The sequence below is a fragment of the Cellulomonas avistercoris genome (genome assembly GCF_014836445.1).
Taxonomy (GTDB): Bacteria; Actinomycetota; Actinomycetes; order Actinomycetales; family Cellulomonadaceae; genus Cellulomonas; species Cellulomonas avistercoris.
Genome location: NZ_JACSQV010000001.1, coordinates 418,149 through 474,993 on the forward strand (window position 1 = coordinate 418,149; position 56,845 = coordinate 474,993).

Sequence of the window (56,845 nt, forward strand, 5' to 3'; positions counted from 1 at the left end):
CGCCTCGCGAGGCGGCCGCGCGCCGGTCAGCAGGTCGTCAGCAACCGGTCCAGCACGCGCGTGCCGAAGCGCAGCGCGTCGACCGGCACCCGCTCGTCGACGCCGTGGAACATGCCCGCGAAGTCGAGGTCGGCCGGCAGCCGCAGCGGCGCGAAGCCGTATCCGGTGATGCCCAGGAGCGACAGCGACTTGTTGTCGGTGCCGCCCGAGAGCATGTACGGCAGGACGTGGGCGCCCGGGTCCTCCGCGACGACGGCCGCCACCATCGCGTCGACGAGCGCACCCTCGAAGGGCGCCTCGAGACCGGTGTCCCGCACGAGGTCCTCGACCCGCACGTGCGGGCCCACGAGACGGGCGACCGTGGCGTCGAACTCCTCGGAGAGCCCGGGCAGGAAGCGCCCGTCGACCGCCGCGGTGGCGCCACCCGGGATGACGTTCTCCTTGTAGCCCGCGGCCAGCCGCGTCGGGTTCGTCGAGTGCCGCAGCGTCGCACCGACGAACGTCGACGCCGGCCCCAGCGCGTCGACCAGGGCGTCGACGGTCGCCGGGTCCTCGGGGTCGAACGGCAGACCCGTGAGGTCGGCGACGCCCGTGAGCAGCGCCCGCACGGTCGGCGTCAGCTGCAGCGGCCACGCGTGCTCACCGATGCGCGCGACGGCTGCCGCCAGGTGCGTCACCGCGTTGTCGGTGTTGACCTGGCTACCGTGCCCCGCCCGCCCCTGCGCGACGAGCCGCAGCCACGCGAGCCCCTTCTCCGCGGTCTGGAGCAGGTAGACCCGCTGCCCCGCGACGTCGACCGAGAAGCCGCCGACCTCGCTGATCGCCTCGGTCGCACCCGCGAAGAGCTCGGGCCGGTGCTCCACGGCCCAGTGGGCGCCGAGCCGGCCGCCCGCCTCCTCGTCGGCGAACATCGCGAGCACCACGTCCCGCGCGGGGCGCCGCCCCTCGCGCACCATCTGCCGCACGACCGCGAGGACCATGGCGTCCATGTCCTTCATGTCGACGGCCCCGCGCCCCCACACCAGGCCGTCGCGCAGCTCGGCCGCGAACGGGTCGACCGACCAGTCCGCCGCGTGCGCGGGGACGACGTCGAGGTGACCGTGCACGACGAGCGCGGGACGCGACGCGTCGGCACCCTCGAGGCGCACGACGACGTTGGCCCGGCCCGGTGCGCTCTCGAACAGCTCGGGCTCGAGCCCGACGTCCTGCAGCAGACCGACGACGTACTCGGCGGCCTCCCGCTCCCCCGGCCCGCTGCCGTCGCCGGGGTTCGTCGTGTCGATGCGGATGAGGTCGCGGCACAGGTCGACGACCTCGTCCTCGGCGCTCGGGACGGTGCGCACGTCGGCGGTCATCGTGCCGCCAGACCGCGGCGCACCAGCAGCGGCTCGATGTGCGGGTCGCGGCCCCGCAGGTCGCGGAACGCCTGCAGGGGGTCGATGGACCCGCCGCGGCCGAGCAGCCGCGCACGGAAGACGTCGCCGTTCTCGCGACGCAGCCCCCCGTTCTCGGCGAACCAGTCCACGGTGTCCGCGTCGAGCACCTCGGACCAGATGTACGCGTAGTACCCGGCCGAGTAGCCGCTGCCGAAGATGTGGTTGAAGTACGTCGTGCGGTAGCGCGGCGGGACGGTCCGCAGGTCGACGCCCGCGTCGCGTAGCGCACGGGCCTCGAACTCCTCGACCTGCTCCGGGGCGGTCGGCACGTCCTGCGGGGCGAGCCGGTACCAGGCCTGGTCCAGCAGCGCGGCCGCGAGGTACTCCGTGGTGGCGAACCCCTCCCCGTCCTGCTGGGAGGCGATCAGCGTCTCGATCCACTGCTCCGGCATCGGCTCACCGGTCTCGTGGTGGACGGCGTAGCTGCGGATGACCTCGGGGTGCAGCGCCCACATCTCGTTGACCTGCGAGGGGTACTCGACGAAGTCGCGCGGCACGCTGGTGCCGGACTGCGAGGGGTACCGCACGGCGGACAGCAGACCGTGCAGCGCGTGACCGAACTCGTGGAAGAGCGTGATCACCTCGTCCCACGTGAGCAGCGTCGGCTGCCCCGCGGGCGGCTGCGGCACGTTGAGGTTGTTGACGACGACCGGCGCCTCGCCCAGGAGCGCCGACTGGTCGACGAGCGAGTTCATCCATGCCCCGCCACGCTTGGCCGGCCGCGTCCACCAGTCACCGAGGAACAGGCCCAGCCCGGAGCCGTCCGCGTCGAACACCTCGAACACGCGCACGTCGGGGTGGTAGCCGACGAGGTCGTGGCGCTCGGCGAACGTCAGCCCGTAGAGCCGGTTCGCCGCGAGGAACACGCCGTCGGCGAGCACGCGCTCGAGCTCGAGGTACGGGCGCAGCTCGGCCTCGTCGAGGGCCCGCCGCTCCTGGCGGACCCGGCCGGCGTAGTACGACCAGTCCCACGGCTCGAGCGACGCGCCCGGGTGGTCCGCCTGCAGCGCGTGCTCCAGGTCGGCGGCCTCGGCGCGCGCGTTGGCGACCGCGGCCGGAGCCAGGCGCGTCAGCATCTCCTCGACGGCCTGCGCCGAACCGGCCGTCGCGTCCGCCGCGACGTAGGCGGCGTGGTGCTCGAACCCCAGCAGGCGGGCGCGCTCGGCGCGCAGCCGCACCAGACCGAGCAGGGTGCTCCGCGTGTCGTGCTCGTCGCCCGTCGCACCGCGCGTGGTCGACGCGGTCATGACCCGCTCCCGCAGGCCGCGGTCGCGCAGGAGCGACAGCACGGACTGCTGCGTGGGCAGCTGCAGCTCGATCAGCCACGCACCCTCGTGCCCACGCGCGGCGGCGGCCTGCGCCGCGGCGTCGCGGGCGTCGTCGGGCAGTCCGTCCAGCTCCGCCTCGTCGGTCACCAGGACCGCCGCGGCGTTGGCACCCGCGAGCAGCAGCCGCCCGAACGCCGCGTCGAGCGTCGTGATCTCCGCGTTGATCGCGCGCAGCCGCTGCTGGTCCGCCTCGCCCAGCCCGACACCGGCGCGCGCGAACCGCGTGCGCGTGCGGTGCAGCAGCCACGCGGTGTCGGGGGCGAGCTCGGCGCCGTCGTCGGCCACGCGCGCGGCCAGGGCCTCGACGCGCGCGTGCAGGCGCGCGTCGAGCCAGATGGCGTCCGAGTGCTCCGCGAGCAGCGGCGCGACCTGCTCCTCGACGTCCTGGAGGCCCGGCGTCGACTCGGCACCCGACTGGACGTAGAACGCCGAGGCCGCACGGTGCAGGAGCCGGCCCGAGCGCTCGAGCGCCTCGAGCGTGTTCTCGACCGTCGGGTCGGCCGGGTCGGTCGCGATCGCCTCGACCTCGGCGCGCTGCTCGGCCATCCCGGCGAGCAGCGCGGGCAGGTAGTGCTCCTCGCCCAGCTCACGGAAGTCGGGCAGCCCGTACGGCAGGTCGGACGCACGGGCGAAGGGGTTGCTGGCGGCGAGCGGCAGCGCGTCGGAGGTCATGGGTCCCATCGTCACATCCCGCGGGGGCGCTCCGTGCCGCTGGTCGCGGTCAGCGCGTGACGCTCGTGCGGGTGGTCCCCGTGGGCGTGGTGAGCACGTCGGCCGGGGGCGTCCAGGGGCGTCCGTGCGCCTGCGCGACGGCGGCGTTGAGCAGCTGCCCGGCGTGCGTGGTCAACCCGGCCGCGAGCGCGGGGTCCGCGGTGGCGGCGGCCCGCCAGCCGTCGCCCGCGAGCGCCGCGAGGTACGGGAGGGTCACGTTGGTCAGCGCGCGCGTCGAGGTCACGGGCACGGCACCGGGCATGTTGGCGACGCAGTAGAACAGCGAGCCGTGAACGGGGAACGTGGGGTCGTCGTGGGTCGTGGCGTGCGTGCTCTCGAAGCAGCCGCCCTGGTCGACGGCGACGTCGACGAGGACCGAGCCGCGCCGCATGCGGGACACCAGCTCGTCGCTCACGAGGCGCGGGGCGCGGGCCCCCGGCAGGAGCACGGCCCCGACGACGAGGTCGGCGTCGAGCAGCTCGCGCTCGATCGCCCAGGCGGACGACGCGAGGGTGCGCACGCGTCCGTCGAAGAGGTCGTCGAGCTCGCGCAGGCGTGGCAGGGACAGGTCGAGCACGGTCACGTCGGCGCGCATGCCGACGGCGATCTGGGCGGCGTGGGTGCCCACGACGCCACCGCCGAGGACGACGACCTTCGCGCCGTCGACGCCCGGGACGCCGCCGAGCAGGACGCCGCGACCGCCGGCGTGACGCATGAGGTGGTAGGCGCCGACCTGCGTGGCCAGGCGTCCGGCGACCTCGCTCATGGGGGCGAGCAGGGGCAGCGAGCCGTCGGGGAGCTGCACGGTCTCGTAGGCGATCGCGGTGGTGCCCGCGGCGAGGAGCGCGTCGGTCGTCGCGCGGTCGGCGGCGAGGTGCAGGTACGTGAACAGGGTCAGGTCGTCGCGCAGGTACGCGTGCTCGGCGGGCTCCGGCTCCTTGACCTTGCACACGAGCTCGGCGGCCCAGGCGTCGGCCGGCGTGGGCACGACGCGGGCGCCGGCAGCCGCGTAGTCCGCGTCCTCGATCGCGGAGCCCGTGCCGGCACCCGTCTCGACCAGGACGTCGTGGCCGGCGGCGACGAGGTGCTGCGCGCCTGCCGGCGTGAGTGCCACGCGGTGCTCGCCGTTCTTGGTCTCGCGCGGGATGCCGACCTGCATGGTGGGGCTCCTGTCGGGAGGCGGGGACGGTGGTGGGTCCCCGGGGGTGCGACGTGGCTGTCCTTCGACGGTACGGCGCCGGGCGGGCGTTCGGTAGCGTGCGGGCCATGGCAGCGACCGGCCCGACACCCGGCTCGTCGGGTGCCGCGCCCGTGCACCGCAAGTCCCGGCACGACGCACCGCACGGGTTCTTCGCGTGCGAGGCGGCCGGGCTGCGCTGGCTCGCCGCCGCGGGCGGTGCCCGCGTGGTGCAGGTGCTGGAGGTCGCCGACGACCACCTCGACCTCGTCCGGCTGCGGCCGGTGCCTCCGGGGCGGGACGCGGCCCGCGCGTTCGGCGCCGCGCTGGCACGCACGCACGACGCGGGCGCCGACGCGTTCGGCGTCCCGCCCGACGGCTGGACCGGCGACGGCTGGTTCGGCCCGCTCGACGCACCGCTGCCGATGCGCTCCGGCCGGTACGACGCATGGGGCGCGTTCCTCGCCGACTGCCGGGTCGGGCCCGTCGCCGACGCCCTGCGCGGCGCAGGCCTGACGACGCGCGCCGACGACGCCGCGTTCGACCGCCTCCGCCACCTGCTGCACGACGGCCGGTGGGACGACCCCGACCCCCCGGCACGCCTCCACGGCGACCTGTGGCAGGGCAACGTCGTGTGGACGGACGAGGGGGCCACGCTCATCGACCCCGCGGCGCACGGCGGGCACCGCGAGACGGACCTCGCGATGCTCGCGCTGTTCGGCCTCCCGCACCTGCAGGACGTCCTGGACGGCTACCAGGAGGTGCACCCGCTGCACGGCGGCTGGCGTCACCGGGTGGGGCTGCACCAGCTGTACCCGGTGGCGGTGCACGCGCTGCTGTTCGGTGGCGGGTACGTCGAGCACACCCGACGGCTGCTGCATGCCGTCGCGCCGGCCTGACCGCCCACCGTCGTGCACGGGCGCGACGTGCGCTCGTGTGAGGGCTTGGTGAGGGGTCGCGCAGCCGCCGCGCCGCTCCCAGGTGCGCGGGTTAACCTCACGCGTCGCTCCAGGTCGGCCGCCCAGCTGCCGAGACCTGGAGGGACGCACCGTCGCCGCAGAGGAGGACGACCATCTCCAGGCCCATCGTGCTCGTGCACGGCACCCGGACCTCGTCGGAGATCTGGCACGCCCAGGTCGCCGCGCTGCGCCACGGCGGCCACCCGACGTTCGCGATCGACCTGCCGGGCCACGGCACCCGCAGCGACGAGCGCTTCACGCTCGACGGCGCCCTCGCGGCGATCGACGAGGCGGTCGAGGCCTGCCCGTCGCCCCCGCTGCTGGTGGGCCTCTCGCTCGGCGGGTACGTCTCCCTGGCGTACGCGAGCCGGCACGAGGGCAAGCTCGCGGGCGTCGTCCTGGCGGGCTGCTCGACCGAGATCAAGGGCAAGCCGCTGCACCTGTACCGGCGGGCGTCGACGCGGGTGGCGCGGTGGCTGGGTCTCGGGCAGGGGACGTGGCACGTCGTCACCGACATGCTGGGCGCGCTCGCCGGGTACTCGCCGCTGCGGGACCTGCGCCGGCTCCTGCTGCCGGTGTGGGTCGTCAACGGCCGGCGTGACCCCCTGCGTCTCGACGAGCGGCGCTACCTGCGCGCGCTGCCGGGCGTCCGTCTGACCGTCGTGCCGCGCGCCGGGCACGACGTGAACTCCCACGCCCCGGCAGCGTTCAACCGGGTCCTGCTCGACGCCCTGCACGAGCTCGGCGCGCAGACCCACCGCGTCTCGACCGCCTGACCAGTCTCCTGACCGCACCGGACCAGCGAAGGAGCACGGGATGGAGCGCATCGCGGTCCTGTCCGACGTCCACGGCAACATGACGGCCTTCGACGCCGTGCTGCGGGACGTCGACGCGCGCGGCATCGACACGGTCCTCAACCTGGGCGACGTGGTGGGCAAGGGCCCGCGCGGATCCGCGGCGGTCGCGCGCAGCCGCGAGCGCTGCGCACTGACCGTACGCGGCAACTGGGACGACTTCCTGCCGCGGCCCGAGACCGTGCGCGACGAGGCCCTGACCTGGTGGTACGACGAGCTCACGCCCGACGACCACGCGTGGCTCCTGGGACTGCCGCTCGTGCACCACCTGGAGCTCAGCGGGCGGCGGATCCGGCTGCTGCACGCCTCGGCGCGCAGCGTGCACGTGCGTGTGCGGTTCCACCACACGCCCGAGGAGTTCGACGGGATGTTCGCCACGACGGAGCTGACGGGCGACGGTCCGAGCCCGACGATGGTCGGCTACGGCGACGTCCACGACGCCTACGTCGAGACGTTCGAGGGACGCACGCTGTTCAACGTCGGCAGCGTCGGCAACCCGCTCGACGAGCCGACCGCGTCGTACGTGGTCCTCGAGGGCGAGCCGGGCGGTGACGCCACCGCACCCTTCGCGCTCCAGGTCGTGCGCGTGCCCTACGACGTGGAGGCGGAGATCGCCGTGGCGCGCGACCTGCGCATGCCGCAGCGCGAGGCCTACGCGATCGAGCTGCGGACGGCCGTCTACCGCGGTCTGCACGCGGAACGGGGTCTGCGCGCGGACGACGTGTGACGTCCGCCGGCGGACCTCAGCGGTCGTCGGCAGCGAGGAAGGTCCGCAGCACCGAGACGAACGCCTCCGGCTGTTCGGAGTGCACCCAGTGCCCCGCGCCCTTGAGCGTGACGAGCGTCGTGCGGGGGAACAGGCGCCGCATCGCCGGCCCGTGCTCGGGGCGCACGTAGTCGGACCGGTCGCCCGCCACCCACAGCACGGGGTGGTCGAAGACGGCGTCGCCGACGTCCGGGAAGCCGCCGATCTCGGGGAGGTCGCGCCGCAGCAGGTCGAGGTTGGCCTGCCACCGGAAGCCGCCGTCGGCGGCGCGCAGGTTCTGCAGGAGGAACCCGCGCACGCGCGCGTCGTCGACGCGTGCGGCGAGCTGCTCGTCCGCCTCGCCGCGCCGCGTCACCGTCGTCAGGTCGATCGCCGCGAGGCTGTCGAGCAGGTGCGCGAACTCCCCCTGGGAGCCGCCCGACGCCGGCGCGATGTCCGCGACGACCAGCCGCTCGACGAGGTCGGGGTGGCGCAGCGCGAGGAGCATCGCGACCTTGCCGCCCATGGAGTGCCCGACCACGTGGACCGGTCCGTCGGCCGCGAACCCGGCGCGCAGGTGGTCCGCGACGAGGTCCGCGGTCGACGCGTAGTCGAACCGGTCGGTCCAGGCCGACCGGCCGTGGTTGGGCAGGTCCACGAGCAGCGAGCGGTACTCCGGGAGCAGGCCCTTGGCGATCTGCGTGAAGTTGCGCCCCTGCCCGAACAAGCCGTGCAGGAAGACGACGGGCGCACCCGCGTCGCCCACGGTCGTGCTGGTCAGGGTGCCGGACGCGCTGCTGCTCACGGGGCACGAGCCTAGGCCGTGGGCATGCCGTGCACCCGACGGCGGGCCGCGCTGCCGAGGGCGGATCCGCCGTGAGCAGCGCCGCCGACCCCGCGTGCGGTCGGCGGCGCAGGGTGGACCCATGAGCACCCCGACGCCCCTGCGGCCCTACGACGACGAGCTGCTGGCACGGCTCGCCCACGAGCGCATCGTCGTGCTGAGCACGGCGCTCGACGAGGAGACGGGCCACCGCCTGGCGGCCCAGCTCCTCCTGCTGTCCACCGAGGACCCGCACGCCGACGTGACGCTGTGGATCAGCTCACCCGGCGGGTCGGTGCCCGCGATGCTGGCGATCCACGACGTCATGCGCCTGATCCCGAACGACGTGCGGACCGTCGCGGTCGGCATGGCCGCGAGCGCCGGTCAGTTCCTGCTCTCGGCGGGTACGCCCGGCAAGCGGTTCGCGATGCCGCACGCACGCGTGCTGCTGCACCAGGGCTCGGCGGGCATCGGCGGTACCGCCGTCGACGTCGAGCTGCAGGCCGACGACCTGCGGCACACGCGCGACACCGTGCTGGGGCTCGTCGCGCAGCACACCGGGCAGAGCGTCGAGCGCGTGCGGGAGGACTCGCTGCGCGACCGGTGGTTCACGGCGGACGAGGCGATCGCCTACGGGTTCGTCGACGCGATCGCCGGCGACGTGGCCGACGTGCGACCGGCAGGCCGCCGCGGCGTCGTCGGCATCGGGGTCGCGGGGGTGGACGCATGAGCGGGTACCTGGTGCCGAACGTCGTCGAACGTCGCGGCAACGTGGAGCGCACGGTCGACGTGTTCAGCCGGCTGCTGTCCGAGCGGATCGTGTACCTCGGCACCCCGATCGACGACCAGGTGGCGAACGTGCTGGTCGCCCAGCTGCTGCACCTGGAGTCCGAGAACCCGGACCTGCCGATCCAGCTGTACGTCAACTCCCCCGGCGGCTCCACGTCGGCCATGCTCGCGGTGTACGACGCGATGCAGTACGTGCGGCCCGACGTCGAGACCACGTGCGTCGGCCAGGCGGCCGCCGACGCGGCGGTGCTGCTCGCGGGCGGCGCCGCGGGACGCCGGTCGATCCTCGCGCACGGGCGTGTCGTGCTGCACCAGCCGTCGACGCGCGGCCAGGGCACGATCCCGGACCTCATCCTGGCGGCGGACGAGGTCGTGCGGGTGCGCGCCGAGCTCGAGGAGGTGCTGTCCCGGCACACCGGCAAGGACGCCGCGACGCTGCGGCGCGACACGGACCGCGACCTCGTGCTCACGGCCACGGAGGCGGTGGCCTACGGCCTCGCGGACCAGGTCGTGTCGGTCCGCCCGCGGTGAGGGTCCCGGTCCCGTGTCAGGCCGCGAGCAGTGTCGTCGCGCGGGGCGCCGGCGCCGCGCGACGCGGCGCGCTCCCGGACGTCAGGGACAGCACGGCGCCCCGCCGGACGGGCGCGTCGAGCGCGTCGAGCGCGTCGACGATGCCCTGGGCGAGGTCCACCAGCGTCAGCCCGAGAGCCGCCGTGATCGCCGCGAGGACCTCCGACGACGGCTCCTTGAGGCCCCGCTCGACCTCAGAGAGGTACTGCGGCGACAGTCGCGCGCGGACGGCGACGTCGACGAGCCGCAGGCCGCGGTCCTCGCGGGCGGCGCGCAGCAGCGCGCCGATGGTGCGCCGCCACGCGGACGGCGCGCGGGCCAGGACGAGGGGGACGACGTCGCGCTCCATGACGCGAACCTATCGACGCCCGCGGACCAGCGGACCCGCGATCCGCTCACGGCAGAACGGCCGCCCAGGTCGTGGGGACGTCGAGGCGCCCCGGGTGGTCTCGACGCGGTCGACCTGACGGGCGCCGAACGTGTTGACATCCGTCGAACGCTCCCACGAGACTCGCCTACCTGCACCGACGGACATGTCGGGCACAGGTGTCGAAACCGCCTCGCCGTTCGGGGCTCGTCGTGCACGCTCGACGTCCGGCGCCTGCCAGGGGGCGACGAGGGGACCGGCGTGAGGCCACGACTGTCGACGTACTGGTCGGAGGCCGTCGAGCCGCGACTCTTCCTGTTCTCCCAGCTGCGCGACCTGCCCCGGGGCCTGACGACCGGCGTCGTCGCCCTCAACGTGGTCGTCGGGCTCCTGCCCGTCGCCTTCGTCGTGGGGACCAGCGTCGTGGTGGGGCGCGTGCCGGCGGCCGTCCGGGACGGCACCGGCTCGCCCGCGGCACGTGAGCTCATGGTGGCGTTCGCCCTGACCGGGGCCACGTTCCTGCTGCAGCAGGTGCTGACGCCCGTCTCGGTCTCGCTCGGGCAGCGCCTCCGGCACCGCGTCGACGGCACGTTCCACGACCGCCTCATGGCGGCGTCGCTGCGCAGCGCGGGCATCGCACCCCTGGAGGAGCAGGAGTCGCTGAGCGACCTGCTCCGGGCGTCCGAGGGTCTGGCGAAGGCCAACCGGACGCCCGGCGACGCGATCGCGGGGCTGTTCGCGCTCGTCGTGCGGTACAGCCGGCTCGCCGGGTTCCTCGCCCTGATCGGCGTCTCGTTCACCTGGTGGGCCGCCGGCGCGATGCTGGTCGTCACCATGGCCTTCCGCTTCGGCCAGCGCGGTGGGATCCGCATCTACACGCGCCGCTGGACCGAGCGCACGGACGCCCGCCGCGAGGCCGACTACTTCCGGACCCTCGGCATGAGCGCGGCGGCGGCCAAGGAGATGCGCGTCTTCGGGCTCGCGGGGTGGGCCAAGGGCCGTTACGAACGTCGGGCGCTCGACAGCATCACCCCGATCTGGGAGGAGCGGCGCCGCGTCAGCGGACGCAACTTCCTGTTGTTCACCGCCCTGGGGATCGTCCTGGGCTCACTCGTGCTCGTCGCCGTGCTCCGTGCCGCGGCTGCAGGCGACCTGGACCTCACGGCCCTGGTCCTGACCCTGCAGGCGGTCGTGGCGGCGACCATGCTCGGCGAGTTCTACCACGAGGCCGACGCGCCCACGCAGTTCGGCATGATCTCCGCCCGTGCGCTGACGTCCTTCGAGCGTCGGGTCGCGGACCTCGCACGGGACGACGTCGCGTCGCACGGCACGGCGGCCGTCCCGACCGCCGACCTCCCCGTCCGCGGCATCCGGCTGGCGGACGTCACGTTCCGGTACCCGAACGCCTCCCGGCCGGTCCTCGACGGTCTCGACCTCGAGCTGCGCGCCGGCGAGTGCACAGCCGTCGTGGGCGTGAACGGCGCGGGCAAGACGACGCTCGTCAAGCTCCTCACGCGTCTGTACGACCCCACGGAGGGGGCCGTCCTGATCGACGGGACCGACCTGCGCGACCTACCCGTCGACGCGTGGCGACGACAGGTCGGCGTCATCTTCCAGGACTTCAACCGGTACCCCTTCTCCGCCTACGACAACATCGCGCTGGGTGCCGTGGAGCACCGCGACCAGGCCCACGCCGTGCGCACCGCGGCGCACGACGCGGGCATCCTGCCCACCCTCGAGGCCCTGGGTTCCGGCCTGGAGACCCCGCTGGGCCGGCACCAGGCGGACGGCGCCGAGCTCTCGGGCGGGCAGTGGCAGCGGGTGGCGATCGCACGCGCGCTCTTCGCGGTCGCCCAGGGCGCGCGTGTGCTCGTCCTCGACGAGCCGACCGCGGCGCTCGACGTCCGCGCGGAGGCCGCCTTCTTCGCAGAGTTCACACGGCTGACGCGCGGCGTCACGACCCTCCTGATCTCGCACCGGTTCTCCAGCGTGCGGCACGCCGACCGCATCGTCGTGATCGACGACGGCCGCGTGCTGGAGGACGGCACGCACGAGTCGCTCATCGCCTCACCGACCACCTACGCACGGCTGTTCCACCTGCAGGCCCGCCGGTTCGCCGCCGGCCTCGAGGTGGACGACGCCTCGCAGGACACCGAGCTCGACGCCGACCTCGCCGACGTCGGCACGAACCTCGCAGCAGCCGAGGTCGGTGCCGACCTCGACAACGCCCCGGAGGGATCACGATGACGTCGGCCGTCCGCAGCGTGCTCGAGATGCTCGCCCTGGTGGTCCGCACGGACCGCCGCAAGATGCTCGTGGCCGTGTCGCTCATGGTCGCCGGGGGCGCGACGTGGCCCGCGCTCGCCCTCGCACTGCGAGCCGGCATCGACGCGGCGGCCGCGCACGACGCCGCGCGTGCCACCCAGGCGGGCGTGCTGATCGCGCTGTGCACCATCGGCGTGATGATGCTGCAGCACTTCGCGTACATCCCCTACGCCGAGTCCGCCGAGCTGGCGACGATCACCCTCGAGTCGGAGCTGATCGACCTCGCGAACGCCTCGACGAGCCTGCGTCACCACGAGGACCACGAGTTCACCGAGCGCATGACCGTGATGCAGAAGGGCGTGGGCGAGTTCCACGACGGGATCCTGGGCCTGATGTCTCTCGTCGCGCTCGCCACGTCCGCCCTGCTCACGGGCGTCGTCCTGCTCTTCGTGAGCCCGTGGCTGCTGCTGCTGCCCGTGGCCGCCGTCCTGCCCGTCGTGGCCGGTCAACGCGCCCAGGTCATCCTCAACCGCGCCAAGGAGCGGGGCGCCGCGCAGACCCGTGCCGCGTCCGAGCTGTTCGAGCTCGCCACCACGGCGGCGCCCGCGAAGGAGCTGCGGCTGTGCCGGCTGCAGGGTGAGGTCCGCCGCCGGCACGCCGACCTGTGGGACGCGATCGGCACCACGCTGTGGACGGCCGAGCGACGCGCGGCGGCGATCACCGCCCTGGGGCAGCTCGCCTTCGGGGCGGCGTACGTCGGCGGGGTCCTGCTGGTGCTGCGCCAGACCATCAGCGGACGCGGGACGGTCGGCGACGTCGTACTCGTCATCGTCCTCGCCGCCCAGGTCAGCCAGCAGGTGAACTCGGCACTCGACCTGTTCCGCCGCCTGCAGCGGATGGCGCAGGGCATGACGCGGCTGCGCTGGCTCCGCGAGGCCGTCGCCGAGCCGCCCGGTGCGGTCGCCACCACACCCCCGCCGCCCGCGCTGCGGCACGGCATCGACCTCGAGCACGTGAGCTTCGCGTACCCGGGGACCGCACGGGAGATCCTGAGCGACGTCACGGTGCACCTCCCCGCCGGCAGCACGGTCGCGCTCGTCGGTGAGAACGGCGCGGGCAAGTCGACCCTGGTGAACCTGCTGTGCCGGTTCTACGAGACGACGGGCGGACGCATCGTCGTCGACGGGGTCGACCTGGCGCAGGTGTCGCCGCAGGAGTGGCGGGCGCGCGTGGCGGCCGGGTTCCAGGACTTCGTCCGGTTCGAGGTCCTCGCGCGCCACTGCGTGGGCCTGGGCGACCTCGCCCGGACCGACGACGACGCGGCGGTCGCGGACGCCCTCGACCGGGCCCGCGCGGAGCAGGTCGTCGACGGGCTCGCCGACGGTCTCGACACCCAGCTGGGCCGCACGTGGACGGACGGCAGCGAGCTGTCCGGCGGGCAGTGGCAGAAGCTGGCCATCAGCCGCGCGATGATGCGCACGTCTCCCCTGCTGCTCGTGCTCGACGAGCCCGCGTCGGCCCTCGACGCCGAGGCGGAGCACGACCTGTTCGACAGGTACGCCCAGAACGCCGTCCGCGTGGGCCGCGAGACCGGCGCCGTCACCGTGCTGGTGTCCCACCGGTTCTCGACGGTCCAGATGGCCGACACGATCGTCGTGCTGTCGCAGGGCCGCGTCGTGGACCACGGGGACCACGCGTCGCTGCTGCAGCGCGGCGGCCTGTACGCCGAGCTGTACGGCCTGCAGGCCGCCGCCTACTCCTGAGCCGTCACCTCTCCTGACCTTCGACAGATCGACGAGACCATGCCGAGCACGGACGTCCTGACCGTGGTGTCACCGCGCGGAGCGCACGACGACGCGCGGACCCTGCCCCTCACCTGGGCGCAGGCCAACATGTGGCAGGCCATGTGGGGCTACGGCCCGGACGCGCGCTTCCTCGTGATGCGGCTGCCCGTGCCGCTCCCCGGGCCGCTGCCCGCGCACGCGGTGCGTGAGGCGCTGCGCGCGGTGCTCGGCGACCACGAGGTCGTGCGCACCCGGTTCCCGCACGCCGCCCGCCGTCAGCTGGTCGAGCCCGCGGTCGACCTCCCGGTCCTCGTCCTGGAGCCCGACGCGGTCCACGGTGACGCCGTGGCGGTGTTGAGCGACGCGCTGGCTGACAGCGCCGTGGACCCGCAGGGGCCACCGGTGCACGTGGGCCTGCTGCAGCACGGGGGGCGCGTGCACGCCGTGGTCCTCGCGTTCTCCCACCTGGCCTTCGACATCACCGGTGCCCGGCTGCTCCGGGCCCGGGTCGCCGCCGCGCTCGCCCACCCCGGGACGACGCTGCCGCCCACGCGCCAGACCGGGGACCTCGTCGCGCAGGAGACCTCGGTGCAGGCCCGGACCCGCAGCGAGTCCACCCTCGACCGCTGGGAACGTGCCGTGCGTACGGCAGCTCCCGGGCGCGGGATGCGCCCCTGCCTGCCGGGCAGCTACCCCGTGCTGCGCGTGCGGTCCGTCGAGCTGGCGGCCGCGGCGCAGCGGCTCGCGTCGGGCCTGCGCTGCAGCGCAGGCAGCGTCGTCCTCGCCGGGGTCGTCCGTGCCTTCGCGGTGCACACGGGGCGGACGCCGCCGATGTGGCAGCTCGTCGTCGGGAACCGGCACCACGCCGCCCTCGCGGACTTCGTCGGCATCACCGTCCAGAACGGCCCGTTCTCCGCTCCGGCCGGCGCCGCGACGTCCTCGCTGGGGGATCTGGTCGCGCCCGTCCACCGCGGCGCCGTCAACGCCTACCTGAACGCGCGGTACGACACCGACGCGCTGCACGCCCGGATCGGCGACCTCGCCACGACGGGCGACGCGTGCGACCTGTCCTACTTCTTCAACGACGCGCGGCTGGACGCGCGCGGCTGGGAGAGGTGGGCGAACGAGGCGCACGGAGCGGACCGCGACGACGACGCGTCACCCGTCGTGGTGTCCGAGCGCGCGAACGCCGACAGCACGGCGTTCGTGACGCTCGGCGCCGAAGGCCCGGCGGCCCTGCTGTCCCTCCAGGTCGACGAGAGCGTCATCGACCGGGCGACCGCGGGTGCCGTCCTGGCGCAGGTGCGGCAGGACGTGCTGGCCGCCGCTGCGGGACGCGCAGCGGCCGCGGGGTCGCCGCTGTGAGTGGTCAGCGCACCGCCGCGTACAGACCTTCCAGGCTGTAGAGCGACTCCAGGTCGGTCTCCGCCAGGTCGACCGTTCCTCCGGTGAGCTCCTCCGCGCGCGCGATCATCTGGATCACGCGCAGCGAGTCGAGCAGGCCCGCCTCGACGAGGTCCTGCTGGGCGGTGATCGCGGCGGGCACGTCGTCGGCGTCGGCGCGCAGCCGTTCACCGAGGAAGTCCGTCATGGCGGCGTAGAAGTCGTCGGCGTTCATGCGATCTCCTCGCTGAGCATCCCCGGACCATCGGCACGGGGGGCGGTGACGTACTGCAGAGCGAGGACGAACCAGCTCCGGACGCTCGTCGGCACCAGGAGCACCACGTCGCCGTCGGCGACGTCCCCCCGTGCCGGCGCCTCCGCCAGCGCGACGAGCAGGTCGGCGGAGTAGCAGTGACCGAACGAGGCGGCGGACGGTGCGTAGACCCTCTCGGGGCGTGCGCGGACCGCCATGGCGATCATCGCCCGGGCGCTCGCGCCGACGTTCCCCGGCAGGACGTGCCTGACGTCGGAGGGGCCGGTGCCTGACGCGTCGTGCACCGCGGCCACCGCCCGGCCCAGCCCGGCGACCAGCGGCGCTGCGCCCCGAAGACCTCCCGCACCCACGGGTCTCGCCGGGCTCCCACCTGCGGCGACGGCGAGGACCCGGTACCCGTGCCCGGGTCGCACGGTCGTGAGGACGGCCGCGGCAGCACCGTCGCTGAGCAACGTCCGGCCGGACTCGAGGAACCGCGACGCGCCCGGGTCGACCCGGTCCGCGGTGACGACGAGGGCGCTCTCGCGTCCGCCGCTGATCAGGTCCAGGCCGAGCTGCGTCGCGGCACCCAGGTTGCCGCAGCCGTGGCCGCCGACCGTCGCCGCCGTGACGTGGGGGGCGCCGACCTCGGACACCACGTCCCACAGGTCCAGGCTCGGTGAGCGGTCGGGCGCCGTGTCGGTGCACATCAGGACGGCGTCCACGCCGGAGCCCGCGCCGGCGGCGCTCGCGACGGCCGCCCGGCGTGCGGACCCGACCTTGCTGCCGTCACCGACCAGGCAGCCGCCGATGCCCTCGGCCGCGAGCACCGCCCGACGCGCCGGGGCGTCCCCGGCGACGGCGGCGTCGGGCAGCTCGGCCAGGGCGACCGGGCTACCGAGCGCATGGGCCACGTGCGCGAGGTAGACGTCGGTCGCCGGCAGGAACGAGACCGTGACCTGCCCGTCCCTCACGACGACGTCCGCCCCGCCACCTGCTCGCGCACCAGGACGTCGTGAGGGCCCGCGGGCGGGTCGAGCTCGTCGGCGACCAGCACCACCAGCGCACTGCAGTCCGGGTGCCCGGCGAGGTGCGTCAGCATGCGACGCCACGCGCGGATGTTGGGGTGCTCGAAGTCGCGTGCCGCCTCCGCGGGCGCCATCAGGTCGACGGCACGGGCCAGCAGGACCCCCGGCAGCTCCAGGGTGCGCGTGACGCCGTCCCATCCCACCAGCAGGGACAGCACGGCCGCGGGCAGGAGGTGCTCCCCCCTGTTCACCGCGCCCGTCTCGACCGAGCCGTCCGCGTGCCGCAGGACCGTGCCGTGGACGGCCGGGGCGCGGTAGCCGGGCATGAGCGCCTCGAACCGGAGCCGGGCCTGCGTGAGCTCGTCCGCCGTCGCCCACGCCTGCTCGGCATGGGGCGGCCGGTGGTCGGACCCCGTCATGCCACGGGCTCGGCCGCGAGCCACGCCTGCATCTCGCCGAGCGTGCCGTGCTCGAAGAACACGGTGAGCGGCATGTCGATCCCCCGGTGCCGCTTGACCTCGGCCGCGATCGCGACGGCGGTGACCGAGTCCCCGCCGAGCTCGAAGAAGTCGCTCGCAGGGGTCAGCTCGGTGACGGGCAGCCGGAAGGCGCTCGCCCAGCTCTCGACCAGCGGGTCGGCCATGGGTCCTCCTGCGTCGGGGGCGGTCACGCGTCGGTGAGAACGACGCCGGGGGCGGACTGCACGGCGGCGCGGACCTCGTCCAGGTGCTCGAGCGACGCGAGCACCTGATCGGTCGGGACGCCGAAGTCGATGAGCGACGCCACCTCCCCGACACCCACCTCCTGCAGCCGCTCCACGAAGCCGGTGCACCGCTCGACCGATCCGAACATGGCGGCGGACCGGAAGTACCGTTCGAAGGCGAAGTCGAGCATCTGGGCACGGTCGGGACCGCGCAGGTGGGCCCACTGGTTCTTCCACAGGTCGACCGCCGAGTCGAGGTACGCCTTGAACGGGGACTCCACCGCCGCGCGCGCCTCGTCGTCCGTCGGGGCGACGAACGTGTGGACCATGAGGGTCACCGTGCCGGCCTCGGGGTCGTGGCCCGCCCGTTCGCGCGCCTGCCGGTAGGCGGCGATGCGCGGCTCCAGGTCCGTCACCTTCTGGAAGAGCAGCGCGGTGAGGACGTTGAGTCCCAGCTCCCCCGCCCGGACGAACGTCTCCGGGTTCGACGCGCACGTCAGCCACAGGTCCAGCTCGGGCTGGACGGGCCGCGGGTACGTCCGCACCTCGATGGTCTCCCCCGCGCCGTTGACGCGCTCGACCGTCCCGCCCGCCCACAGGCTCCGGAGCTCGGGGATCGCCTGGTGCAGGTACTCCTTGCGCCCCTGGTAGCGGTCGGGGGCGAGGACGAAGTCGTTCGCGATCCATCCGGTCGCGAGCGCCAGGTCGACCCTGCCGCGCGACAGGTTGTCGACGAACGCCCAGTCCTCGACCACGTTCAGCGTGTCGCGCAGCGGCAGCACGACGCTGCCCGCCCGGAGCCTGATGCGGGACGTCGCCCGCGCCAACGAGGCGGCGGCGAGCGCGGGGTTCGGATATGCCCCGCCGAACGGATGGAAATGCCGTTCGGGCACCCAGACGGCCGTGAAGTCGTGGCTGTCCGCAAATGCTGCCGCATCGTGCAGCACGTCGTATTCCTGGGGTGGATCCGTCGCTTCGCGATTCGCGAAGAACAGCAGACTGAAATCCATGGGAACCCCTGGGAGAGAACGGACAGACCGGGCAAGACTAGTGACGGGCCCACGCCCCCGCAAGGCTCCCGGAAAGGACGGTCTCACGTGCGGGCCGCACCGCCAGGGTGCGCGACGCGGCCGCCACGGCCGCCCGAGCCACACGGCCCGCCGAATCGGACACAAGCCGTTGACTCACCCAAACGGGTCACCCTAGTCTCACTGTGACTTATCGGTCTGACCAAGGAGAGCACGTGCCCGCAACCGCCCTGCTGGAGAACGCCCTCGCCCTCGAGTCGGCCCACGCGCCGTTCGAGTCGGCCCTCACGCTCGAGTCGGCCTACGTGTCGTTCGAGTCCGCCGTCGCCCTCGAGTCGGCCTACGTGTCGTTCGAGTCCGCCGTCGCCCTCGAGTCGGCACTCGCGTTCGAGTCCGCCCTCGCGTTCGAGTCCGCCCTCGCGTTCGAGTCCGCCGTCGCGTTCGAGTCCGCCGTCGCGCTCGAGTCGGCGCTCGCGTTCGAGAGCGCCTGACCTCCGCCCCACCCGTCGAGAGGTGGGCCTGGACCCCGTCCCGGCCCACCTCTCGTCTGTCCCCGGCCGTCGGCGAGGAGCCAGCAACGTGAGCACCAGCACCTACTTCGACGCTGCGGCGGAGGCCTACGACGAGGAGTTCGGCGAGGACTCGGTGTGGGCGATCGCGCACCGGACCGCGCGCCGCCTGCTCCGCGCCCACCTCGCGGGGCGACCCGTCGAGCGCGTGCTGGACGCGGGGTGCGGCACCGGCAAGTGGGGCATCCCGTTCGCCGTCGGTGGCGCCGACGTCGTCTTCGCCGACCTCGCCGAGCGCATGGTCAGCGCGGCCGTCGAGTCCGCAGTGCGCGCAGGCGCGACGCCCGGTCGTGTGCACCCGCTGACCGCGCCCGTCCAGGACATGTCGGCGCTCGCCGACGCGCAGTTCGACCTCACGCTGTGCATGGGCGACCCGCTGTCGTACTGCGGCGACCCGGAGCGCGGGGCCGCCGAGCTCGTGCGCACGACCCGGCCCGGCGGCACGGTGCTCCTCAGCGTCGACAGCCGGTGGGGGTACCTGCGGGTCTTCAAGGAGCGCGACGGCTACGACCTCGACCGGCTCGCCGAGTTCGTCCGGGACGGCGACGTCGTCGGGTGGGAGCAGCTCCCGCTGCACGCCTTCACCGACCGCGAGCTGCGTGACCTCATGGCCCGCCACGGCGCACGGACGGTCGGGACCTGGACCCTCCCCACGGTCTCCTCGTACTTCCTCTTCGACCCCGCGTTCCGCGAGCGGCTCGGCGACGCCGAGTTCCGCCGCCGGCTGGACGACGTCGAGTGGGACGCCCTGCAGGCGGGGTCGTCGGCACCCGGCAGCCACCACCTGTACGGGCTTTTCGTGCGGGAGGACGCGTGACGCGCGAGGAGACCCTGCCGTGCGCCGGCACCGACGCCGCGGCGGCCCTGCTCGCGTCAGGTGCGAGCGTCCGTCGCTTCACGGCCGACGCCGTCCCGGACTCCGTCGTCGAGCAGGCGGTCGCCCTCGCCCAGCGTGCACCGTCGGCCTCGGGGCACCAGCCGTACTCGGTGTCGTACGTGACGGACCCCGACCTGCGCGCCGAGCTGGAGAGCGCGATGGCGGTGCAGGCGTTCGTCCACGACGCCCCCGTGTTCCTGCTGGTGTACGTCGACTGGTCGCGCCAGGACGTGATCGCCGACGCGCTCGTCGGCCCAAGCTCGATGAACCGGACGAGCCGGCTCATGGTCGGGACGATCGATGCCTCGATCTTCGCCCACCACCTCGCGCTGGCGCTGCGGGCCGCCGGTCTCGGGGTGTGCATGGTGGCGAACCCCCTGCTCGCGATGGACGAGGTCGCCCGGCTCCTCGGCCTGCCGGCACGGTCCTGCATGCCGCTGCACGTCCTGGTGGCCGGCCACCCGGCCGAGGTGGTCCCGCCCCGTCCGCGGTACCCGCGCGACATGGTCCTGCACCGCGACGCACGGCCCGGACCTCCCGACGTCGACGAGACGCTGGCCTACCTGCGACGGGGTGACGCAGAGCTGCAGGCCGTGAACTACTTCGAGGTGACGGGTGACCCCGTCACCTCGTGGCCGGAGCACTACGCGATCAAGTACGGACGGCGCGCGGCCGAGCGGACGTGGGAACCGCTCGCGGGCGCCCTGCCGGGGTTCCTCGACGGTCAGGCGACATGACGCACCACGCGCTCGCACCGGGCGGGATGCTGGGCCTGTCGCCCGAGGGCGTCTTCGGCGGGTTCCCCGCTGCGCTGCGGCGGTGGCGCGTGCCCCATGACGACGGGAACGACCTGCGACGGCTCGTGCACCTGCTGCACCGTGGCAGCACACGTGCCGACCTGGACCTGCTCCTGCCCCGGCACCTGCTGCCGCTCGCCGAGGACCTCGTCGCCCACGGCAGCCGGGACGGGTGGCTGCGGACCGGTGCGCACGACGCCAAGCAGGCTCCCCTCGACGCACCTGGACCGGCACCGGTCCACGGCGTCCTCGTGCACGACACGCTCGTGACGGGGTGGCGGGGACTGGGCGACACGACGTCGTTGGTCGGACGGCGGGACGTCGCGCTGGTGGCGCACGGGCCCGACACCGTCGTGGCCTTCTGGCCCGCGGACACCGCCGCCTGCGCCGAGTGCGTGGGCCGGTGGTACGTCGGCACCCGCCGGCACCCCGTCGAGACGCTCGAGGCGCTGAGCTTCGAGGTCATGACCGGACGGACGCACCGGACGGTCCCGCAGGACGCGATCGACGCAGCGCTCGACGCCCTCACCGCGGCCGACCGACGACAGCCCGGAAGGGCGGGGCTGGCCGTGCTCACCGCCGACCGCGCCCACGAGCTGCGGTGGGTGGGGCGGCACCCGTCGTGCACGTGCCCCGTACCGGCGCAGCCCGTGCCCGGGCCCGTCGGGGGGCGCCGGCCCGGGCGCTCCGCCGGCGACCTGGCCGCGCTCGTCGTCGAGCGGGGGGCCGTCGGGTCCCTCACCGTCGAGCGGCTCGCGTCCCCGGACGGCTCGTCGTACGTCGTCGCCCAGGCACGAGTGAACTCTGCCTACCCGCGCGCGGTGACGACGCCGCTCGTGGCGTTCGGCGACGCGCCCGAGGACGACCTGGCCACGCTCCGTTGCCTCGGCGAGGCCGTCGAGCGCTTCTGCACCTTCCACCCGGCGCGCGAGCGGCTCGTGCGAGCGACGGTCACGGAGCTCGGTGACGACGCCGTCCCCCCGTCGTCGCTGCCGCTGTTCCGGCCCGAGCAGTACGCGCGCAGCGGTTTCCCCCACCGCCCGCCCGACGACGCCTCCCCGTACCTCTGGGCACGTGCGACGACGCTCTCCGACGGCCGGCCACGTTGGGTGCCCGCCGAGGCCGTGCACCCCGGGTGCGCCGTGGGCGCACCGCTGCTGACGGTGTCGTCGACCGGTGTCGCCGCCCATCCCGACCGGGACGCGGCCATCCTGGCCGCCCTCATGGAGGTGGTCGAACGGGACGCGCTCTCGACACTGTTCCTGCTGCGGCACGCGTTGCCGCGCCTGGCCGTGGACGACGACACCGTCGCGCGCCAGGAGGCGACGCTGGCAGCCGCAGGCTTCCGTCTGCAGCTCTTCGACCTCACGGGTGACGCCGGTGTGCCCGGCGTCCTCGCCCTCGCGGACCGACCCGGCGGGCCTGCGCCCTACCTCCTCAAGGGGGCGGCTGCCGCCCCGGACCTCCACGGGGCCGTGCACCAGGCGCTGCGCGAGGTGTGGCGGGGCTTCCTCTACCTCGGGAGCCGTCCGCAGATCGTCCCCACCGACCTGTCCCGGCTCGACCCCTCGAGCATCGAGTACGGCATGGCGTACTACCAGTCGGACGAGGCGCTGGCGACGCTCGACGTGCTGAGCGGTGCGTCGACCGCAGCGCGGCATGCCGCACCCGCACCCGCCGTCGGCCGGGGACCGACCGACGCGCTCCAGGCCGCGACGGCGACCCTGACCGCGCGGGGCTACGCACCGCTCGTCGTCGACTGCACCCTCCCCGTCGCCGAGGAGGTGGGCTTCCACGTGGTCCGCGTCGTCGTGCCCGGGATGATCCCCGTGGCGTTCGGACGACGACCGTGGCAGCTGGGGGGGAGCCGTCTGGACCGCCTCGCGGCGGCTGTCGGCGCCCCCGGCGTCCGCGCCGACCTGGGGGAGAACGGCGGCCCCCCGCACTTCTTCACATGACGCCCGGGCTGCGCACGGCCACGGCGGACGTTCGCGCCGTCACGCCCGCAGGGGACGGGACGGGCTCACGCCGGAGCCCCGACGACGGCCTGCGCGTACCGCACGAGCAGCGCGACGCCGCCCTCGAGGGCGGGCTCGTGCACACGCAACCCCGGCGAGTGGTTAGGGGCGGCCGGACCGGCACCCGGGTCACCGGTGCCGATCAGCGCCATGACGGCGGGCACCCGCGCGCCGATCTCCCCGAAGTCCTCGGAGACCGTCAGCGGGTGCTCGATGTCCCGGACCGCGTCGGCTCCGAGCACGTCCCGGGCCACGCGCCGCAGGGTCTGCGTGCACGCCGCGTCGTTCGAGGTCACGGGGTAGGACAGCTCCCACGTCACCTCGGCCCCGACGCCGCGCAGCGCGGCGACGGCAGTGGTGACGCGGACCAGCTCGTCCCGCAGACGTCGTCCCGCCGCGGGCGAGAACGACCTGACGGTGCCGCGCAGCGTCGCCGTCGCGGGGATCGCCGTGTGCGTGTCTCCCGCCTGCAGGCCGGCGACGGTGACCACGGCGGCCTCGAACGGTCCCGACGTGAGCGGCAGGCGCTCGAGGGCGAGGCAGAGCTCGGCGGCAGCCGTCACGGGATTGCCCGGGCGTTGCAGCGCCGCGTGCCCCGCATCGCCCACGACCCGCACGGTGAACCAGTCGGCGGCGGCGAACATCGGCCCCACGCGCGTCGCGAGCGTGCCGGCCGGGTAGGTGGGGGACGTGTGGAGCGCGAACGCGGAGTCGGGCAGTGGGTCGAGCAGCCCCTCCTCCACCATGAGCGCGGCACCGCCGTGCCCCTCCTCCCCCGGCTGGAAGACGAAGGTGACACGTCCGCGGAGCGTGTCGCGCGCCGCGGCGAGCACGGTCGCGGCACCGACCAGCATCGCCGTGTGCGCGTCGTGCCCGCACGCGTGCATCACGCCGGGCACCCGCGAGCGCGGGACGGCCGACGGGTCCTGCGCGATCGGCAGCGCGTCCATGTCGGCGCGCAGCATGAGGTGCGGTCCCGCGCGACCGGTCTCGAGCACCGCCACGACCGAGCTCGAGCCGCGCCCGGTGCTGATCGTGAGCCCGTCACCGGGCAGTGCCCCGAGCACGGCCCGCTGCGTCCGGGGCAGCGACAGCCCGACCTCGGGCCAGACGTGCAGCTCGCGGCGCAGGCGCAGCACGGCCGGCATGACGGCGGCGACCGCGCCGGACAGGTCGAGCCGGAACAGGTCGGCCGCCGGCGGGGTCCCCGCCGCCGGGGTCACTCGGCGTCCGGGGCGAGGACGATGTCCAGGTCGAGGTCACCCGCGGGGACACCCCCGACCCCCCAGTTCGCCACGGGGACGTCGTGAACCACGACGAGCACGTCGCCGCGGGGGACGCCGAGCGCCTCGAACCGGTTCGCGACCTCGGCGTACAGACGATTCTTCGTCGTTTCCGGACGTCCCGCGAACATGAGCACGTGGACGGTGACCTCGCGCATCCGCGCGGGTGCGAGCACGTGGTCGCGCGGAAACGTCGACAACCGCACGAGCGGGTCGTCCGGCGGAATTCTCAGCACCTCGATCATCGCCCGCCGGACCGCCGCCATGAGCTTCTTGGCGTCGACCGGCGCGACCCGACCCTCGGTCATTTCGATATGCGCCATCGCCACGCGCAAATCGTACACACCACCCCCTTCTCCCCGGACGGCAGGTACTGCTGAGATGGAACACCCACCGGATCTCCTGCACGGCGCCGCACGCGCCCTCGACGAGCATCCCGACCGGCTCGCGGTCACCGGCGACGGGTCCGTCGGCCTCACCTACCGCGAGCTGCACGCGAGCGCACGGTCCGTGGTCGACGGGCTGCAGGCCGTCGGTGCACGCCGCGGCGACCGGGTCGTCCTGCGTTTCGACACGACCGACGCCCCGCTGCTCGCGGCCGCGTGGCTGGCGTCGCTCGCGGGCGGCTTCGTGGCCGTGCCGGCTTCGCCGCGCTTCGCGGACGCCGACCTGCGCCGGATCGCGCGGGACTGCGGTGCCGCGGCCGTCGTCGGACGCCCCTCGGTCCTCGACGAGGACGTCCCGCGGGTCGCGGCGCAGGACGTCCGCCCGCTCGACGGGGGGTCGGTGCTGGACGGGACGTCCCGTGAGGCGGGGACGCTCGCCAGCATCATCTACACCTCGGGCACGACGGGCCGCACCAAGGGCGTCGCGTGCCCGTACGGCAGCCTGGTGTCCGCGCCCTTCGCGGCGGGCACCGTGCAGGTGCACGCGTTCCCGTACGACACGTCGGCCGCGCAGAACGCCATGTCGCGGGCGCTGCTCGGCTCCACGACGCACGTGATGTCGACCTTCAACCCCCGACACGTCGTCGACGTCCTCGAACGTGAAGGCGCCGGGTGGCTGGGGGTGTCACCGGTGATGGCCACGATGCTGCTGCGGTCGCGCGCCCTGACCGGCCGCCGCCTCGACGCACTGCGCGTGGTGGTGCTCGCGGGCTCCGCGACGCCCCCGCACGTGGCGGCCGCGCTCGCCGAGGCGCTGCCGCGTGCCGCGGTCACCAACCACTACACGCTCACGGAGGCAGGGCAGCACTTCCTGCGGCAGGTCGTCGACCCCGCCCGCCCCCAGGTGCTGGGCCGCAACGGCACGACCGCGCAGGTGAGCATCCTGGACGACGACGGGACGCCCCTGCCGGCCGGGCAGGTCGGCGAGATCGCGTTCGTCGTGGGCTGCGGGCCCGAGCTGCGCACCTACTACGGGGACGCGACGGCGACCGCGTCGATGTACTCCCCGCCCGGCTTCCTGCGCACGGGCGACGTCGGCCACGTCGACGAGCTCGGGGACGTCCACCTCACGGACCGGAAGAAGGACCTCATCATCAAGGGCGGTCTGAACATCTCGAGCGCCGAGGTCGAGGCCGTCCTGGCGGCCCATCCCGCAGTGCTCGACGTGGCCGTCTTCGCGGTCCCGGACGCGGCGCTCGGCGAGCTCGTGGCGGCCGCCGTGGTCCCCGGTGACGGCTACCGCCAGGAGGACCTGGCGGCGTACGCACGGACGCACCTCGGCCGGGACCGCGCCCCTGACCGGTGGTGGGTGACCGGACCGCTGCCGCGGACCGCGACCGGCAAGATCGCCAAGGCGGCGCTGCGGGCGTCACTCACGGTCGACCGCCCGGCCGGCTCGCCGTGAGCGCGTCGCCCGCCGGGTCGTCGCGCGTCTCGCCGGAGGGCTTCCGGACCGCCATGTCACAGCTTCCGACGTTCGTCACGGTCGTCACGTCGTACGGTCCGGACGGCCCACTGGGCTGCACGGTCAACAGCCTGATGTCGCTGTCGCTGGATCCGCCCTCGCTCGTGCTCTCGCTCGGTGCGCGGAGCCGCACCGCGCAGTGGCTGACCCGCGGCACCGTCCCGTTCGCCGTGAACGCGTTGACGTGGCCGCAGCGCGCCTTGGCAGACACCTTCGCGGCGGGCGACGCCGGGCGACGTTTCGACGGCGTCGCGCACGAGGACGTCGCGGGGTGCCCGGTGCTGACGGGTGCCGCTCCGGTCCTGGTCTGCGTCCTCGAGGACGCGTGGCCCGTGCACGACCACGTGCTGCTCGTGGGCCGGGTCGAGCACGCCAGCAGCGACGAGTCGCAGCGTCCTCTGGTGCACCACCGCCGCGCGCAGCGCACGCTCGCCCTGCCCACCTGACACGGCGCTGAGATCAGGGCGGGCTCGGGGCGGCACGTCACAGGTCGTGCTCGGCGAGCCGGCGGAACTCCTCGGGCACCGTCCGGACCCGTGGCATCGCGGTGGGCAGGTAGCCGACGGCCCCGTTGCCGAACCGGGCACGCACGGCGTCGACGGAGCGGTCCACCGCCCAGCGCGCGGCACCGGGCGCCGATCCGGGATGCCGGGGGTCGTCGGTCGCGAGCGGCAGCTCCAGCTGGAGCGACGACTGGGGCACCAACCCGGACACCGACACCGCGAGCAGGCTCACCTCGGGCTCCGCCCGCGGCTGCTCACGGATGGCCTGCCAGACGAGCTGCTCGGCGACCTCGGTGAGCGTGAGCGTCGTGGCGACGGGGCCCGGCAGCGTGAGCGACCGCGTGACGGACCGCATGCCGGGGAACCGCACCCGGACCGTCACGGTCCGTCCGGCGCGGTCCTTGGCACGCAGCCGCCCGGCCACGCGGTCGGCGAGGTGGCTGAGGACCTCGCGGACCAGCTCGCGCGTCGCGCGTTGGCGCCCCAGTGCGGACTGGGCCCCGACGGACCTCGCGCGTCCTGCTCCGGCCACCTGCCGGGGGTCCTCGTTGTGCGACAGGGCCGACATCCGCGCACCGACCGCGCGCCCGAGGATCTGCTCCACGGCGCTCGACGGCGTGCGAGCGAGCTCGCCGATCGTCGTGATGCCACGCTCCGCGAGCCGGGCGCGAGCGACAGGCCCGACCCCCCACATCAGCCCGACCGGCAGCGGCTCGAGGAACGCGCGCTCGGCGTCGGGCTCCACGACCACCAGCCCGTCCGGCTTGGCGACCTGCGACGCGATCTTCGCCAGGTGCTTGGTCCGGGCGGCGCCGACCGAGATGGGCAGGCCGATCTCGTCGCGCACCCGTCGGCGCAGGAGCGTCGCGATCTGCGCGGGCGTGCCGAACAGGTGGGTCGAGCCCGCGACGTCGAGGAACGCCTCGTCGATCGAGATGCGCTCGACGGCCGGGGTCACGTCACCCAGCACGTCCATGACCCGGTCAGCGAGCGGCTGGTACTCCCGGAACCGCCCGGGGACGAACAGGAGCGAGGGGCACAGCCGCGCGGCACGCCAGCCCGGCATGCCGCCGACGACCCCGTAGGCCTTGGCCTCGTAGGACGCCGCGAGCACGACGCCACCGCGCGCGCTGCCTCCCACCGCGATCGGCCGTCCGCGCAGACGGGGGTCGAGCAGCTGCTCGACCGAGGCGTAGAACGCGTCGAGGTCGGCGTGCAGGATCGTCGCACCGGACATGGGAGCAGCGTAGTCGAACACCTGTTCGATCGTCTGCCCCGTCCGCGGCTCAGTGCCCACCGGCGCCGGTACGTCGGACGGCGCGACGCGGCGGGCCGCCCCCGTGGCCCACCGCGTCGCACCGCCCTCGGTCGTCAGGCGGCCGCGCAGGAGACGGTCGCGCCCGCCCCGTTGCCGGTCCCCTGGAACCCGAAGCCGGTGCTCTGACCGACCGCGAGCCGACCGTTCCAGTCGGCGTTCGTCACCGTGACCACGCCGGTGCTGGCACTGCCGCGCACACCGTTCCAGGTGTGCGCCACCCCGGCACCGCCGGGGAGCTGGAGAGTGACGACCCAGCGCTCGAGGTTCGCGCCCGCCGTCACGGTGACGTCGGCGACGAATCCCTCGCCCCACTGGTTCGCGACCTTGTACGTCGCCGTGCAGGCACCACCCGAGCCCTGCGTCGGGGTGGGCGTGGGGCTCGCGGTGGGCGTGACGGTCGGCGACGGCGTGGGCGTCGGGGTGACGCTGGGCGTCGGCGTCGGCGTCGGCGTCGGCGTCGGCGTCGGGGTGGGCGTCGGCGTCGGGGTGGGCGTCGGCTCGTTGAGCGTCAGGTTCTTCTGCTGGACCGTCCAGGCGGTGTTGCACAGCCCGCAGCTGGGCCCGACGAACGCGCGTCCGGCCTGCGTGTCACCCTTGAGCTGCCACCGGAACCACAGCTGGGCCGCGCGCCCGAACTCGCCGCCGTTCGTCTCGTGGTAGGTCCCACCGTGCCCGACGTTGAGGTTGCCCATGAAGGCCGGCAGGCCGGCGGGCAGCTTGCCCCAGTCGTCCATGGCGTTGGGGTAGGCGATGTCGCTCGGTCCGCCGATGAAGTAGCCGATCGGGTGGTCGAGCCGGCGCAGCTGGTAGTCGTCCGCGTCGTTGAGCAGGCCGCTGCTGAAGATCCCGGTGGTCGTGACACGGGGGTCACCCGACACGGCGTAGGCCTCGACGCCTCCGCACGAGAAGCCGGCGACGCCGATCTTGCTGGTGTCGAGACGGTTGAACAGGTTGCTCTGCCCGTTCGAGTTCTGCGCCACGGCCCAGTCCATCGCCTGCGTGAGCCATGCGGAGCTCGAGCTGCCGCTGCCGCCCGGGCGGCCGTTCGAGATGACGAGGAACCCGTGGGACGCGATCTCCTTGAGGAAGTTCTGCGCGGAGGTCCCGTCCGCCGAGCACGCCCCGTTGCTCCAGACGACGATCGGCATCCGCTCCGCCGGGAGGTTCGACGGTCGGTAGATCGTGTGGTTCGGCAGGGCGCTCGTCGTCGAGTAGTCGGCGGGGTACGGGCCCGACCCGCTCGGGGCGGCGGCCGCGGGCGTCAGGACCGCCGCGCCGACCAGGCCGCCGAGGGTCAAGGCGGCGGCGAGCGCCGCCCGTCCGATGGTGCGTCTCATGGGCTACCTCCAGGCTGTGGGCTTCTGCACCCATACCGTTGCCGCAGTCATGACAAATGTCGAGAAGTCCGGCGGCGGCGACCAGGGTCCTAATCGTTTCCGCGCGGAAGGCGGGCGGCAGCCACGGACAGCGGCGCCGCTGGGCACGTCAGCGGCGCGCCACCGGCGCGTCGGCCCGGCCACCGCGCGGGGGGGCCAGCGGGTCGTCGGGTGCCACGAAGTGCGTCACCCAGGACTCCGCCTCGGGCCAGAAGGGCGTCATGAGCTCCACGAGGCGCTCCTGCGCGAGCGGGCCCAGCGCCGTGTGGACCTCGAGGAACGTCTCGCGCGCCTCCGCCCGGGGCCACGACGGGGGCAGCAGGTGCTCCGGCAGGTCGGGGTCGGTGCCGGCGAACGTGCGCCAGGCGTCCATGACGGTCGCTCGCGCGACGAGCGCGCGTGCCGGGGTCACGCGGCCCGCGCGCACGTCGGCCCGCAGCGGCGCGTGCTCGGCGACGAACGCCCGGTACGCGTCCCCGAGCGCCTCCAGGTCGTAGGCCCCCTGCGGCCCCTGCGCCGCGGGGTCCTCGTCGAACCGTGCCCGCATGACCGTCCAGCGGGCGCCCACGACGTCGGCGAGCAGCTCGCGCAGGACGTCGCGCACCGTCGCGGGTTCCGGCGCCGGGCTGATCCACACGCTGTCGTAGAGCCGCGCGAAGCCGTGCTCCCCCAGCGCCTTGCGGACGGCGTGCCGGTGCGACTGGCCGGACTCCGGCAGGGAGTACGACACGACGAGCCACCGGCCGTCCCACCGCCGCGGCACCGCCCCGAAGGAGAGGAACGCGTGCATGACCGCACGGTGGTGCGCGATCACGTCGGCCCGCACGTGGTACGTCGTCGACCGACCCGCGCCCCGGGACGCGACGAGCCCGCGCCGCACCAGCCGTGCGAGCGCTGCTCGCGCGCTGCCGGCGCTGATGCCGAACTCACCCAGCACGGCCACGAGAGCCGCGGCCGGCATCAGGGCGTCGGAGGAGTCCAGGTACTCCCCCAGGACGGTCGCCAGCAGGTGCTGCGGTCGAGGACCCGCCTGCGACCGCGGGGTGTCCACCCCGCCGCCCGACGTCTGCGCTGTCACGCGGTCAACCTAGCGAAGCCGGCGCCACGGCGAGGGCCGCCCGCGCACGGTCGCCGGGCCTACCGCTCGAGGACGGCCGCCTCGTCGTCCTCGTCGACGTCCGCGTCGTCGTCGACCTCGTCCTCCTCCATCGGCGGGTCGACCGTGCGCAGCCGCGAGAAGATCGCCCACGCCACGGCGACGAGCGGCACCGAGATCACGGCGCCGAGGATGCCCGCCGTCAAGGTGCCTGCCGTCACCGCGAGCGCGACGACGACCGGGTGCAACGAGACCTGCTTGCCCATGATCAGCGGCTGCAGCACGTGGCCCTCGAGCTGGCCGATGAGCGCGATCCCGACGCCGACGGCCACCGCGGACCACAGGCCGTTGGCGGCGAGCGCGACGATCATCGCCACGACCATGGCGGCAGGCGCACCGATGAGCGGGATGAAGGCGCCGATGAGCACGAGCACGGCCAGCGGTGCCGCGAGCGGGACGCGCAGGACGCTCAGCAGGAGGAACGCGAGCATGCCGTCGGTGATCGCGATGATCACGGTGCCGCGCGTGTAGCCGGAGAACGTGTACCAGCCGGCGCCTCCCGCGGTCATCCAGGTGCCGCGCGCCCGGGCGGGCAGCTGGTTGAGGAACCACGTCCACATCTGCGTGCCACGCGCGAGGAAGAAGATGGTGCAGAACACCGCCAGGGCGAGCGCCGTGAACCCCTCGACGACCGTGCCGGCGCTGGCCGCGACCTCGCCCGCGAGGTCGCCGGCGTGGTCCTGGATCCACCTGACGGCGTTGTCGATCCACTCGGCGATCTGCGCGTTGGTGATGGTGAACGGCAGCGTGCCGCTCTCGAGGAAGTCGGTGATCTGGTTGATGCCGGTGGCGAACTGCTTGCTCAGGTCGTTCCACTGCGTGGCGATCGAGAAGACCACGTACGTGAGCAGCCCGACGAAGAACAGGATCCCGGCCAGCAACGACAGCGCGGTCGCCAGGCCGCGCGGCATGACGCGGGACATGAGCTCGACGAGCGGGCGCAGCACGGCCGTGAAGACCAGCGCGAGGAACACCGCGATGAACAGCAGCGTCACGCGCGACGTGGCGTAGAACACCACGACCACCGCGGCGAGCACCACGAGCAGGCGCCATGAGACGCCCGCCGAGCGGCGCAGCCACCGGGGGGCCGCGTCGTCCCGTCCGACCACAGCGGGGTTGCGCCTGCCACCGGCCACCTTGCGCGCCGTCGCGCTGATGGGGCCGGGTGAGCGTGTGTCGGACACGTCGACCATGCTGCGACCTCCACCCACGGGGAACCGTCAGGTGCAGTCTGCCCCCGGGTGGGGGCGGGTGCGCGGCGACCCTCCGGCGGACGTGCGCAGCGGTTGCCGATGCGGGGACGCCCCCCGCACCGTGGTATGTTCTCTGCCGCGCCGAGGTGCCCGCAAGGGCCCCGCGGACGCCCACCTGTCCGGGTGGCGGAATGGCAGACGCGCTAGCTTGAGGTGCTAGTGCCCGAAAGGGCGTGGGGGTTCAAGTCCCCCTCCGGACACTCGTTGAGACAGCGACGGCACGAGCCCTGATCCCCGCCGGGATCGGGGCTCTTGTCGTTCGTGCGACCGGCGTCCCTCCCGCTGGGGACGACGGGGCGCGGTGTGGCGCGGTGCGCAGCGTCACCCGCGTGCGGGCGCCGCGGTGTCCCGCCGACGACCTCGACCCACCTACGCTGTCCCGCGATGATCACTCGAGTCGAAGGGGCGTACCTGGGCGCGGTCCGGGCGTTCCAGAACCCCATGCTGGACCTGCTGCACAAGCGGCACGCTCCCCTGGTGGTCTCGCTGCTGTCGCTCGTCTTCACCGCGGAGCGCCCCTCGGTGCCCGTCGCGGACGCGCACACCGAGGTCGCGGACGCGCTCGACCAGCTGCGTGCGGCGGGTCACGGCGACGACCTGCCGGTGGGCTCCGCGCGCGACCTGTGCCGCCAGTGGGCCGACGCGGGCTGGCTGGTGCGGCACGTGCTGGACGACGACGTCGAGGTCTACCGGCTGTCGGCGCACGCGGTGGGCGCCCTCGAGGTCGCGGGCCGCGCGGGCGGGACGCGCGCACGCGTGTCGCAGTCGCGCGTGCGCACCGTGCTCGAGGCCGTCGAACGCCTCGCCCTGGACGCCGACCCGGACGTCATGGTGCGCATCGCACGCCTCGACACCGAGGTCCGACGTCTGCAGCAGGAGATCGCGCGGCTCGAGCGGACCGGTCAGGTCGACGAGGTCGACGACGAGGAGCTGCTCGAGGAGGCCGAGACGGTCGTGCACCTGGTGCGCGAGCTGCCGGCGGACTTCGCTCGCGTCGCCGAGTCGATCAAGGCGATGCAGCGCGACGTGGTCACGGCGCTGCGCCAGGACGCCCGCCCCACGGGCGAGGTGCTGCGCGAGTACCTGCGGCGCGGTGAGCAGGTGATGGACGCGACCCCCGAGGGCCGTGCGTTCGGTGGTGCGCTGCGGCTCCTGGGCGACCCCCAGCGGCTCGACGAGCTCGCCACGCAGCTCGAGACCGTGCTGCGGCACCGGTTCGCCGCGCGGCTGCCGTCGGCGCAGCGGGCGGACCTGCGTGAGCTGGTCCGCCGCATCGAGCAGGGCCTCGATCAGGTCTTCGCGGCGCAGCGCGAGGCGTCGTACGTCATCACGGCGCAGGTGCGCAACCACGACCCGTTGCGCGACCGCCAGGTCGACGACCTGCTGCGGGACGTCATGACGGGCATGCAGGCGTGGCTGCCGGGATCGCGGCGCGGGCAGGCCGTCGCGCCGTTGCGGCGCCTGCCGGTCGCGGACGTCGAGCACCTGCGCCGCACCCCGGACGACCTGCGACCGCCGCAGGCGCCGGACGCGCTGTCGCAGTGGGACGACGACGGCGACGTGAGCGACTCCGACGCGCGCGCGTGGGGCGGGCCGCGGTACGCCGACCTCGACGCGCACCTGGTGGAGTTCGCGGCCGGCTCGCCGCGGGTGGACCTGGCGGCGGCGTTCGGTGCCGCCCCAGTCGAGCTGCGCCGCCCGGTCGACCTGCTGGGCCTGCTGGAGATCGCGCACCAGCGCGGCATGACGGAGAGCGACGAGGTCGTGTTCGTCGACGCGGTCCGGCCGGACGGCACGCGCCGCCGGTTCGCGTTCGGCGCGGCCACGACGAGGACGAGGGAAGAAGGCGCATGACCGACACCGACGTCACGCACGACGACGCCGAGGTGCGAAGCGGCGGCTTCATCTCGCCCGTCGCGATGGAGGACGACCCGGCCGAGCTGTTCGCCGGTGACACGGGCACGCTCGACGCCGACGTGCGCCGGGTGCTGGTGCGCCTGCTGCAGCGGCGGTTCCTGCTCGCGGACCGCCACAGCGCCCAGTGGCGCACCCTGCTGGAGAACCAGCAGGTCGTCGAGTCGCGGCTGCACGACCTGTTCGTGCACCTCGTCGTCGACCACGACCGGGGCATCGCGTACAAGCGGCAGGTGCGCTCGGCCGAGCTCGACGTGCCGGTGCTGCTGCGCGACGAGCCGTACACGCGCGCCGAGACGCTCGTGCTCGTGCACCTGCGCACGGTGTTCCAGCGCGAGCGCGGCGCGGGCGAGACGTCGGCCCGCGTCGACGTCGAGGAGCTCGAGGCGACCGCGCTGACGTACTTCGACCCGGACGACACGAACGTCGCGGCGCACCAGCGCGAGATCCGCACGGCGGTCGCGCGGCTCGCGAAGGACGGCGTCATCGAGGAGGAGTCCGAGGGGCGCTACCGCGTGACGTCCCTGGTCGAGGTCGTGCTCAGCACCGAGCGGCTCACCGAGCTGCGGGCGTGGCTGCAGGCACGTCACGACGGGCAGGGTGACGAGGAGCCCGACGTGCCGACCGACGAGGTGGCCGCGGACGACGACGCTGACGACGCCGCTGACGAGGCAGGCACGGCCGACGCGGACGACGCGGACGACGACGAGGAGACGGCACCGTGACGATGGTGGACTCGCTGTTCGGGCTCATCCCCGCGGCGTCGACGGGCCAGCAGTGGGTCGCCCTGGACCTGCAGCTCGTCAACTGGGGTGGCTACGACGGGCACCACCGCGTGCGGCTGGCGTCGACGGCGACACTGCTGTCCGGCGGGTCGGGGTCCGGCAAGTCCACCCTGATGGACGCGTACATCGCGCTGCTCATGCCGCACACCACGCCGTTCAACGGCGCCTCCAACGGCGGTGTCGTGGGGCGGCCGCGCGGCAAGGACCAGCGCAACATCCTGTCCTACGCGCGCGGCAAGCTCGACGAGTCCCGCACCGAGGACGGCACCCGCCAGCGGGTCCTGCGCGGCGACGGCAAGGACACCTGGTCGGCGATCGCCATGACGTGGGCGGACCAGTCGGGCACGCGGTTCACGGCAGTGCGCGGCTGGTACGTCCCGTCGGTGGCGCGCACGCTCGAGGACGTCACGGCGGTCCGTGCGACGTGCGAGGGCCCCTTCGACCTGCGCGACCTCGAGCCCGCCGCCGCGCAGCGCCTGGCGCGCTCCGCGCTGACGGCCGCCGGGCTGACGTGCTTCGACACCGACCGCGAGTTCACCGCGCGCCTGCACTCGACGCTCGGGATCGGCGCCGCCGGCGACGGCGGCAAGGCCGTCGCGCTGCTCGGGCGCATCCAGGCCGGGCAGCAGATCACGACCGTCGACGCGCTGTACAAGTCGATGGTGCTGGAGGAGCCGGACACGTTCGCCACGGCGGACGCCGTCGTCGAGCAGTTCGACAAGCTCACCGGCACGCGCGAGCAGATGATCACCGCGCGCCAGCAGGTCAAGGCGCTGGAGTCGATCGCCGAGCACCGCGCCGCCATCGAGGGTGCGGCGGCCCGGTTGCGCGTCGTCGACGCGGTCGGCGGGTTCGACGACGGCACGTCGCCGGCGGCGCTGTGGCGGCACGAGCGGCGCCTGGTCCTGCTGCGCGACGTCGAGCAGGACCTGCGGCAGCGGCACGGCGAGGCCCTGCGGCTGGCCGCGGAGACCTCGGCGCGCGTCACGGCGGCACGTGTCGAGCTCGACGGCGTCAAGGAGACGCTCTGGGCGTCCGGCGGCGACCGGCTCGCCACGGCGCAGCGCGAACTGCGCGGCGTGGCCGCCCGCCTCGAGGAGGTCACGCGGGCCCGGGCGCGCCTCGACCAGGTCCTCACCTCGACGCTCGGGGAGACCGTCGCGTCGTCCGACGCCTTCACGGACCTGGTGGGTCGCGCGCGGCACGCGCTGGCCGACTCCGACGCCAAGGCGAGCGCCAGGCAGGCACTGCTCGACGCGATGTCCGAGCGCAAGGAGGCGTCGGTGGACCTGGCCGTGCTGCGGCGCGACCAGGCGGACGCCCAGCACCGGCACGACAACGTCCCCGCGGACCTGCACGCGACGCGCGCCGCGCTGGCGAAGGTCGCCGGTCTGACGACCGAGGACCTGCCGTTCGTCGCGGAGCTCATCGAGGTCCGCACCGAGCACGAGCCCTGGCGCGACGCGTTCAACCTGGCGCTCGGCGGGTTCGCCACCCTCATGCTCATCGACGTCGCCCACCTGCAGGCGTTCCGTCGCGCGATCGACACCGTCCGCACGAGCCGCCGCCTGCGGTTCGAGGGCGTCCCCACGGGCATGCGGGACGACGTCGGGCTCGACGGACGCACCCTGCCCGGCCGGCTGGACTACCGCCAGGGCCCGTTCACCGGCTGGCTGCGCAGCGAGCTGGCGTCGCGGTTCGCGTACGTCTGCGTCGACACCACGGGTGAGCTGGCGCAGCACGAGAAGGCGCTCACGCGCTCCGGGCAGGTCTCGGAGGGCCGGCGCGGGGCGCACGGCGGCCAGGGCAAGCCCAACGTCCTGGGGTTCACGAACACGCGTCGGCTGGCCGACCTGGACCGGCAGGTCGCCCGGGCCGAGGCCCGGCTGGCGGACGCCGAGGCACGCGTCGACGCCGCGGAGTCCGCGTGGGACCGGCACGACGCGACGCTGCGCGCGTACGCGGCGATCGTCGACCTCACGTGGGACCAGGTCGACGTCGCGGGGGTCGAGGCCGAGCGCGACCGGTGGGAGCGGCTCGTCGGGGAGGTCACGTCCGGCAGCCCGGACGTCGTGCGCCTCCAGCAGCGCGCCACCGAGCTCGAGGCGCAGATCCAGGACCTCACCGAGCAGCTGGGCCGCACCAAGGGCACGGCCACGGAGCTGGGCGCGCGCTGGTCGGCCACCACGGACGACGTCGACGCCGCGCAGGGCGCACTCGACGCCGCGCAGGACGCCGGCACGCGGCTGGACGCCGAGCAGCGCGGCTACCTCGCCGAGGTGCTGGGGACGACCGAGGTGGCGACCCCGCACGGTGACGGACCAGGGGTGGTGGGCGACCCCGCCGACGCCCTGGCCGCCTTCGACGGCGTCGTGGCGCGTGCCGCGGACCTCCTGCGCGCCGACCGGCAGAGCGCGCAGCAGACCGTCGCGACCGCGCGCGACGCGCTGCGGCGCACGTTCGAGACGTTCGCGGAGCGCTGGCCGGACCCGAACCTCGGCACCGACCCGGACGCCTCCTACGCCGACTACGCCCGGATCCTCGCGGAGCTCGAGGCACACGGGCTGCACGAGCTCGAGGCGGACTGGCGCACGAGCCTGCTGCGGCTGTCGGGCAACGACCTGGCGGACCTGCACAGCGCGCTGACGCGCTCGCTGCGCGAGATCAAGGAACGCATCCGCCCGGTGAACGAGATCCTCGCGGACCTGCCGTTCGCGGACGACGGGCACCGCCTGCGCATCGACGCGCGCGACACGCAGTCGACGGTCGTCGCACGGTTCCGCAAGGAGCTGCGGGACCTGCGCGAGGAGCTGTCGACCGAGGCGACGGACGCCGAGCGCGAGCGCCGTTACCACCGCATGGCCAAGGTGATCGACCGCATCCGGCGCTCGTCGCCCGACTTCGCCGACCTCGTCGACGTGCGTCGCCACGTGCGCCTGTCGGCCGAGAAGGTCGACCTCGCCGGGGACCACGTGGCGCTGTACGACCACATCGGGGAGAAGTCCGGCGGCGAGTCGCAGGAGCTCGTGGCGTTCATCGTGGGCGCGGCGCTGCGCTACCAGCTCGGCGACGCGGGTGCCGCGCGGCCGCGGTACGCCCCGGTGTTCCTCGACGAGGCGCTGATCAAGGCCGACGCCCGGTTCACGGGACGCGCCGTCGGCGCGTGGCGCGGCCTGGGGTTCCAGCTCGTCATCGGCGCGCCCAACGACAAGTTCAGCGCGCTCGAGCCGCACGTCGACCTCAAGTACGTCGTCCTGAAGGACACCGCGGGGCGGTCGCGGACCAAGCCGGTCGCGGGTGTCCCGCAAGAGACGGGACGGTCCTGATCGCGCCGCACACCGGGATACGCCCGCGTCCTGAAACTCCCCATGAAACTGACCAAACCCGCTAAGGTCATCGCGCTGATGTGCTGTTCAGGAAGTTCTTGAGGTGATTCTGTCGTGAGGTCCTTCGAGGATCTGGACCAGCTGGTCGGGGCCGTCCCCTTCGGCGTGGTGGCCGACCTCCGGACCGTCGACGCCGGCCGCGGCAGCCAGCCGCTGCACCGGCTCGTGCTGCCGGAGCTGCTCGAGGCCCTCGCCGGCCACGCGCGGACGGCGAGCACGGAGGCCTCCTGCGGGATGGACGGCATCGTCGTGAGCGACCGCACCCGCACGGCACAGGTCCTCGCCCGCCGGATCGACGGCCTGCGGGACCGGGACGAGCAGGAGCTCGCCGGGTACGGCGCGGCGCTCGACCACCTCGACGACCTCGACGAGGACCAGCGGCCCCGTGCGGACGTCGACCTCGTGCTCGACCTGCACCGCCTCCTCTTCCGGTTCACCCCGACCCCCGGCGGCCGGCTGCGGCAGGTCGAGAACGTCGTGGCCGGTGCAGCGCCGGACGGCGCACGGGTCAAGCGCTTCACACCGGTGCCCGTCGCCGCCACGCCCGCGCACCTCGACGAGCTCGTCGCGCGGTACCGCCGGGCCCAGGACGCGGGACGCCACCACCCGGTCGTCCTCGTCGGCCTGTTCACGCTCGACCTCCTGGCGATCCACCCGTTCGTCGCCGGCAACGGGCGCGTCGCGCGGATGCTGACGAACGCCCTGCTGCAGGACGCCGGGTACGACGTCACCCGGTACGTCCCGGTGGAGCCGGTGATGGCGCGGTCACCCGAGCGGTACTCCACGGCGCTCCTGGACTCGACGCACGACTGGCACCTCTCCCGGCACGACCCGTGGCCGTGGCTGCGGTACCTCGTGAGCGCCCTCGCGGACGTCACCACCCAGCTGGCCGCGCTCACGTCGAGCGCACGCCGTGCGGGAAGCAAGCAGGGACGCGTCCGCGACCACGTGCTGCACCACGCGCGCCCGCAGTTCCGGATCAGCGAGGTCCGTGCCGGGCTGCCCGACGTCTCGGACCAGACGATCCGCCTCGTCCTCGCCCAGCTCCGGACCGAGGGCCTCATCGAGGCCGACGGCGTCGGGCGCAGCGCCACGTGGAGCCGTCGCGGCTGAACGCCCTGGTCGAGGCCGGGACGACCGGTCAGGTCATGAGGCACTGCCACGTCGGCAGCGGCGGCCGCGGCCAGGACGGCGCGGAGCGACCGGGCCGATGGGTCTCGATCTCGTCGAGCCGCGCGGGCAGCTCGTCGACCGGGACCCGGTGCGTCGAGGCCACGGTCCCGGGCTCCCGGCCGCACAGCTCGACGAGGACCTCCCCCGGGGTGCGCGTCAACGTCACGGTCACGACGGGCTGCAGCGGGTGCCCCCGGCGCCACCCGCCGTGGCCCGTGCCGGTGAAGGACCACCCGCCGCGCGGGTCGAGCACGCCGTGCACGTCCCACGCCGCGTCGACGTACTCGGTGACGTCGCACAGGTCGGTGACCGCAGCCCGGTCCCCTGCAGCCTGCTCGCCAGCGCACGCAGCCGGTGCGTCCAGAACGTCCGTGCAGGGTGGCCGTCGAGCCGCAGGCCCACCGCCTGCGGGCTGCGCACGACGTCCCGGGCGGGCCGTGGCGTGAAGGTGATCGTGGGGCGTCGCGCCGCCAGGGGTCCGGTCCGCGTCGTGAGCGTCAGGACGTCGTCGAGGTCGCGCACGACCGTCCAGCCGCGCCACCGGGATCCCGCGCGCCCGGCACCGATCCCCGCGTCGACCAGCAGGCTGTCGGTCACCGCCCAGGCCGGCAGCGCGCAGCCGGCCCGGTGCCGCTCGACGTCGGGCAGGCGCGCGGCGAGCGTGGTCACGTCCACGTGACCGGACCAGTCCCCCGGCCCCGTGTCCCCCAGCACCAGGCAGAGCCCGCCGTCGCGCGACGTCAGGACGCGCGCGTGCACGGTGCCGGCTGCGCGCCACCGCCACTCCTCGGGCGCGGCTGCCACCCAGCCGCGGGACGACAGCAGGACCCCGAGATCCGCGACCGACGGGTCCGGGCACCTGACCACCGCGCCCTCGGCCCTCCGGCGGCTCGCCGTACTCGTCTCCCCCGTCGAGCCGACGGCGGCAGCGGCACCTCGCACCCGCGCTGCGTCGGCCGACGGTCCCCCCCGGGCGTCCGTGGCCATGTCGGCATTGTGACGGTCGCCCCACGGCACGTACACCCCCTTCGGGTGAGTCCGCGCACCCACCGTCCGGTGTGAACGACGTCCGACCGCAGCTGACGGCGCTCCTCGACCGAGCACCGGTCCGCTGCCAGAATCCCGTCATGACGACCTCGGCGCGTGACGCCTACGCCCGCGGTGCCGACGTCGCCGTCGACCTCGTGACGAGCGAGCAGGTCGCGAACGCCTGGGGCCGGCCGTCGGTGCTCGCGGGGATGAGCGTCGGCGAGCTCGCGGCGCACACCGAGGACCTGGCCGTGAGCCTGGGCAGCGACGTCCGCGCCCCCGCACCGACGCTCGAGGTGGCGGTGGACGTGCTCGTCGGTGCCGCCCGCCGCCGCCACGGCGACGGCGAGGTCCTGCACGCGCTCGCACGCCGGGAGCGGGACGCGAGCGAGGCACTGCGGGTGCTGTGAGGCGCGCGACGCTCGAACGGGTCACACATGCGACCACTTCCCGGGCCCAGCACCGCAGGTGTGACCACTTGCTCGGACGGTGCGGCGCCCGGCGACCGGACGTGCCCACGAGGGCGCGACGCCGGGACCGCTGTCGCCAAGGCGACCAGTTGCCGACCCACCCACCGGGGTCGCCGTTGACGCTAGGAGAGAGCGTCGCGGACCTGGCGCAGTTGGACGAGGAGCCCAGGCACGACGTCGTGCGCGGTGGACACGAGGACGTCGATGTCGGCAGACCAGTAGCCGTGCACGATCCTGTTGCGCAGTCCGGCGGCGCGACGCCACGGAAGCTCCGGGTGCTGCGACCGCGTCTCCTGCGATACCTGGCTCGCCGCCTCCCCGAGAACGGTGAAGTTCCAGAGCAGAGCCTCACGGACGGTGGCGTCCCGGTCGACGGCAGCCGCGTCCCGACCCGTGGTGAGCGCGGCAATCCGCGTAGCCGCATCGATCATCTCGACGACGAAGAGCAGGTCAGGCCGCGTAGAGCGCCCGGGCCTCCATCTCGATGCGCTCACGCAGCAGCGGATGCACCGCTCTGCGGGAGACGAGGTCCACCGGACGTCCGAGGATCTGCGACATCTCCTCGGCGGCGTCGATGACCTCCCAGGTCACGTGCCGCCCGGGGAGCAGGTCGTAGAGCACGTCGATGTCGGAGTCCGTGCGCTCCTCGCCACGCGCGACCGACCCGAAGACCTCGAGCCTGGCGAACCCGTACCTCGCGCACAGGTCGACCAGCGCACGGTACTGACGCTCGTCGACGTGGATCATGGCGACAGGCTAGCCGTCAGCCCGCCGCGGCGGGAGGTGCAGGCGCGCGCCCTCATCGGGCCGGCCAAGGCGACTGCGGTCCCCCTACTGGAAGTCCCGTGACGTGCTGCGGATCTTCAGCGACAACGGGCTCAGGTGCTCGGCCACGAGGTTCGTCGCGCCGTCGGCCTTCTCCAGCCGCCCGCGCACGACCATCGCCTTGGCGGTCCGGGCCGTGCGCCGGAACCTCTGCCACAGCCCGGCGGAGCACACGACGTTGATGAGCCCGGTCTCGTCCTCCAGCGACAGGAACGTCACGCCGTTGGCGGTGCCGGGGCGCTGGCGGTGGGTGACGACGCCGGCGACGGCGACACGGCGACCCTCCTCGGTGCGGAAGGCCTGCTCGACGGGCAGCACGCCGGCGGCGTCGAGGCCCTCGCGGACGAACTGCGTCGGGTAGGAGTCGACGGACACGCCGGTGGACCACACGTCGGCGGTCGCGACCTCCACGTCCGAGAGGCCGGGCAGGGTCGGCGCCTTCACGCCGACCGCGATGCCGGGCAGCGTGTCCGGGCCCTCCTGCGCGAGCGCGCCCGCGGCCCACAGCCCCGCGCGCCGGTCGACGCCGAGCGAGCCGAGGGCGCCTGCGGTGGCGAGCGCCTCGAGCTGGGGCGTGCTGAGCTGCACGCGCCGCACCAGGTCGTGCAGGTCGGTGAACGGTCCGCGGGCCGTGCGCTCGTCGACGAGCGCACGGGCGACGTCCTCGCCGATGGTCCGCACCTGCGTCAGGCCCTGCCGCACCGCGAGGGTGCGCACCGACCCCTCCCCGGTGCGCACCCCCACGGGTCGGGTCGGGCCGGTGCCGCTGGCCTGCGGCACCAGGCGTGGCTCCCCGCCCGGCAGCGGCGGCCCGGTGCGCTCGACGGCGGCGAGCACGTCGGACGCCAGCACGTCGGGCCGCAGCACCTCCACGCCGTGGCGGCGCGCGTCGGCGGCCAGCGACTGCGGTGAGTAGAACCCCATGGGCTGGGCGGCGAGGAGCCCGGCGTAGAACGCGGCGGGGTGGTGCACCTTGAGCCACGAGCTCGCGTAGACGAGGAACGCGAACGAGTACGCGTGCGACTCGGGGAACCCGAAGTCGGCGAACGCCTTGAGCTTGTCGAAGATCCGCTCGCGCACGTCGGGCCCGATGCCCTTGGCGGCCATGCCGGCCATGAGCCGCGCGCGGATCGCCTCCATGCGCTCCATCGACCGCTTCGACCCCATGGCGCGGCGCAGCTGGTCCGCCTCGGCGGGGGTGAAGTCGGCGACGTCGATGGCCATCTGCATGAGCTGCTCCTGGAACAGCGGCACGCCGAGGGTCTTGCCGAGCGACTTCTCCAGCAGCGGGTGCAGGTACGTGACGGGCTCACGTCCCTTGGCACGGTTGATGAAGGGGTGCACCGACCCGCCCTGGATGGGTCCGGGACGGATGAGCGCGACCTCGACGACGATGTCGTAGAACTTCTCGGGGCGCAGCCGCGGCAGCGTCCCCATCTGCGCACGGGACTCCACCTGGAACACCCCGACGGTGTCCGCGGCGGACAACAGCTCGTACACGGCCGGGTCCTCGTGCGGCAGCCCGTGCAGGTCGAGCGTGACGCCCTCGTGCTTCTCCACCTCGGTGAACGCGAGCCGCAGCGCCGTGAGCATGCCGAGGCCCAGCAGGTCGAACTTCACGAGCCCGGCGTCGGCGCAGTCCTCCTTGTCCCACTGCAGGACCGTGCGCCCCTCCATGCGCGCCCACTCCACGGGGCACACCTCGATGACGGGCCGGTCGCACATCACCATGCCGCCCGAGTGGATGCCCAGGTGCCGCGGCAGGCGCAGGAACCGCTCGGCCAGGTCGATGACGTGCTCGGGGATGTCCTCGGCGTCCGCGGCGGACGGCGGCAGGTGCTGCGGGACGACGTCGTGGTTGTCGGCGGTCGGGCGTCCCGGCGTCTCCGGGCCCACAGGCCCCGAGCGCGTCAGGTGCCACCACGGGCTCGGCTTCTCCTGACCCCGCAGGCTCCCCCACCGCTCGATCGACGAGCTCCACGCGTCCTGCTGCCCCACGTCGTACCCGAGGGCGCGCGCGGCGTCCCGCACCGCAGAGCGCGGCCGGTAGGAGATGACGTTGGCGACCTGGGCCGCGTGCGTGCGACCGTGCGTCGCGTAGACGTGCTGGATGACCTCCTCGCGGCGCGCGGACTCGATGTCGACGTCGATGTCGGGCGGGCCGTCGCGCTCGGGTGCCAGGAAGCGCTCGAACAGCAGGCCGTGCTTGACCGGGTCCACCGCGGTGACGCGCAGGACGTAGCAGACGGCGGAGTTGGCGGCCGAGCCGCGACCCTGCGCCATGATCCCGTTGCGCCGGCAGAAGTCGACGAGCTCGTAGACCACGAGGAAGTACCCCGGGAACCCGAGGTCCTCGATGACGCGCAGCTCGTGGTCGAGCTGCGCGTACGCACCGGGCACGCGCTCGGCGTCGCGTGGCCCGTACAGGTCGTGCGCGCCGCGCCGCACGAGCTCGCGCAGCCACGTCGCCTCCGTGTGACCGTCCGGCACCGGGTAGGGCGGCAGGCGCGGTGCGACGAGGGACAGGTCGAACGCGCACTCCGCCGCCAGGTCCGCGGCCGTCGTGACGGCGCTCGGGTGGCGCCGGTGCAGCTGCAGCATCTCGGCGGCCGACCGCAGGTGCGCGACGGGGGCGCCGGGCAGCCACCCGTCGAGGTCGTCGAGCGACGAGCGTGCGCGCACGGCCGCGAGCGCCTGCGCCAGGTCGGCGTCGCGCTCGGTCGCGTAGTGCACGTTGCCGGTCGCGACGAGCGGCAGGCGCGCGTCGGCGGCGAGCTCGGCGAGCGCGTCGGCACGATCGGTGTCGTACGCGTCGCCGTGCATCGTGGTCTCGACGGCGACGTTGTCGCGCCCGAACAGCGCGACGAGCCGGTCCAGCTCGGTGCGCGCAGCCGCGAGCCCACCGGGTGCCACGCCGAGGACGCCCGACGGGTCCCCGCCGGCCAGCGCCCGCCGCACCGCGCCCTTGCGGCAGCCGGTCAGGACGAGCCACTGACCCGCGGCCGCCTCGGCCAGCTCCTCCAGGTGGTACTCCGCGGCGCCCTTGCGCCCCGTGCGCAGGTGCCCCTCGGCGATCGCCCGGGACAGCGCGCGGTACCCGTCGGGGCCGCGCGCGAGCACCTGCAGGTGGCTCGCGCGGGGGTCGGGCACGCCCGTGGGGGCGTCGAGCACCGGCGGACCGGGTGCGGGGCGCTTCTCCCGCGGGTGCCGGCGCGGGTCGGGTGCGGGCAGGTGCAGCTCGGCGCCGAACACCGTGGGCAGGCCGACGGCGCGCGCGGCCTGCGCGAACCGCACGACGCCGTACAGCCCGTCGTGGTCGGTCAGCGCCAGCGCGCTCTGCCCCAGGCGGGCCGCCTCCGCGGCGAGCTCCTCCGGCTGGCTGGCACCGTCGAGGAAGCTGAACGCCGAGTGCGCGTGCAGCTCGGCGTACCGGGGCGGCCACTCCCCCCGCGCGGTGACCGGGCGACGCTCAGTCATAGTCGGCCTCGCACGTCCACGTCCCGGCGGTGTGCGTGAGCAGCACCGCGCCGCCGTCGTCGAAGGCGACCTGCAGGTGGGCGCGCACCTGCGGCGCGACGCCGGGGTGCGTCCACCAGCGGTCGCTCAGCAGCCACGGCCCCGCCCACCCGGCGACGACGCGCACGCGGTCGCTGCCGGCACCGGTCAGCACGCTGCCGGGCGGGCCGCTGAGCCGGCCGCGACGGTCGACGCGCACGGGTGCACCGTGCACGTCACGCACCTCGACGTGCACGGGGTCCACCAGCACGGTCGCGGGCGCGGGATCCGGCAGCCGGCCCGGCCAGGGCCGGTCGGCGGGACGCGGCGGGTCGCTCTGCTCGCCCCACGGCCGCACGTGCACCTGGTCGCGCACGTCGCGGCCTCCCTGCAGGGTCGCGGTCAGCACCCCCGGACCCCCGACGATGCTCTGCGCGCGTTCCAGGGCGCGGTGGGCGCGCAGGTCACCGCCCGACGGCCCGCCCCACAGCTGCGCGGCCTCGGCACCCGCCGGTGCGACGTCGAGCGCCGTGAGCGTCAGCCGGACCAGCGCGACGGGCGCCAGGTCGTCCTCGTCGCCCGGCGCGCGGACGTCGACCGGCGGCTGCGTCACGGACCACGCACCGCGGTCCCGGTCCCGCGCCTCACGCCGTCGGTCGCGGACCGTCGCGACGGCCGACGCGGTCAGCCACCCGTCGAGCTGCCAGCGGATCCGGTCGGTGATGCGGGCGGCCGCGAGCGCCCCCCACCCGCCCAGGTCGGTGCGCCACGTGCGCACCAGCTCGGTCCCGTCGTCCGTGCGGGCGGCGATCTGCAGGCGTCCGCACGTCACGGACCGGGCGACGAGGTCGGCGTGCAGCTGCTCGGCCAGGCGCCGCCCGGCGAAGGTCGCGGTGTCGACGCGCTCGACGGGCGGGTCCAGCTCGGTGCTCACCTCGAGGTCGGCCTCGGGCCGGCGCCGGGCGGGCGGGCGCTCGTCGAGACCGCTCGCGAGCGTGCGGGCCCACGTGCCGAGCCGGCCGAACCGCGCGTGCACGTCGGCCCCGGGCAGCGCGGCGAACGCCCCGAGCGTGCGCAGCCCCAGCCGGTGCAGCAGGTCGACCAGGCCCGCGACCTCCGCGGCCTGCTCGGGGGTGCTCGTCGCGTGGACGAGCTCGGTGACGCCGTGGGGTGCGAGGAACACCGCGGAGACCCCGGGCTCGACGACGGCGCCGGTGCGCGCGGCCAGGACCGCGGCGAGCAGCCCGTCCGCGGTCCCGACACCGCACTCGTGCCCCGTGGCACGCGCGACCGCGTCGACGATGCGCTCCGCGAGCGCCTCCTCCGAGCCGTGGTAGCGCGCCGCACCGCCCGCGGGCAGCAGGAGCAGCCCGGGACGCGCGACCTCGACACCCGCGACGACCGTCTCGGTCGCGGCCGCGACGGGCTCGAACAGCCGCACGTCGCGGGCGTCGTCGGCAGGCAGCAGCACGAGCTCGGGGCACACCCCCTGCGCCTGACGCCGCCGCATCCCGCGGCGCACCCCGTCGGCGCGCGCGAGCGCGGACACCGCGGTGACCCGACGCCCGTCGTGCACCGCCGCGGGCACGTCGACCGGGACCTCGTCGGCCACCATCGCCGCGACCACGGGCCAGTCGGGCACCCACACGACCGTCGTCCGCGTGCTCATCCGACCAGCCGCAACCCGCCGGCCGTCCGAGGACGACGGCGCACCGGGCCGGGCGGCACGTGCTCGCCCGGCGGCGAGAACGGCAGCACGACGTCCGCCGACGTGGGGACGGCGGCGCTGCCGCGACCCGTGCGGCGCACCTGCACCTCGCACGAGCGCAGGCGCCCGTCCCCCTCGCCTGCACCCGACCACCGGGCCGGGCCGGCGTCGAGCACGACGGCGGCACCGGGCCACGGCGCGGTGGTCAGGAGCGCGGCGCCGCGCTCACGGGCACGTGCGGACAGCCGGCGCCGGTCGGCGTCCGCGAGCGGCGTGTCCGGCCCCACGAGCACGACGTCGATCCCGTCGATCAGCGCGGCCAGCACGAGGGCGGCGTCGGCTCCGGGGTCGGGGACGAGCGCGAACCGCGCGAGGTCGACGCCCGCCTGCGCGGCGGCGAGCAGCCCGAGCCGCGGCTGCCCGACGGCGACCGCCCACGCCCCGGACGCGCACGCGTGCGCGAGGACGCCGAGCGCCAGCGACGTGGACCCGAGCACCGAGGTGGTCGCGCCGCGCCGCAGCCCGTCGGGCATCAGGTCGGCCAGCTGCGGCGGCACGGGCAGCGGTGGGCGCTCGCTGGTGAGCAGGGACGTGCGCCGGGGCGCGGCGGTCGTGGCGGCCGACAGGGGCGGGACGTCGGGCGCCGGAACGGTCGGGACGGGCGTCCCGGGACGCGCGTCGTCCAGGACGTCGAGCGTGCCGAGCACGCCCGTCCCCTCGAACGACGCCGGAGCGCCCGTCGCGGCCCGCATCGTCGAGCCCCCCGTGCTCGACGACCCCGGGGTGGACGTCCCCGTCAGCACCGAGCGCGCTCCGGTGCGACGTTCGGCTGCCGCGAGCGCCGCGCGCGCCCGCGCGGCCCGCTCCACGGTGCTCGTCCCCGTCACGCCACTCCGCCCTTCGCTCGCCTTGCGTTGCCACCGGGACGTCTTTCACCGGTGGGTGCAGCCGACGACGACCGATGCGCCGGACCGACGTCGATCGAACACATGTTCGATCATGTCAGTAGACGCCGACACCGAGGGGGTGTCAAACCGTCTGCGGAGCCGGCCGCGACGTCGCGCGGCCGCCCGCCCGCCGTTCACCCGTCCGGGCGTGGTCGAAGTGAGGCGGACCACGCGACGCCGACCTTCACCCCGGAGCGCTAGCATTTGATGGTTTCATCACACCGTCATCCCGGAGACCTCGTGCCCCTGCACGCCCTCGGTGTCGACCGTCCTCTCGCGGACGTCAAGGCCGACCTCTTCAAGGCCCTCGCCCACCCGGTGCGGGTGCGCACCCTGGAGCTCCTCGTCGTGCGCGACCGGCAGGTCAGCGAGCTGCTCGCCGAGCTCGGCCTCGAGGCGTCGCACCTGTCCCAGCACCTGGCGGTGCTCCGACGGGCCGGGGTCGTGACCGCGCACCGCTCCGGCAACGCCGTGCACTACGCGCTCGCGCTGCCCGCCGTCGCCGAGATGCTCGCGGCCGCCCGCACCGTCCTCGTCGACGCGGCGACGCGCCACCGGGACCGGCTCGACGAGACATCCCCCACCACCGACACCACCGCCTGACATGAGCCTCGACACCTTCGTCCCGGCCGCCCGGCGACGCCTGCTCGCGCTCGCCCCGCGACGTTCCGACTACGCCGACCTGCCGCGCTCGTGGCGGCACGACCTGCTCGCCGGGCTCACCGTCGCGATCGTCGCGCTGCCGCTCGCCCTCGGGTTCGGCGTCTCCTCCGGGCTCGGCGCCGCCGCCGGGCTCGTCACCGCCGTCGTCGCCGGCGCCGTCGCCGCGGTGCTCGGCGGCTCGCACCTGCAGGTCAGCGGGCCCACGGGCGCCATGGCGGTCGTGCTGCTGCCCGTCGTCGCCCGCCACGGCACCGAGGCCGTGCCGATCGTCGCGATCATGGCCGGCGGCCTGGTCGTGCTCGCCGGCGTCCTGGGCATCGGCCGCCTCGTCGCCTACATCCCCTGGCCCGTCGTCGAGGGGTTCACGTGCGGCATCGGCGTCGTGATCGCGCTCCAGCAGGTGCCCCTGGCGCTCGACACGCCACGCGCGGAGGGCGAGAACGCGGGCCTCGTCGCGCTGCGCACCATCGGCGGCACCGACTGGTCGCAGGCCGTCGTGCCGCTCGCCCTGGTCGCCCTGGTCGTCGCCGTCATGATCGTCCTGCCCCGGCTGCACAAGGGCACACCCGCCTCCCTGGTGGCCGTCGTGCTCGCCACGCTCGTCGCCGAGGTCGCCGGGCTCGACGTCGACCGCATCGGCGTCCTGCCCGACACCCTGCCCGGCCCGCACCTGCCGGTCGTCGACGTGGCCACCACCAGCGCGCTGTTCTCCGCCGCCCTGGCGGTGGCCGCCCTCGCCGCCCTGGAGTCGCTGCTGTCCGCGCGCGTCGCCGACGGCATGGCCGACGACATCGAGCGCACCCGGCCCAACCGCGAGCTGTTCGGCCAGGGTGCGGCGAACGTCGCGTCGGGCCTGTTCGGCGGACTGCCCGCGACCGGGGCGATCGCCCGCACCGCCGTCAACGTGCGCGCCGGCGGGCGCACCCGCGTCGCCGCCCTCACGCACGCCCTCGTGCTGGCCGCGATCATCTACCTCGCCGCACCCCTGGTCGGGCGCATCCCGCTGTCCGTGCTGGCCGGGGTGCTGCTCGTCACCGCCGCCCGCATGGTCGACCTGCCGACCGCGCGCGCGATCTGCCGGTCCGGGCGCTCCGGTGCGCTCGTGTTCTGCGTGACGCTCGCGGTGACGGTCGTGTTCGACCTCGTCATGGCCGTCGAGGTGGGGGTCGCCGTGGCGGCCGTCATGGCGCTGCGCGCGATGGCCCGCAGCAGCGGTCTGCACCGCGAGCCGATGCCGGAGGAGGCGCAGGAGTCCCAGGAGCAGCTCACCGCGGACGCCGGGCGCACCCTGCTGGACGAGCACATCGCGGTCTACCGCATCGACGGCGCGCTGTTCTTCGCCGACGTGCGCCGGTTCCTCGACGAGCTCGCGCTGGTCAGCGACGTGCGCGTCGTCGTGCTGCGGCTGGGCAACGTGCGCATGCTCGACGCGAGCGGCGCCAACGCGCTCGTCGAGATCATCGAGGACCTGCGCCGGCGCGGCATCGTCGTCCTGCTCAAGGGGCTGCGACCCGAGCACCGGCAGCTCGCGGAGAGCCTCGGCGTCATCGCCGCGCTCGCCGACGAGCGACACCTGTTCGACGACCTGGACGACGCGCTCGCGCACGCCCGCGCGCACGTGCGCCGGTCCCTGCGCACCGCCAGGATGGGCTGACCCCCCGGCGACCGGCGCCGGGCCGTCGACGGAGGTCGCCGTGGCAACGTCCCTCACCCGTCCGGTCGCTCCCGAGCCCTACGCGCTGCTGCCCCCCGTGCCGTCCTTCACGATCACGAGCGCCGACTGGGTGCACGGCGCCCCGGTCCCCGACGTGCACACCCACACCGACGCCGGGCAGGACGTCTCGCCGCAGCTGTCGTGGTCCGGGTTCCCCGAGGGGACTGCAGGGTTCGCGGTCAACGTCTTCGACCCCGACGCGCCGGGCGTCGCGGGCTGGTGGCACTGGACGGTGCTGGGCCTGCGCCCGGACGTCACGTCGCTCGACCGCGACGCCGGCCGCCCCGACGGCTCGGGCCTGCCGGCCGGCGCGTTCCACCTGCGCGGCGACGACGGTGTGGCGGGGTAGGTCGGCAGCGCCCCGCCCCCGGGCGACCAGGTGCACCGCTACTACGTCGCCGTGCACGCGCTGGACACCGCGGACCTCGGCCTGACGCCGGACACGCCCCCCGGTGCCGCGAGCTGCGCGCTCGTGTTCCACACGCTCGCACGCGCCGTCCTCATGGGCACCTACCAGCGCTGACGCCCCCGCCACGGCGTCCCGGCACGTCGCCGGGTAGCCTGCCGCGCATGACCACCACGCTCGGGACGCTCACCTGGGAGCGCGCCGTCGACCGTCCGGACCTGCTGGCCACGGCCACGCACGCCATGATCAGCGGGTGGGCCGCCGTCGATCCGGAGGTCGCCGACGCCGTGCTCGTCGCCGCCATCGACCCCGAGCTCGCCGACACCGCGGCCATGACCGACGCCTACGCGCTGCCGCTGTCGGCGTCGGTCAACTGCGTCCTCGTCGCCGGCCGGCGGGCCGGTGAGGAGCGGACCGCCGCGTGCCTCGTGCGGGCCACGACGCGAGCGGACGTCAACAACGCGGTCAAGCGCCTGCTCGACGTCCGCAAGGCGTCGTTCCTGCCGATGGATCGCGCGACGGCCGAGTCGCAGATGGAGTACGGCGGCATCACGCCGCTCGGCCTGCCCGCGGGGTACCGGGTGCTGGCCGACGCCGGTGTGGCCGACGACGACCCGCACGCCGGGGGCACCGTCATCATCGGCAGCGGCGTGCGCCGCTCGAAGATCGCGCTGCCCGGTGCGCTGCTGGTGCGTGCCCCCGGCGTCGAGGTGGTCGAGGGGCTCGCGATCGGCTGAGGACCGCGGCGTACCCGGCTCCCCTGAGGCCGTCCGAGCTCCGCAGTAGCCTCGAGCATGACCGCCGTCCGGTGGCCCGGTGCGCTCGCGTGGCGCCTGGGCCGGCACCACCTGGAGCCCTCGGCGACGACGTCCGTCGCCGACGTCGTCGCGGACCTCGGCGCCGTCGCGGCCCAGCTGGACCCGTCGGCCGCCGAGCTGGGCGTGCGTACCCGGTTGCGCGACTCACGACCGGGCGACGTCGACCGCGCGCTGGCGGACGGCTCCCTGGTGCGGACGTTCGCGTTCCGGGGGGCCACCCACCTCATGACCCCGGAGCAGGCAGCCGTGCACCTGGCGCTGCGGGCCTCGACGCGCATGTGGGAGCGGTCGTCGTGGCAGGAGTACTACCGGCTCGCCCCCGGCGACTGGCCGGCGCTCGGGGTGGCGGTGCACGAGGCGCTGGCACCGGGCCCGCTGACGCGCACGGACCTGGCCGCAGCCGTGACCGCGCACCCTGCGTACCGTCACCTCGGGACCGCGTTCACCGACCCCCAGGCGACCTTCCTCAAGGCGCTCGCGTGGCAGGGTGTCCTGAGCCTGGGTCCGGGCGGTGGCCCGCTGACGCTGCAGGCGCTCGGCACGAACCCGCGCTGGACGGGACTGCCGGACGTCGACGAGGCTGGCCCACGCGCGGTCGAGGCGTACCTGCACACCTACGGGCCGGCGACGCCGGAGCACCTGCGCTACTGGCTCACGCAGGGGCTCGGCGTGCGTTTCTCCGCCGTCCGCGGCTGGCTCCGTGCGCTCGGCGACCGCGTGAGCCGCGTCGACGTCGACGACGAGCCGATGCTCGTCCTGCGTGACGACGTCCCGGCCCTGGCCGCCTCGGCCCCGACGGACGTCGTGCGGCTGCTCCCCCAGTACGACCAGTGGGTCCTGGGCCCGGGCACCGCAGACATCCACGTCGTGCCGGCGGACCTGCGAGCCGCCGTGAGCCGCGGTGCGCGCGTCGTGGTCGTCGGCGGCGTCGTGGCGGGCACGTGGACGATCACGGACGGGACCGTCGTCGTCACGTGGCGGCCGGGCACCGACCCTCGGGACGGCGACGTCGTCGCCGAGGTCGACCGTCTCGCCGGGCTGCTGGGGCGCTAGCGTGCAGGAAGGACTCGATCCACGCGGAGGAGCGACATGGCCGACCGACAGCCCGAGCTGCTCGTGCACATGATCGAGGAGTACCGCGCCACCTGGGGCACGCCGACCTGCTGCGCGAGCGGATCGACGGTCGCATCGGCCAGTGACCGCGGCCGTCGGCGGGCGGCGCGGCAGGCGCGCCCGGCCGACGCGAGCACGACGCCCGGTGCGATGCTGGCGCCTGCGCCGGGCGTGGCGGCCTCGACGGTCCCGCGACCGGCCCGCCCACGACACCCAGGAGATCCACGATGACGACACCGCTGCACGTGCCCGCCGTCCCCTTCGCGCTGGTGCCCTCGGCCGGCTCCGCGTGGGTGGTGGACGCCGTGCCGGGCACCGTGCGGGTGACCGCGCCGCCGCGCACCGACGTCTTCCTCGACCCGCGCGACGGCATCTCGTCCGACTCGGAGGGCGTCCTCAACGCCCCCACGCTGCTGGGCACCCCGCCGGCGGGCGACTTCCAGCTGACCGCGCGCGTCACGGTCGACTTCGCCGCGACGTTCGACGCCGGGGTGCTGCTGCTGCACGTCGACGACCGGCACTGGGGCAAGCTCTGCTTCGAGTACTCGCCCGACGGCGTCCCGCTCATCGTCTCCGTCGTCACGCGCGGCGTCTCGGACGACGCCAACGGGTTCGCGGTCGACGGCAACCAGGTGTGGCTGCGCGTGTCGCGCATCGGCGGGGCGTACGCGTACCACGCGTCGCTCGACGGCACGCGCTGGTCGCTGGTCCGGCACTTCGCGCTGGACGACCCGCAGGGTGTGGTGACGGTCGGCTTCGAGGGTCAGTCCCCCACGGGCGACGGGTGCGCGGTGACGTTCGACCGGATCGGCTTCACGCCGACCCGCCTGGGCGACCTGCGCGACGGGTCCTGAGCGTCGGGCGGCCCGGGTGCTCGCTCAGACCCGGGTCGCCCAGAACGCCACGGCCGCGGCCGCCGCGACGTTGAGGGAGTCGACTCCCCCGGCCATCGGGATGCGCACGGTCAGGTCGCCCGCGGCGAGCGTCGCGGGCTTGAGCCCGTCCCCCTCGGCCCCGAGGACCAGCGCGAGACGCTCGGGAGGGTGCGCCACCAGGTCGTCGAGCGACACCGCGTCGTCGGACAGCGCGAGCGACGCGGTGACGAACCCGGCCTCGCGCAGCGTCGTCACGCCCTCGGGCCAGGGCTCGATGCGGGTCCACGGCACCTGGAAGACCGCCCCCATCGACACGCGCACCGCACGTCGGTACAGCGGGTCGGCGCAGCGGGGCGTCACGAGGACGGCTTCGACGCCCAGAGCCGCGGCGGACCGGAAGGCGGCGCCGACGTTCGTGTGGTCGACCAGGTCCTCGAGCACCGCGACCCGGCGGGCACCGGTGCCGCCGCGCGCCGACGCGAGGACGTCGGCGACCGCCGGGAGGTCCGGGCGGTGCATGGCCGCGAGCGCGCCGCGGTGCACGTGGAAGCCCGTGATGGCCTCGAGCACGGGGTCCTCGGCGACGTGCACGGGGACGGTGCCGTCGACGGGCGAGGCCGCGAGCATCTCCGCCACGGCGGGCAGCCACCGTGGCGCCAGCAGCACGGACCGGGGGCGGTGCCCCGCCTGCAGCGCACGGGCCAGGACCGTCGAGCTCTCGGCGATGTACAGGCCGTTCGCGGACTCGACCCGAGTACGCAGCGCCACGTCGGTGAGCCCGACGTAGTCGGTCAACCGGGGGTCGTCGCGGTCGGTGACGGGCTGGACGTCGGGGTGGAGCACGCGTCCATCATCCCAGGTCGGGGTGCGCGGACGGGCGCACGACCCGGGCACCGAGGACGGCGACGACCACACCCGCCACGGCCACGACGGGCACGAGCAGGAACGCCTGGTGCGTGCCGAACGCGTCGGCGAGGGCGCCGAGCAGGAACGGCGCGACGCCGATCGCGAGCGCACCGGCGAGCGTCGCGTGCGACTGCGCGCGGTCGGCGTGCCCGCGCGACACCGCCAGGAGCAACGAGACACCCAGCGGGTACTGCGCGCCGTAGCCGAACCCGGCGACGACCAGACCCGTCAGCGCCACCCCGACGTCCGTCGCCGTCCACAGCAGCGCCCACCCGGCGATCGCGATGGCGAAGGAGCCCGCGAGCAGGTGCGCCGGGTGGATGCGCAGCGAGAGCGGCCCGACGATGAACCGCATGACCGACATGCCGGCGACGAGCCCCGCCGTGGTCGCCGTCGCGATGCCCGGGCCGGCGTCGGTGCGCGCGAGGACGAGGTCCGTCGCCCAGTACGTCGTCGCGTTCTCGAGCGCGGTCGCGGCGACGAGTGCCGCGAGGAAGAGCGGGGCGGCGTGGCGCGAGACGCGGGGCGCGGCTGGCACCGGCCGGTCGACGTGCTCGCCGACCGGTCCGGCGTCCTGAGCGCTCGACCCTGCGACCGCGTCGCCAGGCCCGGACGCAGCGGCGACCGCCGTGTCCGCCCGGCCGGCACGGCTCCGCGACCGCGGCAGCGCGGGCGTCGCGGGCAGCCGGCCGACGACCAGCGCTGCCACGACCGCCAGGCCCACCGTCACCGCCACACCCGGGCGCCAGCCCCACCCGGCGGCGACGCACGCCCCGACGGCGATCGGCCCGATCAGGCCGACGGACGAGCCGACGCCGTTCGCCTCCGTGATCGCGGCCGACGCGGCCGGACCCGTGTGCTGCGCGATCCCGACCTGCGTCGCGGCGATCATCACGTTGCCGCCCATCGCGGTGACGAACATGCCCACCAGGGTCCACGGCAGGGTCGGGCCGAGCAGCAGTCCCGTGACGCCCACGCCGACGAGCACGAGGGCGGCCACGATCGTCGCGCGGCGACCGACGCGCCGGACCGCGCGCGGCGTCAGCGGCGCGGCCGCCAGCCCGCCGACGGCCATCGCGGTCCCGTGCAGGCCCGCCTGCGCGGCGGTGACGCCGAGCTCGTCGGCCAGCAGGGGCACCGAGGGGTTGAAGCTGTAGAGCAGCCAGCCCCAGACCACGAACGGCGCGTACATGCCGAGGGTGAGGCGGTCGCGCACGAACCGCGGGCGCATGGGGGACGACACGGCGGTCGACGCGGAGGGCATGGCAGAAGCATCGTCGCCGGACCGTGCCCGCTGGACGACCAGCGACGGTGACGTTCGTCGCACCGCCGCGGACGGCGGGGGCGCGGGGTGCGCCCCCGGACCGTCCGGCGTGCTCATCGCACGACGACGTCCGCGCCGTCGTCGTCGAGCGTCACCTCGTGACGGACGCCGCCCACCTCGACCGCGTACCGCCCGGGCATCCCGCTGATCGTGACGCGCCCGTCGTCATCGGTCGCCGCGGTCGTGGGCGCGAGCCACCACTGCCCGCGGATCAGGCCGCGCAGCGCGTCGTACGACGGCTTGGGCGTCCCGTCCGAGAACACCAGGCCGCCGGGGGCGTTGAGCCACATGCCGTGGTCCGAGAGCCCCCAGTACGTGATGACCTGCACCCGCGGGTCGGCGACGAGGGTCGTGTACAGGTCCACCGCGTCCTGCGCCTGGCGCTCGAGCCCGTCCGGCGTGCTGGGCCACTCCTCGACCCGGTGGTCGTTGAGGTCCTCGATGTGCGAGGGCATGTGCTGGCCGGACATCAGGGTGATCTCCGTGAAGTGCAGCGGCAGGCCGAACCGGCCGAAGCGCTCGAGCACGTCGAGCGTCTTCTCCTTGGTCCACGTGCCCTTGTGCATGTGGCTCTGCAGGCCCAGCGCGTCGATGCGGATGCCGGCGGCGAGGCACTCCTCGATGAGGTGCTCGTAGTCGGCGGACATGTCGAAGTCGTTGAGCAGCAGCGTCGCGGACGGGTTCGCGGCGCGCGCCTCCTCGAACGCCAGGCGCACCATGCCGACGCGGCCGACGGTCTTCGCGACGCGCGTGACGGCGTTGTCGTCCTGGGTGAAGACGGGCATGATCACGACCTCGTTGATCGCGTCCCACGTGTCGACGAGCCCGGCGAACTCCGACGCGTCGCGCTGGACGCGCGCGCGCAGCAGCCGCAGCACCTCGTCGTCGGCCTTGGGCACCAGCCACTGCGGGGCGACCGTGTGCCAGACCAGCGGGTGGCCCTTCACACGCGCACCGCGCGAGACGAAGTGCTCGGCCGCGGCGCGCAGCGCGGCGGTGCGGGGCCGGCCCTCCTCGGGCTCGAACGTGCCCCAGTAGAACGGCAGGGTCGCGGTGTCGAACAGGTCGAACCACAGGGCGTCGAGACGCTCGTGCAGCTCCTCCTCCGCCCCCGTGAACGGCTTGCCGGCGAGCCGGCGCCCCGCACGGTGCACCTCGTCGAACCCGATGCAGCCGAACCCGAGGTCGTGCCCGGTCTGCTCCACGGTGACGGGCGCCCCCACCAGCGGGTTCCCGGCACGGTCGAGCACCTGCACCGTCCGGGTCCGGGTGCGGTGCGCGACGGTGGGGTCGTCGGCTGCTGCGCTGGCCACGACGGCGGACGGGTGCGACTGGGGGGTCATGCGGCTCCTCAGGACATGGGGACGGAGCGTGCACGACCGCGACCGGGAGGCGAGCGTCGTCGCACGTGCGCCCAGGCTCTCATCCTCAGGCCGGGATCCCCAGCACCCACGAGGCGAGCGTCGTCACCGTGAGCGTCACCAGGAGCACCGACGCCACGCTCAGCGGTGCGCCGGCACGCATCATGTCCGGCACGCGCACGTACCCCGAGGAGTACGCGATGGCGTTGGGGGGTGTGGCCGCGGGCATCATGAACGTGCAGCCGGCCGCCAGCGCGACCGGCACGGCGAGGAGCAGCGGGCCGTAGCCGAGCGCGGCACCGACCGTGCTCATGATCGGCAGCAGCGTCGCGGCCGTGGCGGTGTTCGACATGAACTCCGTCATCGCGACGGTGAGCACGCAGACCACCCCGACGACGACCACCGTCGGCATCCCGTCCAGCCCGTGGGCGCGTTCCCCGATCCACCGCGACAACCCCGATGACGTGATCTGCGACGCGAGCGCGAGCCCGCCGCCGAACAGCAGCAGGATGCCCCAGGGCAGCTCCCGCGTGTCCGACCAGTCGAGCAGCCGCCCGCCGCAGTCCGCGCCCGACGGCAGCAGGAACAGCAGGACCGCGACGAGGATCGCCACCACCTCGTCCGTCACCGGGGTGTCGCGCCAGAGGATCGGCAGCGCGATCCACGAGA

51 protein-coding genes, 1 tRNA gene and 1 pseudogene (1 of these 53 running past the window's edge) are annotated in these 56,845 nt (G+C 74.6%); 26 read left to right on the top strand and 27 right to left on the bottom strand.

Translation table 11 applies throughout. From position 1 onward, the window contains the following. Positions 1–26: 26 nt before the first annotated feature. Genes H9657_RS01935 through ald form a run of 3 tightly spaced genes read right to left on the bottom strand, consistent with a single transcriptional unit; the run spans position 27 to position 4,634 of the window. Positions 27–1,355 (bottom strand): M20/M25/M40 family metallo-hydrolase, encoded by a 1,329-nt coding sequence (locus tag H9657_RS01935; protein WP_191779745.1) that lies wholly within the window; start codon positions 1,353–1,355, stop codon positions 27–29. Next, positions 1,352–3,445 (bottom strand): M3 family metallopeptidase, encoded by a 2,094-nt coding sequence (locus H9657_RS01940; RefSeq protein ID WP_404813127.1) that lies wholly within the window; start codon positions 3,443–3,445, stop codon positions 1,352–1,354. The genes H9657_RS01935 and H9657_RS01940 overlap by 4 nt, the downstream gene beginning before the upstream one ends. 40 nt (positions 3,446–3,485) lie before the next feature. After that, positions 3,486–4,634, bottom strand: coding sequence for an alanine dehydrogenase (ald, locus tag H9657_RS01945; RefSeq protein WP_191779749.1), 1,149 nt, complete (start codon positions 4,632–4,634; stop codon positions 3,486–3,488). Positions 4,635–4,741: 107 nt separating this feature from the next. Here ald and H9657_RS01950 point away from each other — a divergent pair, with 107 nt between their 5' ends. From H9657_RS01950 to H9657_RS01960, 3 genes are all read left to right on the top strand, one after another. Next, positions 4,742–5,551, top strand: a complete 810-nt coding sequence (locus tag H9657_RS01950) for a fructosamine kinase family protein (protein ID WP_191779751.1) — start codon at positions 4,742–4,744, stop codon at positions 5,549–5,551. 188 nt (positions 5,552–5,739) lie between these two features. Then, entirely contained in the window at positions 5,740–6,387 is a 648-nt protein-coding gene (locus H9657_RS01955) for an alpha/beta fold hydrolase (protein ID WP_191779753.1), read from the top strand. A gap of 40 nt (positions 6,388–6,427) precedes the next feature. Continuing rightward, positions 6,428–7,192, top strand: a complete 765-nt coding sequence (locus tag H9657_RS01960; RefSeq protein WP_191779755.1) for a metallophosphoesterase family protein — start codon at positions 6,428–6,430, stop codon at positions 7,190–7,192. A gap of 16 nt (positions 7,193–7,208) precedes the next feature. Here H9657_RS01960 and H9657_RS01965 read toward each other — a convergent pair whose 3' ends face one another. Continuing rightward, the gene (locus tag H9657_RS01965) at positions 7,209–8,015 is read right to left on the bottom strand and encodes an alpha/beta fold hydrolase (RefSeq protein WP_191779758.1); all 807 of its coding nucleotides are present in this window, start codon (positions 8,013–8,015) and stop codon (positions 7,209–7,211) included. A 121-nt stretch (positions 8,016–8,136) separates the two neighbouring features. Between H9657_RS01965 and H9657_RS01970 the strand changes: the two genes are divergently transcribed. Together H9657_RS01970 and H9657_RS01975 are read left to right on the top strand one after the other, a co-directional pair. After that, a complete protein-coding gene (locus H9657_RS01970) occupies positions 8,137–8,763 on the top strand; it encodes a ClpP family protease (RefSeq protein WP_191779760.1) in 627 nt (208 codons plus the stop codon). Beyond that, entirely contained in the window at positions 8,760–9,353 is a 594-nt protein-coding gene (locus tag H9657_RS01975; protein WP_191779761.1) for a ClpP family protease, read from the top strand. The genes H9657_RS01970 and H9657_RS01975 overlap by 4 nt, the downstream gene beginning before the upstream one ends. Before the next feature lie 16 nt (positions 9,354–9,369). On the opposite strand, the gene H9657_RS01980 is transcribed toward H9657_RS01975, so the two are convergent. Next, complete coding sequence (locus H9657_RS01980) at positions 9,370–9,741, bottom strand: helix-turn-helix domain-containing protein (RefSeq protein ID WP_191779764.1); 372 nt, start codon at positions 9,739–9,741, stop codon at positions 9,370–9,372. Between the two features lie 279 nt (positions 9,742–10,020). Here H9657_RS01980 and H9657_RS19480 point away from each other — a divergent pair, with 279 nt between their 5' ends. The 3 genes from H9657_RS19480 to H9657_RS01995 are packed head-to-tail and all read left to right on the top strand — an operon-like array spanning position 10,021 to position 15,173. Further along, a complete protein-coding gene (locus tag H9657_RS19480; RefSeq protein WP_191779766.1) occupies positions 10,021–12,006 on the top strand; it encodes an ABC transporter ATP-binding protein in 1,986 nt (661 codons plus the stop codon). Continuing rightward, positions 12,003–13,787, top strand: a complete 1,785-nt coding sequence (locus H9657_RS01990; protein ID WP_191779768.1) for an ABC transporter ATP-binding protein — start codon at positions 12,003–12,005, stop codon at positions 13,785–13,787. The genes H9657_RS19480 and H9657_RS01990 overlap by 4 nt, the downstream gene beginning before the upstream one ends. Before the next feature lie 39 nt (positions 13,788–13,826). Beyond that, positions 13,827–15,173, top strand: coding sequence for a condensation domain-containing protein (locus H9657_RS01995; protein WP_191779770.1), 1,347 nt, complete (start codon positions 13,827–13,829; stop codon positions 15,171–15,173). A 4-nt stretch (positions 15,174–15,177) separates the two neighbouring features. On the opposite strand, the gene H9657_RS02000 is transcribed toward H9657_RS01995, so the two are convergent. Genes H9657_RS02000 through H9657_RS02020 form a run of 5 tightly spaced genes read right to left on the bottom strand, consistent with a single transcriptional unit; the run spans position 15,178 to position 18,185 of the window. Beyond that, positions 15,178–15,426, bottom strand: coding sequence for a phosphopantetheine-binding protein (locus H9657_RS02000; RefSeq protein WP_191779772.1), 249 nt, complete (start codon positions 15,424–15,426; stop codon positions 15,178–15,180). Beyond that, positions 15,423–16,418, bottom strand: a complete 996-nt coding sequence (locus tag H9657_RS02005) for a 3-oxoacyl-[acyl-carrier-protein] synthase III C-terminal domain-containing protein (protein ID WP_191779774.1) — start codon at positions 16,416–16,418, stop codon at positions 15,423–15,425. Before H9657_RS02005 ends, H9657_RS02000 begins: the two co-directional genes overlap by 4 nt. Further along, positions 16,415–16,891 (bottom strand): hypothetical protein, encoded by a 477-nt coding sequence (locus H9657_RS02010; RefSeq protein ID WP_191779776.1) that lies wholly within the window; start codon positions 16,889–16,891, stop codon positions 16,415–16,417. The genes H9657_RS02005 and H9657_RS02010 overlap by 4 nt, the downstream gene beginning before the upstream one ends. After that, complete coding sequence (locus H9657_RS02015; RefSeq protein WP_191779778.1) at positions 16,888–17,115, bottom strand: acyl carrier protein; 228 nt, start codon at positions 17,113–17,115, stop codon at positions 16,888–16,890. Before H9657_RS02015 ends, H9657_RS02010 begins: the two co-directional genes overlap by 4 nt. Positions 17,116–17,138: 23 nt before the next feature. After that, positions 17,139–18,185 carry a MupA/Atu3671 family FMN-dependent luciferase-like monooxygenase gene (locus H9657_RS02020; protein WP_191779780.1) on the bottom strand — a complete coding sequence of 349 codons (1,047 nt, stop codon included), beginning with the start codon at positions 18,183–18,185 and terminating at the stop codon, positions 17,139–17,141. 233 nt (positions 18,186–18,418) lie between these two features. Between H9657_RS02020 and H9657_RS02025 the strand changes: the two genes are divergently transcribed. From H9657_RS02025 to H9657_RS02040, 4 genes are all read left to right on the top strand, one after another. After that, the gene (locus H9657_RS02025; protein WP_191779782.1) at positions 18,419–18,694 is read left to right on the top strand and encodes a hypothetical protein; all 276 of its coding nucleotides are present in this window, start codon (positions 18,419–18,421) and stop codon (positions 18,692–18,694) included. 88 nt (positions 18,695–18,782) lie between these two features. Then, entirely contained in the window at positions 18,783–19,589 is an 807-nt protein-coding gene (locus H9657_RS02030) for a class I SAM-dependent DNA methyltransferase (protein WP_191779784.1), read from the top strand. After that, a complete protein-coding gene (locus tag H9657_RS02035; protein WP_191779786.1) occupies positions 19,586–20,386 on the top strand; it encodes a nitroreductase family protein in 801 nt (266 codons plus the stop codon). Before H9657_RS02030 ends, H9657_RS02035 begins: the two co-directional genes overlap by 4 nt. After that, on the top strand, positions 20,383–22,404 hold the full coding sequence (locus H9657_RS02040) for a YcaO-like family protein (protein ID WP_191779788.1): 2,022 nt from the start codon (positions 20,383–20,385) through the stop codon (positions 22,402–22,404). The genes H9657_RS02035 and H9657_RS02040 overlap by 4 nt, the downstream gene beginning before the upstream one ends. A 65-nt stretch (positions 22,405–22,469) precedes the next feature. Here H9657_RS02040 and H9657_RS02045 read toward each other — a convergent pair whose 3' ends face one another. Together H9657_RS02045 and H9657_RS02050 are read right to left on the bottom strand one after the other, a co-directional pair. Continuing rightward, on the bottom strand, positions 22,470–23,687 hold the full coding sequence (locus H9657_RS02045) for a M20 metallopeptidase family protein (protein WP_191779790.1): 1,218 nt from the start codon (positions 23,685–23,687) through the stop codon (positions 22,470–22,472). Then, positions 23,684–24,070 carry a tautomerase family protein gene (locus H9657_RS02050; RefSeq protein WP_191779792.1) on the bottom strand — a complete coding sequence of 129 codons (387 nt, stop codon included), beginning with the start codon at positions 24,068–24,070 and terminating at the stop codon, positions 23,684–23,686. The genes H9657_RS02045 and H9657_RS02050 overlap by 4 nt, the downstream gene beginning before the upstream one ends. 58 nt (positions 24,071–24,128) lie before the next feature. Between H9657_RS02050 and H9657_RS02055 the strand changes: the two genes are divergently transcribed. Together H9657_RS02055 and H9657_RS02060 are read left to right on the top strand one after the other, a co-directional pair. Then, positions 24,129–25,598 (top strand): class I adenylate-forming enzyme family protein, encoded by a 1,470-nt coding sequence (locus tag H9657_RS02055; RefSeq protein ID WP_191779794.1) that lies wholly within the window; start codon positions 24,129–24,131, stop codon positions 25,596–25,598. Positions 25,599–25,651: 53 nt separating this feature from the next. Beyond that, entirely contained in the window at positions 25,652–26,104 is a 453-nt protein-coding gene (locus H9657_RS02060) for a flavin reductase family protein (protein WP_191779795.1), read from the top strand. 37 nt (positions 26,105–26,141) lie between these two features. On the opposite strand, the gene dinB is transcribed toward H9657_RS02060, so the two are convergent. From dinB to H9657_RS02080, 4 genes are all read right to left on the bottom strand, one after another. Beyond that, on the bottom strand, positions 26,142–27,398 hold the full coding sequence (dinB, locus tag H9657_RS02065; protein WP_191779797.1) for a DNA polymerase IV: 1,257 nt from the start codon (positions 27,396–27,398) through the stop codon (positions 26,142–26,144). Positions 27,399–27,532: 134 nt separating this feature from the next. Then, positions 27,533–28,816 carry a cellulose binding domain-containing protein gene (locus H9657_RS02070; RefSeq protein ID WP_191779799.1) on the bottom strand — a complete coding sequence of 428 codons (1,284 nt, stop codon included), beginning with the start codon at positions 28,814–28,816 and terminating at the stop codon, positions 27,533–27,535. Positions 28,817–28,964: 148 nt separating this feature from the next. Next, a complete protein-coding gene (locus H9657_RS02075; protein ID WP_318241231.1) occupies positions 28,965–29,933 on the bottom strand; it encodes a PaaX family transcriptional regulator in 969 nt (322 codons plus the stop codon). A 59-nt stretch (positions 29,934–29,992) separates the two neighbouring features. Further along, positions 29,993–31,204 carry an AI-2E family transporter gene (locus tag H9657_RS02080; protein ID WP_191779801.1) on the bottom strand — a complete coding sequence of 404 codons (1,212 nt, stop codon included), beginning with the start codon at positions 31,202–31,204 and terminating at the stop codon, positions 29,993–29,995. A 177-nt stretch (positions 31,205–31,381) separates the two neighbouring features. On the opposite strand from H9657_RS02080, the gene H9657_RS02085 reads away from it, so the two are divergent. The 5 genes from H9657_RS02085 (at position 31,382) to H9657_RS02105 (ending at position 38,462) form a co-directional block, all read left to right on the top strand. After that, positions 31,382–31,464 (top strand) — tRNA-Leu (locus tag H9657_RS02085). Positions 31,465–31,648: 184 nt separating this feature from the next. Then, a complete protein-coding gene (locus H9657_RS02090; protein ID WP_191779803.1) occupies positions 31,649–33,118 on the top strand; it encodes a DUF3375 domain-containing protein in 1,470 nt (489 codons plus the stop codon). Continuing rightward, positions 33,115–33,903 (top strand): DUF4194 domain-containing protein, encoded by a 789-nt coding sequence (locus H9657_RS02095; RefSeq protein ID WP_191779806.1) that lies wholly within the window; start codon positions 33,115–33,117, stop codon positions 33,901–33,903. The genes H9657_RS02090 and H9657_RS02095 overlap by 4 nt, the downstream gene beginning before the upstream one ends. Beyond that, entirely contained in the window at positions 33,900–37,289 is a 3,390-nt protein-coding gene (locus H9657_RS02100) for an ATP-binding protein (protein ID WP_191779808.1), read from the top strand. Before H9657_RS02095 ends, H9657_RS02100 begins: the two co-directional genes overlap by 4 nt. A 114-nt stretch (positions 37,290–37,403) precedes the next feature. Further along, the gene (locus H9657_RS02105) at positions 37,404–38,462 is read left to right on the top strand and encodes a Fic family protein (RefSeq protein WP_191779810.1); all 1,059 of its coding nucleotides are present in this window, start codon (positions 37,404–37,406) and stop codon (positions 38,460–38,462) included. 28 nt (positions 38,463–38,490) lie between these two features. On the opposite strand, the gene H9657_RS02110 is transcribed toward H9657_RS02105, so the two are convergent. Further along, complete coding sequence (locus tag H9657_RS02110; protein ID WP_191779812.1) at positions 38,491–38,694, bottom strand: hypothetical protein; 204 nt, start codon at positions 38,692–38,694, stop codon at positions 38,491–38,493. After that, complete coding sequence (locus H9657_RS02115) at positions 38,691–39,509, bottom strand: hypothetical protein (protein WP_191779814.1); 819 nt, start codon at positions 39,507–39,509, stop codon at positions 38,691–38,693. Before H9657_RS02115 ends, H9657_RS02110 begins: the two co-directional genes overlap by 4 nt. Positions 39,510–39,649: 140 nt before the next feature. Here H9657_RS02115 and H9657_RS02120 point away from each other — a divergent pair, with 140 nt between their 5' ends. Next, positions 39,650–39,961, top strand: a complete 312-nt coding sequence (locus H9657_RS02120) for a hypothetical protein (protein WP_191779816.1) — start codon at positions 39,650–39,652, stop codon at positions 39,959–39,961. 182 nt (positions 39,962–40,143) lie between these two features. Here the strand turns inward: H9657_RS02120 and H9657_RS02125 are convergent, their stop codons facing one another. The 5 genes from H9657_RS02125 to H9657_RS02145 all read right to left on the bottom strand — a co-directional run bounded on the left by H9657_RS02125 (position 40,144) and on the right by H9657_RS02145 (position 46,936). Next, positions 40,144–40,452 (bottom strand): HepT-like ribonuclease domain-containing protein, encoded by a 309-nt coding sequence (locus H9657_RS02125; protein ID WP_191779818.1) that lies wholly within the window; start codon positions 40,450–40,452, stop codon positions 40,144–40,146. Positions 40,453–40,471: 19 nt separating this feature from the next. Then, complete coding sequence (locus tag H9657_RS02130; RefSeq protein ID WP_191779820.1) at positions 40,472–40,768, bottom strand: nucleotidyltransferase family protein; 297 nt, start codon at positions 40,766–40,768, stop codon at positions 40,472–40,474. 84 nt (positions 40,769–40,852) lie between these two features. Continuing rightward, positions 40,853–44,323, bottom strand: coding sequence for an error-prone DNA polymerase (locus tag H9657_RS02135; protein ID WP_191779822.1), 3,471 nt, complete (start codon positions 44,321–44,323; stop codon positions 40,853–40,855). Then, positions 44,316–46,010 (bottom strand): DNA polymerase Y family protein, encoded by a 1,695-nt coding sequence (locus H9657_RS02140; RefSeq protein WP_191779824.1) that lies wholly within the window; start codon positions 46,008–46,010, stop codon positions 44,316–44,318. The genes H9657_RS02135 and H9657_RS02140 overlap by 8 nt, the downstream gene beginning before the upstream one ends. Next, positions 46,007–46,936 (bottom strand): hypothetical protein, encoded by a 930-nt coding sequence (locus H9657_RS02145; protein ID WP_191779826.1) that lies wholly within the window; start codon positions 46,934–46,936, stop codon positions 46,007–46,009. Before H9657_RS02145 ends, H9657_RS02140 begins: the two co-directional genes overlap by 4 nt. Positions 46,937–47,236: 300 nt before the next feature. Between H9657_RS02145 and H9657_RS02150 the strand changes: the two genes are divergently transcribed. The 6 genes and pseudogenes from H9657_RS02150 (at position 47,237) to H9657_RS02175 (ending at position 52,564) form a co-directional block, all read left to right on the top strand. Continuing rightward, positions 47,237–47,599 (top strand): ArsR/SmtB family transcription factor, encoded by a 363-nt coding sequence (locus tag H9657_RS02150; RefSeq protein WP_318241232.1) that lies wholly within the window; start codon positions 47,237–47,239, stop codon positions 47,597–47,599. A gap of 1 nt (position 47,600) precedes the next feature. After that, positions 47,601–49,313 (top strand): SulP family inorganic anion transporter, encoded by a 1,713-nt coding sequence (locus H9657_RS02155; RefSeq protein ID WP_191779831.1) that lies wholly within the window; start codon positions 47,601–47,603, stop codon positions 49,311–49,313. A 154-nt stretch (positions 49,314–49,467) separates the two neighbouring features. Continuing rightward, positions 49,468–49,896, top strand: a pseudogene (locus H9657_RS02160) (YbhB/YbcL family Raf kinase inhibitor-like protein). A gap of 47 nt (positions 49,897–49,943) precedes the next feature. After that, positions 49,944–50,516, top strand: coding sequence for a YbaK/EbsC family protein (locus H9657_RS02165; RefSeq protein WP_191779833.1), 573 nt, complete (start codon positions 49,944–49,946; stop codon positions 50,514–50,516). 57 nt (positions 50,517–50,573) lie between these two features. After that, complete coding sequence (locus H9657_RS02170; protein ID WP_191779835.1) at positions 50,574–51,650, top strand: DNA glycosylase AlkZ-like family protein; 1,077 nt, start codon at positions 50,574–50,576, stop codon at positions 51,648–51,650. A gap of 287 nt (positions 51,651–51,937) precedes the next feature. Further along, entirely contained in the window at positions 51,938–52,564 is a 627-nt protein-coding gene (locus H9657_RS02175; protein WP_191779837.1) for a DUF1349 domain-containing protein, read from the top strand. Between the two features lie 24 nt (positions 52,565–52,588). Here the strand turns inward: H9657_RS02175 and H9657_RS02180 are convergent, their stop codons facing one another. The 4 genes from H9657_RS02180 to H9657_RS02195 all read right to left on the bottom strand — a co-directional run. Continuing rightward, positions 52,589–53,428: a TrmH family RNA methyltransferase gene (locus tag H9657_RS02180; protein ID WP_191779839.1), complete on the bottom strand. Its 840-nt coding sequence runs from the start codon at positions 53,426–53,428 to the stop codon at positions 52,589–52,591. 7 nt (positions 53,429–53,435) lie between these two features. After that, positions 53,436–54,755: an MFS transporter gene (locus H9657_RS02185; RefSeq protein WP_225214356.1), complete on the bottom strand. Its 1,320-nt coding sequence runs from the start codon at positions 54,753–54,755 to the stop codon at positions 53,436–53,438. A 113-nt stretch (positions 54,756–54,868) separates the two neighbouring features. Then, positions 54,869–56,158 (bottom strand): endo-1,4-beta-xylanase, encoded by a 1,290-nt coding sequence (locus tag H9657_RS02190; RefSeq protein WP_191779841.1) that lies wholly within the window; start codon positions 56,156–56,158, stop codon positions 54,869–54,871. Positions 56,159–56,243: 85 nt separating this feature from the next. Further along, a protein-coding gene (locus H9657_RS02195; protein ID WP_191779984.1) for an SLC13 family permease crosses the window boundary here: on the bottom strand, positions 56,244–56,845 show its final stretch. It continues 934 nt past the right edge of the window; the window shows 602 of its 1,536 coding nt (coding positions 935–1,536); its start codon lies beyond the right edge, outside the window; it ends in the stop codon at positions 56,244–56,246.

What these genes read in the sequence shown, in the direction of transcription:
- H9657_RS01935 (WP_191779745.1), bottom strand. Translation starts at nt 1,355, where the DNA reads ATGACCGCCGACGTGCGCACCGTCCCGAGCGCCGAGGACGAGGTCGTC.
- H9657_RS01950 (WP_191779751.1), top strand. Translation starts at nt 4,742, where the DNA reads ATGGCAGCGACCGGCCCGACACCCGGCTCGTCGGGTGCCGCGCCCGTG.
- H9657_RS02165 (WP_191779833.1), top strand. Translation starts at nt 49,944, where the DNA reads ATGACCACCACGCTCGGGACGCTCACCTGGGAGCGCGCCGTCGACCGT.
- H9657_RS02185 (WP_225214356.1), bottom strand. Translation starts at nt 54,755, where the DNA reads ATGCCCTCCGCGTCGACCGCCGTGTCGTCCCCCATGCGCCCGCGGTTC.
- H9657_RS02190 (WP_191779841.1), bottom strand. Translation starts at nt 56,158, where the DNA reads ATGACCCCCCAGTCGCACCCGTCCGCCGTCGTGGCCAGCGCAGCAGCC.
- H9657_RS02015 (WP_191779778.1), bottom strand. Translation starts at nt 17,115, where the DNA reads ATGGCCGACCCGCTGGTCGAGAGCTGGGCGAGCGCCTTCCGGCTGCCC.
- ald (WP_191779749.1), bottom strand. Translation starts at nt 4,634, where the DNA reads ATGCAGGTCGGCATCCCGCGCGAGACCAAGAACGGCGAGCACCGCGTG.
- H9657_RS01995 (WP_191779770.1), top strand. Translation starts at nt 13,827, where the DNA reads ATGCCGAGCACGGACGTCCTGACCGTGGTGTCACCGCGCGGAGCGCAC.
- H9657_RS02060 (WP_191779795.1), top strand. Translation starts at nt 25,652, where the DNA reads ATGTCACAGCTTCCGACGTTCGTCACGGTCGTCACGTCGTACGGTCCG.
- H9657_RS02155 (WP_191779831.1), top strand. Translation starts at nt 47,601, where the DNA reads ATGAGCCTCGACACCTTCGTCCCGGCCGCCCGGCGACGCCTGCTCGCG.
- H9657_RS02055 (WP_191779794.1), top strand. Translation starts at nt 24,129, where the DNA reads ATGGAACACCCACCGGATCTCCTGCACGGCGCCGCACGCGCCCTCGAC.
- H9657_RS02120 (WP_191779816.1), top strand. Translation starts at nt 39,650, where the DNA reads ATGACGACCTCGGCGCGTGACGCCTACGCCCGCGGTGCCGACGTCGCC.
- H9657_RS02175 (WP_191779837.1), top strand. Translation starts at nt 51,938, where the DNA reads ATGACGACACCGCTGCACGTGCCCGCCGTCCCCTTCGCGCTGGTGCCC.
- H9657_RS02080 (WP_191779801.1), bottom strand. Translation starts at nt 31,204, where the DNA reads ATGGTCGACGTGTCCGACACACGCTCACCCGGCCCCATCAGCGCGACG.
- H9657_RS02050 (WP_191779792.1), bottom strand. Translation starts at nt 24,070, where the DNA reads ATGGCGCATATCGAAATGACCGAGGGTCGGGTCGCGCCGGTCGACGCC.
- H9657_RS02020 (WP_191779780.1), bottom strand. Translation starts at nt 18,185, where the DNA reads ATGGATTTCAGTCTGCTGTTCTTCGCGAATCGCGAAGCGACGGATCCA.
- H9657_RS02010 (WP_191779776.1), bottom strand. Translation starts at nt 16,891, where the DNA reads ATGACGGGGTCCGACCACCGGCCGCCCCATGCCGAGCAGGCGTGGGCG.
- H9657_RS01960 (WP_191779755.1), top strand. Translation starts at nt 6,428, where the DNA reads ATGGAGCGCATCGCGGTCCTGTCCGACGTCCACGGCAACATGACGGCC.
- dinB (WP_191779797.1), bottom strand. Translation starts at nt 27,398, where the DNA reads ATGTCCGGTGCGACGATCCTGCACGCCGACCTCGACGCGTTCTACGCC.
- H9657_RS01970 (WP_191779760.1), top strand. Translation starts at nt 8,137, where the DNA reads ATGAGCACCCCGACGCCCCTGCGGCCCTACGACGACGAGCTGCTGGCA.
- H9657_RS01975 (WP_191779761.1), top strand. Translation starts at nt 8,760, where the DNA reads ATGAGCGGGTACCTGGTGCCGAACGTCGTCGAACGTCGCGGCAACGTG.
- H9657_RS02095 (WP_191779806.1), top strand. Translation starts at nt 33,115, where the DNA reads ATGACCGACACCGACGTCACGCACGACGACGCCGAGGTGCGAAGCGGC.
- H9657_RS02090 (WP_191779803.1), top strand. Translation starts at nt 31,649, where the DNA reads ATGATCACTCGAGTCGAAGGGGCGTACCTGGGCGCGGTCCGGGCGTTC.
- H9657_RS02070 (WP_191779799.1), bottom strand. Translation starts at nt 28,816, where the DNA reads ATGAGACGCACCATCGGACGGGCGGCGCTCGCCGCCGCCTTGACCCTC.
- H9657_RS02140 (WP_191779824.1), bottom strand. Translation starts at nt 46,010, where the DNA reads ATGAGCACGCGGACGACGGTCGTGTGGGTGCCCGACTGGCCCGTGGTC.
- H9657_RS02125 (WP_191779818.1), bottom strand. Translation starts at nt 40,452, where the DNA reads ATGATCGATGCGGCTACGCGGATTGCCGCGCTCACCACGGGTCGGGAC.
- H9657_RS02135 (WP_191779822.1), bottom strand. Translation starts at nt 44,323, where the DNA reads ATGACTGAGCGTCGCCCGGTCACCGCGCGGGGGGAGTGGCCGCCCCGG.
- H9657_RS02000 (WP_191779772.1), bottom strand. Translation starts at nt 15,426, where the DNA reads ATGAACGCCGACGACTTCTACGCCGCCATGACGGACTTCCTCGGTGAA.
- H9657_RS02115 (WP_191779814.1), bottom strand. Translation starts at nt 39,509, where the DNA reads ATGGCCACGGACGCCCGGGGGGGACCGTCGGCCGACGCAGCGCGGGTG.
- H9657_RS01940 (WP_404813127.1), bottom strand. Translation starts at nt 3,445, where the DNA reads ATGGGACCCATGACCTCCGACGCGCTGCCGCTCGCCGCCAGCAACCCC.
- H9657_RS02170 (WP_191779835.1), top strand. Translation starts at nt 50,574, where the DNA reads ATGACCGCCGTCCGGTGGCCCGGTGCGCTCGCGTGGCGCCTGGGCCGG.
- H9657_RS01980 (WP_191779764.1), bottom strand. Translation starts at nt 9,741, where the DNA reads ATGGAGCGCGACGTCGTCCCCCTCGTCCTGGCCCGCGCGCCGTCCGCG.
- H9657_RS02040 (WP_191779788.1), top strand. Translation starts at nt 20,383, where the DNA reads ATGACGCACCACGCGCTCGCACCGGGCGGGATGCTGGGCCTGTCGCCC.
- H9657_RS01990 (WP_191779768.1), top strand. Translation starts at nt 12,003, where the DNA reads ATGACGTCGGCCGTCCGCAGCGTGCTCGAGATGCTCGCCCTGGTGGTC.
- H9657_RS02130 (WP_191779820.1), bottom strand. Translation starts at nt 40,768, where the DNA reads ATGATCCACGTCGACGAGCGTCAGTACCGTGCGCTGGTCGACCTGTGC.